Source organism: Pseudomonas sp. R5(2019) (assembly GCF_009905435.1).
Taxonomy (GTDB): domain Bacteria; phylum Pseudomonadota; class Gammaproteobacteria; order Pseudomonadales; family Pseudomonadaceae; genus Aquipseudomonas.
In genome coordinates this window covers 1-53,838 of record NZ_JAAAMT010000034.1, presented here as the reverse complement: position 1 = coordinate 53,838, position 53,838 = coordinate 1, and the positions used below count along the sequence as shown (strand labels likewise).

The 53,838-nt window shown below is 59.5% G+C and carries 60 protein-coding genes and 1 pseudogene (1 of these 61 only partly in view); 32 read left to right on the top strand and 29 right to left on the bottom strand.

Annotation, left to right across the window (positions count from 1 at the left end; all coding sequences use genetic code 11):
• Positions 1-1,204, top strand: partial view of an NADP-dependent succinate-semialdehyde dehydrogenase gene (gene gabD, locus GUY40_RS20010; RefSeq protein ID WP_166570637.1) — the 3' portion only. Its footprint begins 248 nt before the window's first position; the window shows 1,204 of its 1,452 coding nt (coding positions 249-1,452); its start codon lies beyond the left edge, outside the window; its stop codon occupies positions 1,202-1,204.
• Between the two features lie 246 nt (positions 1,205-1,450).
• Here the strand turns inward: gabD and GUY40_RS20005 are convergent, their stop codons facing one another.
• Entirely contained in the window at positions 1,451-2,176 is a 726-nt protein-coding gene (locus GUY40_RS20005; RefSeq protein WP_166570636.1) for a FadR/GntR family transcriptional regulator, read from the bottom strand.
• Positions 2,177-2,613: 437 nt separating this feature from the next.
• On the opposite strand from GUY40_RS20005, the gene GUY40_RS20000 reads away from it, so the two are divergent.
• The 5 genes from GUY40_RS20000 (at position 2,614) to GUY40_RS19980 (ending at position 7,589) form a co-directional block, all read left to right on the top strand.
• On the top strand, positions 2,614-3,762 hold the full coding sequence (locus tag GUY40_RS20000; RefSeq protein WP_166570635.1) for a branched-chain amino acid ABC transporter substrate-binding protein: 1,149 nt from the start codon (positions 2,614-2,616) through the stop codon (positions 3,760-3,762).
• Positions 3,763-3,909: 147 nt separating this feature from the next.
• Entirely contained in the window at positions 3,910-4,848 is a 939-nt protein-coding gene (locus tag GUY40_RS19995; RefSeq protein ID WP_166570634.1) for a branched-chain amino acid ABC transporter permease, read from the top strand.
• A gap of 10 nt (positions 4,849-4,858) precedes the next feature.
• Positions 4,859-6,100, top strand: coding sequence for an ABC transporter ATP-binding protein (locus GUY40_RS19990; RefSeq protein ID WP_166570633.1), 1,242 nt, complete (start codon positions 4,859-4,861; stop codon positions 6,098-6,100).
• On the top strand, positions 6,097-6,870 hold the full coding sequence (locus GUY40_RS19985) for an ABC transporter ATP-binding protein (protein WP_166570632.1): 774 nt from the start codon (positions 6,097-6,099) through the stop codon (positions 6,868-6,870). Before GUY40_RS19990 ends, GUY40_RS19985 begins: the two co-directional genes overlap by 4 nt.
• A 2-nt stretch (positions 6,871-6,872) precedes the next feature.
• Entirely contained in the window at positions 6,873-7,589 is a 717-nt protein-coding gene (locus GUY40_RS19980) for an ABC transporter ATP-binding protein (RefSeq protein ID WP_166570631.1), read from the top strand.
• Positions 7,590-7,593: 4 nt separating this feature from the next.
• Here GUY40_RS19980 and GUY40_RS19975 read toward each other — a convergent pair whose 3' ends face one another.
• Positions 7,594-7,863, bottom strand: coding sequence for a hypothetical protein (locus tag GUY40_RS19975; RefSeq protein ID WP_166570630.1), 270 nt, complete (start codon positions 7,861-7,863; stop codon positions 7,594-7,596).
• A gap of 479 nt (positions 7,864-8,342) precedes the next feature.
• Here GUY40_RS19975 and GUY40_RS19970 point away from each other — a divergent pair, with 479 nt between their 5' ends.
• Positions 8,343-8,513 (top strand): metallothionein, encoded by a 171-nt coding sequence (locus GUY40_RS19970; RefSeq protein WP_166570629.1) that lies wholly within the window; start codon positions 8,343-8,345, stop codon positions 8,511-8,513.
• Positions 8,514-8,527: 14 nt separating this feature from the next.
• On the top strand, positions 8,528-8,905 hold the full coding sequence (locus GUY40_RS19965; protein WP_166570628.1) for a termination factor Rho: 378 nt from the start codon (positions 8,528-8,530) through the stop codon (positions 8,903-8,905).
• 122 nt (positions 8,906-9,027) lie between these two features.
• Here GUY40_RS19965 and GUY40_RS19960 read toward each other — a convergent pair whose 3' ends face one another.
• From GUY40_RS19960 to GUY40_RS19945, 4 genes are all read right to left on the bottom strand, one after another.
• On the bottom strand, positions 9,028-10,314 hold the full coding sequence (locus GUY40_RS19960) for an arsenic transporter (protein ID WP_166570627.1): 1,287 nt from the start codon (positions 10,312-10,314) through the stop codon (positions 9,028-9,030).
• Positions 10,315-10,342: 28 nt separating this feature from the next.
• Complete coding sequence (locus tag GUY40_RS19955) at positions 10,343-10,693, bottom strand: metalloregulator ArsR/SmtB family transcription factor (protein WP_166570626.1); 351 nt, start codon at positions 10,691-10,693, stop codon at positions 10,343-10,345.
• A 141-nt stretch (positions 10,694-10,834) separates the two neighbouring features.
• Positions 10,835-11,263, bottom strand: coding sequence for a PaaI family thioesterase (locus GUY40_RS19950; protein ID WP_166570625.1), 429 nt, complete (start codon positions 11,261-11,263; stop codon positions 10,835-10,837).
• Between the two features lie 30 nt (positions 11,264-11,293).
• Positions 11,294-11,731: a hypothetical protein gene (locus GUY40_RS19945; protein ID WP_166570624.1), complete on the bottom strand. Its 438-nt coding sequence runs from the start codon at positions 11,729-11,731 to the stop codon at positions 11,294-11,296.
• Positions 11,732-12,033: 302 nt separating this feature from the next.
• On the opposite strand from GUY40_RS19945, the gene GUY40_RS19940 reads away from it, so the two are divergent.
• A complete protein-coding gene (locus GUY40_RS19940; protein WP_166570623.1) occupies positions 12,034-12,237 on the top strand; it encodes a hypothetical protein in 204 nt (67 codons plus the stop codon).
• Between the two features lie 138 nt (positions 12,238-12,375).
• Here GUY40_RS19940 and GUY40_RS19935 read toward each other — a convergent pair whose 3' ends face one another.
• Positions 12,376-12,864 carry a CBS domain-containing protein gene (locus tag GUY40_RS19935; RefSeq protein WP_166570622.1) on the bottom strand — a complete coding sequence of 163 codons (489 nt, stop codon included), beginning with the start codon at positions 12,862-12,864 and terminating at the stop codon, positions 12,376-12,378.
• A 383-nt stretch (positions 12,865-13,247) separates the two neighbouring features.
• Between GUY40_RS19935 and GUY40_RS19930 the strand changes: the two genes are divergently transcribed.
• On the top strand, positions 13,248-13,550 hold the full coding sequence (locus tag GUY40_RS19930; RefSeq protein WP_166570621.1) for a DUF1883 domain-containing protein: 303 nt from the start codon (positions 13,248-13,250) through the stop codon (positions 13,548-13,550).
• On the opposite strand, the gene GUY40_RS19925 is transcribed toward GUY40_RS19930, so the two are convergent.
• A complete protein-coding gene (locus GUY40_RS19925; protein ID WP_166570620.1) occupies positions 13,513-13,797 on the bottom strand; it encodes an AbrB/MazE/SpoVT family DNA-binding domain-containing protein in 285 nt (94 codons plus the stop codon). The genes GUY40_RS19930 and GUY40_RS19925 overlap by 38 nt on opposite strands.
• A gap of 193 nt (positions 13,798-13,990) precedes the next feature.
• Between GUY40_RS19925 and GUY40_RS19920 the strand changes: the two genes are divergently transcribed.
• On the top strand, positions 13,991-14,287 hold the full coding sequence (locus tag GUY40_RS19920; protein ID WP_166570619.1) for a hypothetical protein: 297 nt from the start codon (positions 13,991-13,993) through the stop codon (positions 14,285-14,287).
• A gap of 26 nt (positions 14,288-14,313) precedes the next feature.
• Here GUY40_RS19920 and GUY40_RS19915 read toward each other — a convergent pair whose 3' ends face one another.
• The 3 genes from GUY40_RS19915 to GUY40_RS19905 form a co-directional block, all read right to left on the bottom strand.
• Positions 14,314-14,859, bottom strand: coding sequence for a hypothetical protein (locus tag GUY40_RS19915; RefSeq protein ID WP_166570618.1), 546 nt, complete (start codon positions 14,857-14,859; stop codon positions 14,314-14,316).
• Between the two features lie 173 nt (positions 14,860-15,032).
• The gene (locus tag GUY40_RS19910) at positions 15,033-16,253 is read right to left on the bottom strand and encodes a type II toxin-antitoxin system HipA family toxin (protein ID WP_166570617.1); all 1,221 of its coding nucleotides are present in this window, start codon (positions 16,251-16,253) and stop codon (positions 15,033-15,035) included.
• Positions 16,253-16,576, bottom strand: coding sequence for a helix-turn-helix domain-containing protein (locus tag GUY40_RS19905; protein ID WP_178117890.1), 324 nt, complete (start codon positions 16,574-16,576; stop codon positions 16,253-16,255). Before GUY40_RS19905 ends, GUY40_RS19910 begins: the two co-directional genes overlap by 1 nt.
• A 195-nt stretch (positions 16,577-16,771) precedes the next feature.
• Between GUY40_RS19905 and GUY40_RS19900 the strand changes: the two genes are divergently transcribed.
• Entirely contained in the window at positions 16,772-16,954 is a 183-nt protein-coding gene (locus GUY40_RS19900) for a hypothetical protein (protein WP_166570616.1), read from the top strand.
• A gap of 5 nt (positions 16,955-16,959) precedes the next feature.
• Here the strand turns inward: GUY40_RS19900 and GUY40_RS19895 are convergent, their stop codons facing one another.
• Complete coding sequence (locus GUY40_RS19895) at positions 16,960-17,883, bottom strand: LysR family transcriptional regulator (protein WP_166570615.1); 924 nt, start codon at positions 17,881-17,883, stop codon at positions 16,960-16,962.
• Positions 17,884-18,009: 126 nt separating this feature from the next.
• Here GUY40_RS19895 and GUY40_RS19890 point away from each other — a divergent pair, with 126 nt between their 5' ends.
• The 5 genes from GUY40_RS19890 (at position 18,010) to GUY40_RS19870 (ending at position 23,447) form a co-directional block, all read left to right on the top strand.
• Positions 18,010-19,065 (top strand): tartrate dehydrogenase, encoded by a 1,056-nt coding sequence (locus tag GUY40_RS19890; protein WP_166570614.1) that lies wholly within the window; start codon positions 18,010-18,012, stop codon positions 19,063-19,065.
• A 105-nt stretch (positions 19,066-19,170) separates the two neighbouring features.
• Entirely contained in the window at positions 19,171-20,502 is a 1,332-nt protein-coding gene (locus GUY40_RS19885) for a dicarboxylate/amino acid:cation symporter (protein ID WP_166570613.1), read from the top strand.
• A 378-nt stretch (positions 20,503-20,880) separates the two neighbouring features.
• Positions 20,881-21,882 carry an ATP-binding cassette domain-containing protein gene (locus GUY40_RS19880; RefSeq protein ID WP_166570612.1) on the top strand — a complete coding sequence of 334 codons (1,002 nt, stop codon included), beginning with the start codon at positions 20,881-20,883 and terminating at the stop codon, positions 21,880-21,882.
• 132 nt (positions 21,883-22,014) lie between these two features.
• Complete coding sequence (locus GUY40_RS19875; protein WP_371924888.1) at positions 22,015-22,680, top strand: ABC-2 family transporter protein; 666 nt, start codon at positions 22,015-22,017, stop codon at positions 22,678-22,680.
• A complete protein-coding gene (locus GUY40_RS19870) occupies positions 22,677-23,447 on the top strand; it encodes an ABC-2 family transporter protein (RefSeq protein WP_166570610.1) in 771 nt (256 codons plus the stop codon). Before GUY40_RS19875 ends, GUY40_RS19870 begins: the two co-directional genes overlap by 4 nt.
• Positions 23,448-23,522: 75 nt before the next feature.
• Here GUY40_RS19870 and pcsA read toward each other — a convergent pair whose 3' ends face one another.
• On the bottom strand, positions 23,523-24,242 hold the full coding sequence (gene pcsA, locus GUY40_RS19865; protein ID WP_166570609.1) for a phosphatidylcholine synthase: 720 nt from the start codon (positions 24,240-24,242) through the stop codon (positions 23,523-23,525).
• A 148-nt stretch (positions 24,243-24,390) separates the two neighbouring features.
• Positions 24,391-25,401: an MsnO8 family LLM class oxidoreductase gene (locus tag GUY40_RS19860; RefSeq protein ID WP_166570608.1), complete on the bottom strand. Its 1,011-nt coding sequence runs from the start codon at positions 25,399-25,401 to the stop codon at positions 24,391-24,393.
• Positions 25,402-26,040: 639 nt separating this feature from the next.
• Between GUY40_RS19860 and GUY40_RS19855 the strand changes: the two genes are divergently transcribed.
• Positions 26,041-26,316, top strand: a complete 276-nt coding sequence (locus GUY40_RS19855; protein WP_166570607.1) for a hypothetical protein — start codon at positions 26,041-26,043, stop codon at positions 26,314-26,316.
• A gap of 128 nt (positions 26,317-26,444) precedes the next feature.
• Here GUY40_RS19855 and GUY40_RS19850 read toward each other — a convergent pair whose 3' ends face one another.
• From GUY40_RS19850 to GUY40_RS19830, 6 genes and pseudogenes are all read right to left on the bottom strand, one after another.
• Positions 26,445-26,825, bottom strand: a complete 381-nt coding sequence (locus GUY40_RS19850) for a hypothetical protein (protein ID WP_166570606.1) — start codon at positions 26,823-26,825, stop codon at positions 26,445-26,447.
• Between the two features lie 139 nt (positions 26,826-26,964).
• On the bottom strand, positions 26,965-27,231 hold the full coding sequence (locus GUY40_RS19845; protein WP_256675800.1) for a hypothetical protein: 267 nt from the start codon (positions 27,229-27,231) through the stop codon (positions 26,965-26,967).
• Between the two features lie 217 nt (positions 27,232-27,448).
• Complete coding sequence (locus tag GUY40_RS19840) at positions 27,449-27,832, bottom strand: hypothetical protein (RefSeq protein ID WP_166570604.1); 384 nt, start codon at positions 27,830-27,832, stop codon at positions 27,449-27,451.
• Positions 27,829-28,629 carry a hypothetical protein gene (locus tag GUY40_RS19835; RefSeq protein ID WP_256675799.1) on the bottom strand — a complete coding sequence of 267 codons (801 nt, stop codon included), beginning with the start codon at positions 28,627-28,629 and terminating at the stop codon, positions 27,829-27,831. The genes GUY40_RS19840 and GUY40_RS19835 overlap by 4 nt, the downstream gene beginning before the upstream one ends.
• Positions 28,630-28,731: 102 nt before the next feature.
• Positions 28,732-28,944, bottom strand: a complete 213-nt coding sequence (locus GUY40_RS28410; RefSeq protein ID WP_256675797.1) for a hypothetical protein — start codon at positions 28,942-28,944, stop codon at positions 28,732-28,734.
• A gap of 589 nt (positions 28,945-29,533) precedes the next feature.
• Positions 29,534-29,713, bottom strand: a pseudogene (locus GUY40_RS19830) (hypothetical protein); the annotation flags it as partial.
• A 136-nt stretch (positions 29,714-29,849) separates the two neighbouring features.
• Between GUY40_RS19830 and GUY40_RS19825 the strand changes: the two are divergent.
• Positions 29,850-31,016: an AAA family ATPase gene (locus tag GUY40_RS19825; RefSeq protein WP_166570603.1), complete on the top strand. Its 1,167-nt coding sequence runs from the start codon at positions 29,850-29,852 to the stop codon at positions 31,014-31,016.
• A 20-nt stretch (positions 31,017-31,036) separates the two neighbouring features.
• On the opposite strand, the gene GUY40_RS19820 is transcribed toward GUY40_RS19825, so the two are convergent.
• The 6 genes from GUY40_RS19820 to GUY40_RS19795 form a co-directional block, all read right to left on the bottom strand.
• Entirely contained in the window at positions 31,037-31,828 is a 792-nt protein-coding gene (locus tag GUY40_RS19820; protein ID WP_256675796.1) for an amino acid ABC transporter ATP-binding protein, read from the bottom strand.
• Positions 31,829-31,847: 19 nt separating this feature from the next.
• Positions 31,848-33,089 carry an FAD-binding oxidoreductase gene (locus GUY40_RS19815; protein ID WP_166570602.1) on the bottom strand — a complete coding sequence of 414 codons (1,242 nt, stop codon included), beginning with the start codon at positions 33,087-33,089 and terminating at the stop codon, positions 31,848-31,850.
• A 26-nt stretch (positions 33,090-33,115) separates the two neighbouring features.
• Entirely contained in the window at positions 33,116-33,826 is a 711-nt protein-coding gene (locus tag GUY40_RS19810; protein ID WP_166570601.1) for an ABC transporter permease, read from the bottom strand.
• A complete protein-coding gene (locus tag GUY40_RS19805) occupies positions 33,823-34,542 on the bottom strand; it encodes an ABC transporter permease (protein WP_166570600.1) in 720 nt (239 codons plus the stop codon). The genes GUY40_RS19810 and GUY40_RS19805 overlap by 4 nt, the downstream gene beginning before the upstream one ends.
• 89 nt (positions 34,543-34,631) lie before the next feature.
• The gene (locus GUY40_RS19800; RefSeq protein WP_166570599.1) at positions 34,632-35,387 is read right to left on the bottom strand and encodes a transporter substrate-binding domain-containing protein; all 756 of its coding nucleotides are present in this window, start codon (positions 35,385-35,387) and stop codon (positions 34,632-34,634) included.
• 28 nt (positions 35,388-35,415) lie between these two features.
• Positions 35,416-36,291 (bottom strand): MurR/RpiR family transcriptional regulator, encoded by an 876-nt coding sequence (locus GUY40_RS19795; RefSeq protein ID WP_166570598.1) that lies wholly within the window; start codon positions 36,289-36,291, stop codon positions 35,416-35,418.
• A gap of 150 nt (positions 36,292-36,441) precedes the next feature.
• On the opposite strand from GUY40_RS19795, the gene GUY40_RS19790 reads away from it, so the two are divergent.
• Together GUY40_RS19790 and GUY40_RS19785 are read left to right on the top strand one after the other, a co-directional pair.
• Positions 36,442-37,467: an Ldh family oxidoreductase gene (locus GUY40_RS19790; protein ID WP_166570597.1), complete on the top strand. Its 1,026-nt coding sequence runs from the start codon at positions 36,442-36,444 to the stop codon at positions 37,465-37,467.
• A 287-nt stretch (positions 37,468-37,754) separates the two neighbouring features.
• The gene (locus tag GUY40_RS19785; RefSeq protein ID WP_166570596.1) at positions 37,755-38,108 is read left to right on the top strand and encodes a DUF1428 domain-containing protein; all 354 of its coding nucleotides are present in this window, start codon (positions 37,755-37,757) and stop codon (positions 38,106-38,108) included.
• A 21-nt stretch (positions 38,109-38,129) separates the two neighbouring features.
• Here GUY40_RS19785 and GUY40_RS19780 read toward each other — a convergent pair whose 3' ends face one another.
• Positions 38,130-38,999, bottom strand: a complete 870-nt coding sequence (locus tag GUY40_RS19780; RefSeq protein ID WP_166570595.1) for an oxaloacetate decarboxylase — start codon at positions 38,997-38,999, stop codon at positions 38,130-38,132.
• Between the two features lie 146 nt (positions 39,000-39,145).
• On the opposite strand from GUY40_RS19780, the gene GUY40_RS19775 reads away from it, so the two are divergent.
• The 5 genes from GUY40_RS19775 (at position 39,146) to GUY40_RS19755 (ending at position 44,368) form a co-directional block, all read left to right on the top strand.
• Positions 39,146-40,930 (top strand): aconitase X, encoded by a 1,785-nt coding sequence (locus GUY40_RS19775; protein WP_178117889.1) that lies wholly within the window; start codon positions 39,146-39,148, stop codon positions 40,928-40,930.
• On the top strand, positions 40,927-41,841 hold the full coding sequence (locus GUY40_RS19770) for a LysR family transcriptional regulator (RefSeq protein ID WP_166570594.1): 915 nt from the start codon (positions 40,927-40,929) through the stop codon (positions 41,839-41,841). Before GUY40_RS19775 ends, GUY40_RS19770 begins: the two co-directional genes overlap by 4 nt.
• A 199-nt stretch (positions 41,842-42,040) precedes the next feature.
• Complete coding sequence (locus GUY40_RS19765; protein WP_166570593.1) at positions 42,041-42,706, top strand: RraA family protein; 666 nt, start codon at positions 42,041-42,043, stop codon at positions 42,704-42,706.
• Positions 42,707-43,358: 652 nt separating this feature from the next.
• Complete coding sequence (locus GUY40_RS19760; protein WP_166570592.1) at positions 43,359-44,057, top strand: AzlC family ABC transporter permease; 699 nt, start codon at positions 43,359-43,361, stop codon at positions 44,055-44,057.
• Entirely contained in the window at positions 44,054-44,368 is a 315-nt protein-coding gene (locus tag GUY40_RS19755) for an AzlD domain-containing protein (protein WP_166570591.1), read from the top strand. Before GUY40_RS19760 ends, GUY40_RS19755 begins: the two co-directional genes overlap by 4 nt.
• A gap of 6 nt (positions 44,369-44,374) precedes the next feature.
• Here the strand turns inward: GUY40_RS19755 and GUY40_RS19750 are convergent, their stop codons facing one another.
• The gene (locus GUY40_RS19750; protein ID WP_166570590.1) at positions 44,375-46,108 is read right to left on the bottom strand and encodes an amidohydrolase; all 1,734 of its coding nucleotides are present in this window, start codon (positions 46,106-46,108) and stop codon (positions 44,375-44,377) included.
• 234 nt (positions 46,109-46,342) lie between these two features.
• Here GUY40_RS19750 and pssA point away from each other — a divergent pair, with 234 nt between their 5' ends.
• Positions 46,343-47,680, top strand: a complete 1,338-nt coding sequence (gene pssA / locus GUY40_RS19745; protein WP_166570589.1) for a CDP-diacylglycerol--serine O-phosphatidyltransferase — start codon at positions 46,343-46,345, stop codon at positions 47,678-47,680.
• Positions 47,681-47,692: 12 nt separating this feature from the next.
• Here pssA and GUY40_RS19740 read toward each other — a convergent pair whose 3' ends face one another.
• Positions 47,693-48,136 (bottom strand): heme-binding protein, encoded by a 444-nt coding sequence (locus GUY40_RS19740; RefSeq protein ID WP_166570588.1) that lies wholly within the window; start codon positions 48,134-48,136, stop codon positions 47,693-47,695.
• A gap of 380 nt (positions 48,137-48,516) precedes the next feature.
• Between GUY40_RS19740 and GUY40_RS19735 the strand changes: the two genes are divergently transcribed.
• The 5 genes from GUY40_RS19735 to GUY40_RS19715 all read left to right on the top strand — a co-directional run bounded on the left by GUY40_RS19735 (position 48,517) and on the right by GUY40_RS19715 (position 53,626).
• On the top strand, positions 48,517-50,016 hold the full coding sequence (locus GUY40_RS19735) for an APC family permease (protein ID WP_166570587.1): 1,500 nt from the start codon (positions 48,517-48,519) through the stop codon (positions 50,014-50,016).
• Positions 49,997-50,581, top strand: a complete 585-nt coding sequence (locus GUY40_RS19730; RefSeq protein ID WP_166570644.1) for a DUF3156 family protein — start codon at positions 49,997-49,999, stop codon at positions 50,579-50,581. Before GUY40_RS19735 ends, GUY40_RS19730 begins: the two co-directional genes overlap by 20 nt.
• A gap of 117 nt (positions 50,582-50,698) precedes the next feature.
• Complete coding sequence (feaR, locus tag GUY40_RS19725) at positions 50,699-51,664, top strand: transcriptional regulator FeaR (protein ID WP_166570586.1); 966 nt, start codon at positions 50,699-50,701, stop codon at positions 51,662-51,664.
• Positions 51,665-51,787: 123 nt separating this feature from the next.
• Positions 51,788-53,011, top strand: coding sequence for a multidrug effflux MFS transporter (locus GUY40_RS19720; RefSeq protein ID WP_166570585.1), 1,224 nt, complete (start codon positions 51,788-51,790; stop codon positions 53,009-53,011).
• A gap of 24 nt (positions 53,012-53,035) precedes the next feature.
• A complete protein-coding gene (locus GUY40_RS19715; protein ID WP_166570584.1) occupies positions 53,036-53,626 on the top strand; it encodes a TetR/AcrR family transcriptional regulator in 591 nt (196 codons plus the stop codon).
• Positions 53,627-53,838: the final 212 nt, after the last annotated feature.

The following is a 53,838-nucleotide window of genomic DNA, read 5'->3' as shown; positions in this document are numbered from 1 at the left end:
CATGCTGCACCAGGAAGACCTGGCCCGAATCATGACCGCTGAACAGGGTAAGCCATTGGCTGAATCGCGCGGCGAAATCGCCTTCGCCGCCGCCTACGTGGAGTGGTACGCGGAGGAGGGCAAGCGCATCTACGGTGATGTGATTCCCTCGCCCCAGGCCGGCCGTCGACTGATCGTGACCAAGGAACCGATTGGCGTCTGTGCCGCGATCACCCCGTGGAATTTCCCGGCCGCGATGATTACCCGCAAGGCCGCACCGGCCCTGGCAGCCGGTTGCACCCTGGTGCTCAAGCCGGCCTCGCAGACGCCGTTCAGCGCCCTGGCGTTGTGCGTGTTGGCCGAACGCGCGGGCATCCCGCGGGGCGTGTTGAGCGTGGTCACTGGCAACTCGGCGGCGATTGGCGGGGAGCTGACCGCCAGCCCAATCGTGCGCAAGCTGTCGTTCACAGGCTCCACGCCCATCGGCATCCAACTGCTGGAGCAGTGCGCGGCGACGGTCAAGAAAGTCACCCTGGAACTGGGCGGGAATGCGCCGTTTATCGTGTTTGACGATGCGGACATCGAGGCCGCCGTTGAAGGTGCCTTGGTTGCCAAATACCGCAATTCGGGCCAGACCTGTGTCTGCGCCAATCGCTTCTATATTCAGGACGGGGTTTACGACCGTTTCGTTGAGCGCTTTGCGCAGCGCGTATCGGAACTGGTGGTGGGCAATGGTGCCGAGCCAGGCACCAGCGTCGGCCCGATGATCGACGAGAAGGCGGTGGCCGGGGTCGAGGCGCTGGTGGCCCAGGCTTGCGAGGCGGGTGCGCGGGTGGTGGCGGGAGGCAAGCGTCATGCGCTGGGCGGGGCGTTCTATGAGCCGACACTGCTGGCCGATGTGACCCCAGAGATGCGCGTGGCCCAGGAAGAAATCTTTGGCCCGGTCGCGCCGCTGTTCCGCTTCAGCAGCGAGCAGGAGGTGATCAGCGCGTCCAACGCCACCGAGTTCGGGCTGGCGTGTTACGTGTATGCGCGGGATCTGGGGCGCGTGTGGCGGGTCAGTGAGGCGCTGGAGTACGGCATGGTCGGCGTCAACGTCGGCGTGCTGGCCACCGAAGTCGCGCCGTTTGGTGGCGTGAAGTCCTCGGGCCTGGGCCGTGAAGGCTCGCGTTATGGCATCGAGGATTACCTGGAAATCAAATACGTCTGCCTGGGGCTCGGCTGAGCCCCGCTCAATATCGGTGTGAATAGAGATGGGTGTGGGAGCAAGCTTGCTCGCGATAAGGGCGCCGCGGTGTTTCTGGCCTATCGCGGTGAGGCCATCGCAGGCAAGCCTTGCTCCCACAAAACCCCGCTCAATATCGGTGTGCATAGAGATGGGTGTGGGAGCAAAGCTTGCTCGCGATAAGGGCGCCGCGGTGTCTCTGGTCTATCGCGGTGGGGTCATCGCAGGCAAGCCTTGCCCCACGTATCACTCGCCACTGTCCACCAGCCGCTGGTAGCGCGACAGGCTTTCTTCCAGGTGCTTGCGCAGGGCTGAGCGAGCACCGCTGACGTCGCCCATGGAGATGGCCGAGAGAATCGCGCCGTGTTCACGGCCGATTTTCTTGATGTGGGCCAGGCGGCTCTTGCCGGTCGACTGGCCGTGCTTGAGGTGCAGGTCAAAGATGATGTCCGGCCCCAGCGCCTCGAGCAGTTGCGAGAAGTGCGGGTTGTTGGTGGCCCGGGCAATCGCCAGGTGAAATTCGAAGTCGGCCCGGGCTTCTGCTTCCAGGTTCGAGCCGTCCAGTGAATTGAAGCGGTCAAAGGCTTCGGTGATCTGCGCCATGCTGGTCGGGCTGCGGCGCTCGGCGGCACGTGCCACGGATTCGGTTTCGATGCCCAGGCGCAGCTCCAGCACATGGGCGGCGGCGCGTACGTCATCAACGGCGGTACTCAGCGCAAAGCCCAGGCGCTTGACGTCCTGCTCGACCACAAACACCCCGACGCCCTGGCGTGCGATCAAGCGCCCACCCAGGCGCAAGGATGCCACGGCTTCACGGATCACCGGGCGGCTGACGTTGAATTCCTTGCACAACTCCTGCTCCGAAGGCAGTTTTTGACCGGGGCCGTATGTCCCCACGTCGATGCGGTTGGACAGTTCCTTGATGACGGTCTCCGCCAGATTGGCCCTGCGCGTACCCAGCGTCGCATTCATATGTGTTGCTCCTGAAGCAATTTGCTCATCACGGTGATGACTGTTTGGTCAGCTTACTGGCTTGCCAAGGCAAATCCGAAGCCCTGATGCCGGTTGATTCGATGATGGCCCGGATCAGCAGAGAATCAAGGGCCGTATGTTATCAAACAACTGATCTGTGAGGGTGCAGGCGCACGGTATCCCGTCTCTGCGCGCCTCGTATCTGTGCAATTTGCCAGCCGTTCTCGACAACTTTGCCCTTTTCACATTCGCCAAGCATATACCAATTGACAGTTGCCTGCTGACTGTTATCTTACAAGTGCGCTCTTGAGCGGATCGCACTTGCAACGAGAAGGTCCCGAAAAGGTCTGGTGCCGTGACAGGGCGCCGGGCATGGAAAAGAAGACTTGCACCTCAAGGTGCTCAATTCGTTTGTCCGATGTTCTTTGGGAGGGTGTATGCGTAAACAAAACTTGGGCTTGACCGCACTGACAGTGGCCGTGACCGCAATCCTGGGTGTGGGCACTGCCGCGGCGAGTGAAACCGAGCAGGTCAAGATCGGCTTTGCCGGCCCGCTGACCGGTCCTTCGGGCCACCAGGGCCTGGATGTGGAGCACGGCGTGAGCATCGCCATCGAAGAGGCGAACCAGCAAAAGCTGAAATTCGGCGACAAGGTCGTCGAGTTCAAGCTGGTCTCCGAAGATGACGTCGCCGACCCCCGCACCGGTACGGCAGTGGCACAGCGGTTGGTCGACTCGAAAGTGGCCGTGGTGATCGGTCACTACAACTCGGGCACCAGTATTCCCGCCTCGAAAATCTATGCCGATGCCGGCATCCCGCAAATCTCTCCCTCGGCCACCAACCCGGCCTTGACCCGCCAGGGCATCAAGTCGGTGTTTCGCGTGGTCAACGACGACGCCACCCTGGGGCGTTACGCCGGCAACTACTTGGTCAACCAGCTGGCGGCCAAACGCATTGCCATCCTCGATGACCGTACCGCGTATGGCCAGGGCCTGGCCGATGAAGTGACCAAGGCGGTCAAGGCTGCTGGCGGCAATGTGGTGGTGCGTGAGTACACCAACGACAAGGCCACCGACTTCAACGCCATCCTGACCACCGCCAAGGCGCAGAAGGCCGATGCGGTGTTCTTCGCGGCACTGGATTACCAGGCCGCACCGATGGCCAAGCAGATGAAAAACCTGGGCCTGAATGCCAAGTTCATGAACATCGGCAACCTGCCCAACGATGAGTTCAAGAAAATGGCCGGCAGCGCGGCCCAGGGCACCTATGCCTGGAACTACGGTACGCCGCTGCAGGACATGCCCAAGGGCGCGGCCTTCGAGCAGAAGCTCAAGGACAAGTTCGGCATGGGCGTGGTGCAGTCTTCGCCAGCCGCCTATGACGCCACCTGGGCGGCGATCAACGCCATGGTCAAGGCTCAGTCGGCGGACCCGGCGGTGTACCTGCCGGTGTTGAAAACGTCCAGCTACGACGGCGTCACCGGCACCATTGCCTTCGACGACTACGGCAACCTGAAAAACGCTGCCGCCACCGTCTTCCAGTTCGAAAATGGCAGCTGGAAAACCCTGTCGGTCGAGCGCAACTGAGCCCACCACGACAACGAAGAACAATAAGCGAGCCGCCACGGCTCGCGACAATAAGAACCCGCTTTTTTCTGACCTGCCATAAATGTCACCGCGTTGCTGTCGCCAGCCGGCGCGGGTCGACACAACGCAGCTTTGAGGATTCAGCACGTGGAAGCCAATTTCGATATTTTATTGCAACAGGTCCTCAACGGCCTGGTGCTCGGCAGCATCTATGCCCTGGTGGCGCTGGGCTACACCATGGTTTACGGCATCATTGGCCTGATCAACTTTGCCCACGGCGAGATTGTCATGGTCGGCGCGATGGTCACGATCTCGGTCCTGACCATGCTTGCAGGCTTCGGTTTCGCTCCAGGCGTGCTCACGTTGCTGTTGGCCATCATGATTGCCGCGATGGTCTGCATGCTGATGGCCCAGGGCATGGAAAAGTTCGCCTACCGCCCGCTGCGCAAGGCGCCGCGCCTGACTCCATTGATCCTGGCCATCGGCATTTCGATCTTCCTGCAGAACCTGGCCATGATGATCTGGGGGCGTGGCTACAAAACCTTCCCCGAGGTGGTGGAAACCCATCCGATCGCGGTGTTCGGCGCCACCATCACCAACGTACAGATGAGCATCATGATCATCTCGGTGGTGATCATGCTGGCGCTCTGGCTGCTGGTCGACAAGACCCGGCTGGGCAAGGCCATGCGGGCCACCGCGCAAAATCAGGAAGTGGCCGGCTTGATGGGCATCAACATCAACCGGGTGATTTCCGCCACCTTCGTCATCGGCGCCTCGCTGGGCGCCATTGCCGGGGTCATGCGCGCGGTCAACTACGGCCAGGCCGACGCCTACATGGGCTTGCTGCTGGGGCTCAAGGCGTTTTCCGCGGCGGTGCTGGGCGGTATCGGCAACCTCTTCGGGGCTATGGCCGGGGGCATCTTGCTCGGGCTGATCGAATCATTGGCGGCGGGTTATACCGGCCAGCTGACCGGGGGCTTTCTGGGCGCCAACTACCAGGACATTTTCGCCTTCATGGTGTTGATCCTGGTGCTGCTGTTGCGGCCTAACGGCTTGATGGGCGAGCGTCAGGCAGACCGGGCCTAGGAGACTGCGCATGAACAATCAATACGCACAATACGCCTTGCTGATCCTGGCGTTTATCGCGCTGCCCTTTGTGGTCGACGCCATACCGTTCCTGGGCCCGACCTGGGTCCGTATTCTGGGCTTTGCCATGCTCTACGTGCTGTTGGCGTTGGGCCTGAATATCGTGATCGGCTACGCCGGTCTGCTGGACATGGGCTATATCGGCTTCTACGCGATCGGCGCTTATCTGTACGCCTTGCTGGCCTCGCCGCACCTGAACATGGTCGGGCTGGCCGAAGGGGTCATGAACTGGCCGCTGTGGATCATCATCCCGCTGGCGGCGGTGGCGGCCGCCATCTGCGGCGTGCTGATCGGCGCGCCGGTGCTCAAGCTGCGCGGCGACTACCTGGCGATCGTCACCCTGGGCTTCGGTGAAATCATCCGCATCTTCATGAACAACCTGGACCAGCCGGTGAACATCACCAATGGCCCCCAGGGCATCAGCGGCATCGCGCCGCTGCATATCGATGGCGCGGCCTGGTCCCATGCCGCCGATGTGGCACCGCAGGCACTGCTGTCGCTGCAAACCAAATGGAGCCTGTTCGGTCTGCAGGTGTCGCCGGTGATCAGCTACTACCTGTTTTTCCTGGCAGTGGTGATCTTTTCCATCATTTTGTCCAAGCGCCTGGAGGTGTCGCGCATCGGTCGGGCCTGGATGGCCCTGCGCGAAGACGAAGTGGCCGCTGAAGCCATGGGCCTGAACAAGCGCAACCTCAAACTGTTGGCGTTTGCGATGGGCGCCACCTTTGGCGGCGTCTCCGGTGTGCTGTTCTCCAGCTACCAGGGCTTCGTCAGCCCGGAATCCTTCACCCTGATGGAATCGATCATGGTGCTGGCCATGGTGGTGCTGGGCGGCATGGGGTCGATTCGCGGGGTGGTGCTGGGCGCCTTGATCCTGTCGATCATGCCCGAGGTATTCCGCGACCTGGTGAACTGGGTTCAGCCGTTCGTGCTGGACAACGTGACCTTTATCAGCCGCGATGTGCTGCGCAACATTCTCGATGCCTCGACCCTGCGGATGCTGGTGTTCGGCCTGGCGTTGATCCTGGTCATGCGCTTTCGTCCCGAAGGCCTCTGGCCGTCCAGCAGGCGGCGTGCCGAATTGCATGAAAACGACCCCGAAGCCGATGACGCGGCGCCAGGCCAGGCAAAAGCACCGTTGGCCATGACTGGGCTGACGCACACGGCCACTGAAGAGGCGAACAAAGTATGAGCCAGGCACTACTGGAGTTGCGCTCGGTCAGTAAATTCTTTGGCGGGCTGCAGGCCTTGCACAGCATCGATTTGAGCATCAAACGCGGTGAAATCCGTGGCTTGCTCGGCCCCAATGGCGCCGGCAAGACCACGTTGTTCAACGTGCTCACCGGGCTTTACCAGGCCGAAGAAGGCAAGGTCGAATTCGACGGCAAGCCGCTGCGGATCAGCAAACCGCACAAGGTCGTGGAGGCAGGCATTTCCCGCACCTTTCAGAACATCCGCCTGTTCCACAATATGACTGCGCTGGAGAACGTCATGATCGGCCGCCACGTACGTACCCGCAGCGGTGTGTTCGGGGCCATTTTGCGCACGCGTCGCTGCATGCAGGAAGAGCGTGAGATTCACGAGGCGGCGCGCTACTGGCTGAACTATGTCGGCATCGGGCGTTTCGCCAATGAGTTGGCGAAAAACCTGTCTTACGGCGACCAACGCCGCCTTGAAATCGCCCGCGCCCTGGCCACCGAGCCCTTGCTGGTGGCGCTGGACGAGCCGGCCGCCGGCATGAACGCCTCGGAAACCGAGGGCTTGCGCAAGCTGATGTGCAAGATGCAGGCCGATGGCAAGACCGTGCTGTTGATCGAGCATGACGTCAAGCTGGTGATGGGCTTGTGTAACCAGGTCACGGTGCTGGAGTTCGGCAAGAAGATCGCCGATGGCCTGCCTTGTGACGTGCAGAAAGACCCTCGTGTGATCGAGGCCTATTTGGGTACGGAAACGGTGTGTTGAGCATGAAAAATATCCTCGAAGTCAGCGACCTGAAGGTTTCCTACGGCGCTATCCAGGCGATCAAGGGCCTGAATTTTCATGTGGCCGAAGGCGAGATGGTCGCCCTGATTGGCGCCAACGGCGCCGGCAAGACCACCACCCTGAAAACCCTCGGCGGGCTGCTGAGCCCGGCCAGCGGGCAGATCACCTTCGACGGCAAGGCCCATGCCGCGATCAAAAGCCATGATCTGATCCGCGAAGGGCTGGCACTGGTGCCGGAAGGGCGGGGCATCTTTCCCAAACTGACGGTGGTAGAAAACCTGGAAATGGGCGCGTTTTCGCGCACCGATGGCAAGGCGGCCATCGAGGCCGACATTGAGCGCATGTTCGGCATCTTCCCGCGCCTGAAGGAGCGCGCCTTCCAGTTGGCCGGCACCATGTCCGGTGGTGAGCAGCAGATGCTGGCCATCTCCCGAGCCTTGATGGGCAAACCCAAATTGCTGCTGCTGGACGAGCCGTCCATGGGCCTGGCGCCGATCATTGTGCAGAAGATATTCGAGACCATCCGCGAAGTGGTGAAGGGCGGGGTGACGCTGTTGCTGGTCGAGCAAAACGCCAAACTGGCCCTGCAAACCTGCCAGCGCGCCTATGTGATCGATGGCGGCAAAATCGCCCTGGAGGGACAAGCCCAGGACCTGCTGCATAACGAGCAGGTCCAGAAGGCCTATCTGGGGGAATAGCCGTTCAAGCCAGCCATTGCCCACGAACGTACCTGTGAGGCGTCGCACAGGTCATTCCATCGGCAGCGCTGAGCAAGGCTTGCTCCAACGCCCGGGCTGCATAGGCCGATTGTAGATGGCGCTCCACATGTGTGAGCGCATCTTCGGCAATGATGCCGGGACGAGTGTCAAAGAGGGGGTCATGGGAATGGCCGCAGGAGCTGAACGCTGTATGGCCGGTTTGACGCAAGGCGCCGGGGCGAAATGCGGGTGGATCGGGGACCGCTTTGGTCATGGTGAGGCTCCTTTGTTTTCTGGAACCGCCACCGTCGCTCTCACACTAGGGTGGCAGCTGTGCACGGGGTGAGAGAACCGGGAGCAGGAGCCAACCCGGCCAGACCGAAGTCTGCCCGAACACAGCCGCCATAAACAATTCGGGTGGTGGCCAATGCCAGTCAGTTAAGCCGCGGAACCTGTAGGAGCCGGGCTCGCCCCAATGCCGGTCAGTTAAGGCGAGATCCATGTGGGAGCGGATTTACCGGATCGCCGGACCGCCGCGAATGAAGGCACCGCGCAATGCCAGAAAAACCGCGGTGAATGGATTCGCGGATAAATCCGCTCCCACAGAGTCTGTGCCTTAACTGACGCGCCTGTGATCTGAAAACGAAAAGCGCAGGCCGTCGGCGGTCCCTTTGAACCATCGGGCCCACTACTCGGTCATCCTTCTTATAAGCGGCATTCCAACCGCTTGTTGACAATCAAGGAGCCATGACCATGAACGAGCAAACCTGCGCCTGCCCCGACTGCAACTGCAAAGTCGGCAACACCCCCGTCGTGCGCGACGGCAAAGCCTACTGCTGCGAAGCCTGCGCCACCCACCACGCGGGCGGAAAACCCTGTGTCCACGCCGGTTGTGGCTGTACCAAGGCTGCTCAGCAGCATTGATAGAGGTGATAGCCATGCCACAAGGCAGCAAAGACAAATACACCGCCGAGCAGAAGCGCAAGGCCCAACACATCGAAGAAAGCTACGAGAAAAAAGGCACGCCAAAAGAGGAAGCAGAAGCCCGTGCCTGGGCAGCCGTCAACAAACAATCAGGCGGTGGTGAAAAAGCCGGTGGCTCTGGTCGACGCACTTCCAGGGCAGCGAAGCAAACCGCCAGGTCGGATTCCGCCAAACGTGCTGCCAAGACCCGCAGCGGTCACGCCCGCAGTTCCACGGCATCGCTGGAAACCCAGACCAGGGAAAGCCTGATGAAAGAGGCCCGCAGTAAAGACATCCGGGGCCGCTCGACCATGAACAAGTCTCAGCTGATCGAAGCGCTGAAACAATCGTAATAAAACCACGGCGGTTCAATGCGCGTGCCGCCGTGGGTTTAACGCCCTGCGAAATCAGAATGAACCCCGGTCTCCTCTGCGTACCTAACAACAGAACCCATCTGGATCACCCTGGCAGTCTCCTAGGCAGCAAGGCTCAGGCGCAGCGCCAGGGCGGCCAGCGTGACGAGCAGGATCGGGAAGGTGATGAGGCTGCCTACCTTGAAGTAGTAGCCCCAGGTGATACGGATGTTTTTGCTGGCCAGCACATGCAGCCAGAGCAGGGTGGCAAGGCTGCCGATCGGGGTGATTTTCGGGCCCAGGTCACAGCCGATCACGTTGGCGTAGACCATGGCTTGATGGATCACCCCGGTGGCTTCAGTGCCCTGGATCGACAGGGCGCCGATCAGCACGCTGGGCATGTTGTTCATGACCGAGGACAACAGCGCCGCGACGAAGCCGGTGCCGATCGCCGTCACCCATAGGCCGTGTTCGGCAAAGCGCTGCAGCAGCTCGGTGAGTTGCTGGGTCATGCCTGCATTGCGCAGCCCGTAGACCACCAGGTACATCCCCAGGGAGAATACGACGATCTGCCAAGGCGCATGCTTGATGACCTTGCGGGTCGAGATGATGTGGCCGCGGCCCGCCACCACCAGCAGTATCACGGCGCACAAGGCGGAAACGGCACTGACCGGAATACCCAGCGGCTCCAGCGCGAACAGGCCCAGCAACAGCAGCCCCAGGACCCACCAGCCGGCCACGAAGGTGTTGATATCGCGGATGGCGTCGCGCGGCGCTTGCAGCGTCGGTTGGAAGCGAAGCGGGATGTCCTTGCGAAAGAACCACCAGAGCATGCCCAGGGTGGCCGCGATGCTCGCCAGGTTCACTGGCCACATGATCGAGGCATACTCGCCAAAGCCGATGTCGAAGAAGTCCGCCGAAACGATATTGACCAGGTTCGACACTACCAGCGGCAAACTGGCCATGTCGGCAATAAAGCCTGCGGCCATCACGAAGGCGAGGGTGGCCGCCGGGGAGAAGCGCAGTGCGGCGAGCATGGCGATCACGATGGGCGTGACAATCAAGGCCGCGCCGTCATTGGCGAACAGGGCCGAGACCGCGGCGCCCAGCAGCACCATCAGCACGAACAGCTTGCCGCCATGGCCATTGCTCCAGCGCGCCATGTGCAGCGCCGACCACTCGAAGAAGCCTGCTTCATCGAGCAGCAGGCTGATGATGATCAAGGCAATGAACGTGGCCGTTGCGTTCCAGACAATCGCCCAGACCACCGGTATGTCACTGAGTTGAACAACACCCGACAACAACGCCACCAGCGCGCCAGCGGCGGCACTCCAGCCAATGCCCAGCCCTTTGGGTTGCCAGATCACCAGCACCAGGGTCAGCACAAAAATCGATGCCGCAATCAACATGGAAAATACTCGGGTCAGATCAAAGGGGTCAGCAGCAGGCGTTCTGGCGCACAGGCCGATCGTCCATGGCTGCCAGGCGTTGGGCGTCCTGGTTCATCCAGGCCTGATGGGCGTTGAGTGTCACCTGGAGCACGTCATTGACCCACTGGGGCAGCTCGGGGTGCAGGCGGTAGTAAATCCATTGCCCTTGGCGGCGGTCGGCGAGCAGGCCGCAGGCGCGCAGTTGAGCGAGGTGGCGGGAGATTTTCGGTTGGCTGTCAGCCAGTGCCCAGATCAGTTCGCAAACGCAGAGTTCGCCTTCTGCGCAGAGCATCAGCATGATCCTCAGGCGCGTTTCATCGCCCAGGCATTTGAAGACGATAGAGGGGGAGAGGGTCATGGTGTTATCGCAATATATGGAAATACATATATTCGAATATACGGAAGTCGGGGTGAAAAAGTAAAGCGGCTCCTTCGCGCACGATGAAAACGCCAGGCGAACCCTATGGGGGAGAGCGCTGACCGTGGTCCCCAACGCTGCTCATGACCGGAAATTGACGATACGGTAGATGGCGGTTGCCGTTGTCAGCACCTTCCCGTCTTTATCCATAAGTACGCCTGAGGTGATGCAGTTGTCACCCTGCCTGTGATCGACCCGACCCGTTGCGATAATCCTGCCGGGCAACGCGGGGTGGATGTAATGGGTGTTCAACTCAGTCGTCATGGCGAGCTGATTAGCAGGCAAATTGGCGTAAACAGCGGGCCCCATAGCGTCATCCAGCATGGCCGTCAGCATGCCGCCTTGAATATTACCCAGCGGATTGGTCAGCTGATCGGTTGCATCGAACTCGATATGGGCTTCGCAATGGTCTTTATCAAATTTGATAAATGTCCAGCCCAGTAAACGAGCAGCATTGGGTAGAGGATGTCGCTTATCGACAATATTCCAGAACAAGGTGTCAGGATGCATGGTGAGTGGCCTTCAGGTGCGCAGGGAATGTCAGGTGTAATGACCGGATAACAAGGCAAACGTAAACCCCAACAAGGTAAGCACTACGCCTGAAACGCCGATGGCTACCGGAGTTGGCGCCTCTGTTTTCAGGCGTACATACAGGGCGACCGCTGTTGGCGGCGTCACTGCAATCAAGCAGAACACTTGAAATACAATGAGCTGTGCAAGTACTCCGTTACGCGAGGACAGCAAGTACAACAGCAAGAAGCCAGCCAGGGCGATCGCCAGCCACGCCCATCCCGCTAACTTGATCAAGGCCAGGAGCAGTACCCGCATGCGTGGTTCAACCTCGCGCCAAGGGCGCGCAACCGCCACGCTGTGGTAGGGCATGAAGTCAGAACGCTTCAAGTACGCTATCGAGAAGCCGACGACGAGCATAAAAGCCAGCGTATAACTGGCGAGTGCAAGCCAAGAGAAGATCTCCATGTCCACGTCTCCGAGGTCTATGTCAGAACGCTTTGAAAGTACCTGGCTGATCGGCGCTGATCGTGTGCATTTGGCCGCTGCCGCAATCCCCGATGTTTGCGATTGTCTGAGCACAGTCTTCAACGGCAATGCTTTGCCGTCTACTGTCAGAAATACGAGGCCTGTGATTGATTCGTGACTTGGCGGGGATGGAAGTTACAACGGTGGGGTGAGAGGCGCTGTGCAGTTGAGTTGTGTTCTATCCTGACAAGAGAGAGCCAAGGAACTCGTTCGGCGCCGGTCAATTGTTCCTGGAGGCAGGCATGTTCGACTTTATCGGCGAGCTGACCTTTCAAGCCATTTTCTACCCCATTGGCTGGCCGGTGGTGAAACTGCTCACCCTGGGCAAATACCCGTCCAGACGCAGCTGGTTCAGCGAAACGCCCGAATCGCAGTGGACGGCGGGTGCTGGGCTGGCGGTGGTAGTGATCGGGGTGATGCTGGCGCTGGGGCAGTTCGGACGCTGAACCGGGCTGATTCTACATACCCCTGTGGGAGCAGAGCTTGCTAGCGATGAGGCCAGCACAAGCGACAAAAACCTTGCCGGGGGGGGGCGGCAAGGTGGCGCCGTTCTCACTTCCAGTCCAGTCCAGTCCGGGCAGGGCTCAGGCGGTTGCACCTAGCCAGCAATTGTTATCGGTAGAAGTGTCGACCCACTCGCCGCGAATGTACTGCTCCAGTTGCCGGATCAGGTCGGCCTGTTCGGCTATGGCCTCCTTGACCAGGTCGCCGATCGACAACAAGCCCAGCAACACACCGTTTTCCACCACCGGCAAATGGCGCAAGTGGCTGTTGGTCATGATGCCCATGCAGGTGTCGATATTCTGCCGCGAATCCACGGTCACCACCGGCGTACTCATGATCGCGCTGACCGGCGTACCCACCGAAGAGCGCCCGTGCAGCACGACCTTGCGGGCGTAGTCCCGCTCACTGACCACGCCCACGACCTTGCCATCGGCCACCACCGGCAAGGCACCGACGTTTTTCTCGGTCATCACCTTCAGGGCCTCGAGCACCATCTGGTCGGGGCCGATGGTGTGAACGTGCTGGTTGTGCAGGGCTTTCAGTTTCAGTAGTTGGGCAACGGTTTTCATCAATGACTCTCCCGAAAAACAAAAAAGGCGCCTGGAGCTGTCGAGCAGCTCCAGGCACCTTTGCCTGGTGTTCTATGAATTGGGGGTGATTCGAGTCGGCCACGTTGCCGGTTCACCCGCCCGCGGTCAGCACTGACGCGCCGGGTTGTGAGAGATAAGCAGATTTCAGGCCAATGTGCTGGCGCAAGTTACTTCAGGCTTTTCGGCTGGAGAGACCATAAAGCATGGGCCAGAAGGGGGCGCTGTGACTTGTTTTGGGGCATTTGCAAGTCGATCCGCTCTGTGGAGGAGAGCGAGTGCCGCTGGGCTTGCGGGCATCGCCAGCGGCCGGCAAATGCTCTAACCTTGGCGCCATTGTTTGATAGACGGATTCTGGCCTTTACATGAAATACATTCACCAGCGTGAGCACCTCAGTGAAGACGACATCGTCATTATCGAGAGCTCGCAACGCTGCAACATTCGCTTGATGAACGACGCCAACTTTCGCAGTTTCAAGAATGGTGGTCGGCACACCTACCATGGCGGCGCGTTCGAGAAGTTTCCGGCCAGGATCACCGTGCCCAGCACCGGTTACTGGAATATCACCCTCGACACCGTCACCCAGCGCGCGATCAGCGTGACCCGCAAGCCGACGCTCAAGTACAGCATCAAGATTGTGCGCAAGACGGCTTCGCCGTTGCGTTGAGCTGGCTTAGGCGTTTGGCCCCTTGCGCTTCGATGGCCTGATTCATTTCTTCGATACTGACCGGATTAGCCGGTTTGCGGACAAGCCCTTTCAGGCTACGTGCAGGTTGAGTGGCAGCCATGATGGCGAACTTGCCATCACCCAGTGCGACGAACTCGACTCGGTCACCGGTATCCAGTCCCAGCGAAGCACGGACTTGAGCGGGGATGGTTATTTGACCTTTCGAGCTCAGGGTAGCGGTGGACATGAGCGTGATTCCTGCATGCAAATTTTCCTTGCTTTAGGGTAAGGCGCGAGAGTGATCAATCTCCTTGGGCTTGTGAAACGTGCTGGACAGAATCTTGGTGCAGTTGGCCTCACCTGCCCAACGGCCACCCCCCGGCGGCGATTGGGGCTACAGTGTGTGTAGCCGTTCCAGATCATCGGTCAGGGAGAACGCTATGCGTATTCGTCGCTGTGCCGCCGTTATCGGGTTGGCAGCCGTTTGCATTTCAGCCGTGATCGCCATTCCCTCCGACGATGACCAAATGGCCGATGCCTGCATCGATGCGGCTGCCAAGCAATACGATGTGGACACCAATGACCTGGCCCTGGACCCCACTGCAACCACGGCTGATGGATATACCATCGATGGCATCGTCGATCAGGGCACCGAAGGTAAAAAAAGCTTTTCCTGCATGTTCGACAAGCAGCAGCTGTTGAAGGAGGTTCGGGCGTTAAAGCCGGACGGTGAGTAGCCGTATCAAAGGCAAGCGGCTGATATTCAATGCAGATGAGTACGGACGATGTGCCCGTCAGCCGGATCCAGCAGGGCCACGATATGCAGAGTAACGGACGTGCGCTCGCCCTCGGCCTCCGTCACATAGCAGCGCCAGTCCGAGTCGGTCATGTGTTTTCGGTTGTACAGGCACAACGAGCTGTCGTTACGGCTGTGGTTCAGCAAGTTGACTTCCAGGGTGTTACCGACCATCTCCGAAGTGGGAAGAACAAGCGAGTTTGATGTCAGTGACTGTAACTTCCAGTGGTGCCCGGTTTGATAGCCGCCGATATAGCCATTGTCGCTGGCGGCCAGGGCGTAGTCGGGCAGCTTGATCAAATAGCAGCTTTTGCCGATATAAATGAAATCGACGGGCAGCCCATTGATTTCACTTGAGTAATAAGCCCCCGACCTTGCATATAGCCAGCCTTTGGAACTGCTCTTGGACTTTCCCTCTGCGCTGGAGGTATTCAAAGGCTCAAAGCTTAATTGCGCGCCCACACTGGCCAGGCTTACATAGGCTTTGAAAGAGGGGGTGTATAGAGCGTTCATTGGCGGTCACCGTCTTGAGCAAAGGAAGTGGTTTAGGTGTCCAGGACATAGGGAAAATCTAACGCGAGGCAGAGTGCTGTCAACTGTCAGAAATAACAGGGTTGATCACGGACAACGGAAAGTAGTATTGGTAGTGAAGTGCTGCTGATCATTCAAGTCTATTTATCTATGCGTCACAGGATCAAACGCTGACCGCCCATGGCACTCAGCGCCAGGGCCTGCTCACGATCGGCGAGATGTTCTGCGTAATGCTCGCGCAGGTCCGGCTCCCAGCTGGCCACCTCCTCAAGTATCGAGCAAGCCTCGTTCTGGTTAAGCAAGTAGTGCTCGGCCTGGCTCAACAGATTGCGCCGGGAAAGCTCATGCCCGTATTTGCCGACCGCCATGGCCAAACGAGGCGGTGGGGCGCCGTCAAGGCAAGGCACGACATCGTAGAGCGGTGACAAGCGCCAGCGCCCGGCTTTGAAAATAACGCCATGGTTCTTGGGGTGGTCATCGTCATTGCCGACCAGAATGTTGAAGCAGATTCGTCGATAAAGCTCGTGCAGATCTTCGGCGGGTACCTCGCGTCGCCGTAACTCATCGACCAAAAGACCGTAGCGCCACTCTCGCTCATGCAGCGCGGGGTTTTTCCAATCGCTGTCCAGCAGGGTGAGCGCGCTGAGCATCGGTATTCGCAAGAACTTGCCAGCTTCAGAAAGACGCCGGTCAAAGCGGTCCACCAACAGGGTACTCGAACGTGCGCGGTGCAATTGAACGTGGGCCACGTTCAATCCCTTGGCTGCGGCGAACGACATGCAAGCAAATTCCAGTGCTGGAATATCAAAGTCATCGTGCCTGTCGCGTGGCTTGGCCAGAATCAAACGATCAGCGACGCGCAGCGTACATTTCGGACGTGCCCCCCCCAGAGACGAGCGTTGACGCAGCGCTTGACGCGCCATCTCGTCGCTCAGTTTGAAGCCATTCTGGATGTTGTCGACAAATGCGATGAAATCATCAAGGGCAGTGATTCTGGCGACGCCTGCTTGTCCGACATTGATCGGCGCCATTCTGGTTGCGCCCATCATCAGACTGCCCGCGCGGTCCTGGTTTGGCGATTTCAGCAGGAAGTCCATGGCATCAAGAGCACCGTCGGCCGTTTTCTGCAGAACACGCTCGCCCCATCCATCGGGCGCAGCATCGCGGATAAATCCGGGAATTCCGTTGTTTGTAGTGATCGCGGCAAACGCTTCGGGCCGCAGGGGATAGCGAATGGGGTCCGGCACCCATCCGCCTTGGTCCACGTACTCGGGGTTGTAAACGAATTCGCCCACACCAGCGCGGCTATCCAGACGGCCCAAAGTGACGACCTCCAGAGACTCGGGCATCTGCATGTAAACGTAAACCCGACTCATCAGAAGTCTCCTTTCGACGCTTTTTTGAGCCGTACCCGATGTTCATTCGCGTAGCTGGCGCGCGAAGGAGGGGCTACCAGCGGAAAAACATCGCCCAGCAAACCCAGATGCCACAGCACCACCATATAGGCGCGTATTTCCACCGTAGGCGTTCCGGCCTCAATCTTGCCGACCGTTTGTGCAGAAATGCCCACTGCGGTGGCGATGTCTTGCTGGCGGATTTTTCGCTCAAGACGTCGCGTTTTGACGAGAAGGCCGATATTTTCGAGCTGCTCAGCACAGGCGATAGGAAAAATATGCACGTTAAGATCGCTCAAATTCATCTTTAACTGATTTAGCGGTGACTATAGCACTGCTTATCTAAGCTGGCTGCGCATTGAAAAGAAGATATCGCGGGGGCGTTCCATGGCGCCGATAGTTGCCTTCGACCTTCCGTCGCAACACAGGCACAGACCGATCCCGCCAACCTCTAACTCATAAGGCCCGCACCCCGCGGGCAAACCGCGCAGAGGTGTGCCATGGCCAATGAATCCTTCCCGTTGGACGACCCGCTGTCACCGCAACCGCCTTTGAACCCCCATGACCCGGTCAACGACCCCAATCACCCAAATCGGTCACCACCAGGTCAAGAGGACCCGAACCGCGTCAAGAAGGTGCCCGAGGCCGATGAGCCTACTCCACTGTCCGATGAACGACGCTGAGCGGGTCAGTCCACCGTCAGCGCCGGCTCGTCGAGGTTGTCGATGTGCTTGAAGCGCTCGACCAGAAAATCGATCAGGCTGCGGACCCGTGCCGACAAGTGCAGCTGTTGCGGATACACCGCATACACGTCGGCGCGGGTTGGCGTCTGGTCTTGCAGTACCAGCCTGAGCCGGCCGCTGCGCACGTAGCGAGCGATGTCCCATTCGGCCCTGAGCACAATGCCATAGCCTTCCAGCGCCCAGTTCAGGGCCACCTCGCCGTCGTTGCAGCCCAGTGCGCCGTGAACCTTGATGTTTTGCGTGCGCCCGCCATGGGTGAAACTCCAGACGCCATGCGGCGTTTCGTTCTGGCGCAAAAAGATGCAGTTGTGTTTCGTCAGGTCGCTCAGGCGTTCGGGCACGCCGTGCTTTTGCAGGTACAGCGGCGAGGCGCACAACAACCTGCGGTTGGAGGCGATCTTGCGTGCATGGAAAGTGGCATCCGGCAGGCTGCCGAAGCGTATGCCCAGGTCAAAGCCATGGGTGGCGAGGTCCAGTGGGTGGTCGGTGATTTCCAGCTGGATTTCCACCTCCGGGTAACGGGCGAAGAAGGCCGCCAATGCCGGGCCGATGTAGCGCCGGCCAAAGCCCAGCGAGGCGTTGACGCGAATCAAGCCCTTGGGCGTGGCACGGCTGCTGCTGACCAGCTGCTCGACCTCATCGATTTGCGTGAGGATGCGCGCCGCATGGGCGAAATACAGCTCACCTTCGGTTGTCAGGCTCATGGAGCGAGTGGTGCGGTTCACCAGCCGAATGCCCAGCCGGGCCTCCAGCGCGGTCAGCCGCTTGCTGACCGCAGGCGGTGTGACCCCCAGCTCCCGAGCGGTGGCGGCAAGGCTGCCCTGGTTGGCCAGCAGGTAGAAAAACGACAGATCCAGTGACTTGCTCATTCGTAACTCAAAGTTATTTATGTAGTGATTTTGAGTAACTCACGCCTTTGCACTCACTACATATACTCCGCTCACACCCTGGTTGAACAGCCCGGTTCAACAGGAAAAACAAGAGTGGAGTTGAAGATGAGCGCATACAAGATTGCTGCGGTTCCTGGTGATGGCATTGGTGTTGAAGTCATCGCTGCTGGCGTAGAAGTGCTGCAGGCCCTGTCGATAAAATCCGGCTTCGAGCTGTCGTTCAAGCACTTTGACTGGAACTCGGACAACTACCTGAAAAATGGCTACTACATTCCCGAAGGCGGCCTGCAGGAGCTGAAAACCTTCGACGCCATCTTCTTCGGTGCGGTTGGCGCCTTGAATGTGCCGGATCACATTTCGCTCTGGGGCCTGCGCCTGCCGATCTGCCAAGGCTTCGACCAATACGCCAACGTGCGCCCGGCGCGTGTATTGCCAGGGGTGAAAAGCCCGCTGCACAACGGCGACCAGATCGACTGGGTCGTGGTCCGGGAAAACTCCGAAGGTGAATACTCGGGCAACGGCGGCCGCGTCCACCGTGGCCTGCCTGAAGAGGTGGCGACCGAGGTGTCGGTGTTCACCCGTGCCGGGGTCGAGCGTATCCACCGCTTTGCCTTCGAACTGGCCCGCAGTCGCCCGCGCAAGCACCTGACCATGGTCACCAAATCCAATGCCCAGCGCCACGGTATGGTGCTGTGGGATGAGATCTTCTACGAAGTCGCCAAGGACTTCCCGGACGTGAAAATCGACAAGGAACTGGTCGATGCCGTCACCACGCGCATGGTGCTCAAACCCTCGACGCTGGACGTGATCGTCGCCACTAACCTGCACGCCGACATTCTGTCTGACCTTGCCGCCGCACTGTCCGGCAGCCTGGGCATCGCCCCGACCGCCAACCTGAACCCGTCGCGCAACTTCCCGTCGATGTTCGAACCCATCCATGGCTCGGCCTTCGACATTACCGGCAAAGGCGTCGCCAACCCCATCGCCACCTTCTGGACAGCAGCGATGATGCTCGAGCACCTGGGCGAAGCGGCAGCGGCCAAGCAACTGATGTCGGCCATCGAGGCGGTGACCGAAAGCGGCTTGCACACCCCTGATCTGGGTGGTAGCGCGACCACCCGGCAAATCACCGATGCCGTGATCGCCTTGATCAATCGCTGATCGGCCAGCAGATTCAACGCAGTATCGCGGCACAGCGCCAGGGGACAGACCACCGCTCTGATCCCCTGGCATTTCCTGACAACAATAAAAAATCAGGGCCCCGTCATGAAAAGAATTCTCGGCAAACTCTACGTACAGGTACTGATCGCCGTCGTCCTCGGCGCCCTCATCGGCGTGCTCGTACCCGAAACCGGCACCGCGCTCAAACCGTTGGGCGACGCCTTTATCAAACTGATCAAAATGCTGCTGGCACCGGTGATCTTCCTGACCGTGGTCACTGGCATCGCGCGTATGGAAAACATGAAGGAGCTGGGCCGGGTCGGCTTTCGCGCGCTGATCTATTTCGAAGTGGTATCGACCCTGGCGCTGGTCGTCGGCCTGGTCGTGGTTGACGTGTTCAAACCCGGTGCCGGCATGAATATCGACCCCGCCACCCTGGACAGCTCAAGCCTGGCCACTTACACCTCGGCCGCCAAGCACAGCAGTTTCATGGACTTTGTGATGAACATCATCCCCGACACCATCGTGGATGCGTTCGCCAAAGGCAATGTGCTGCAGATCCTGCTGTTCTCGATTCTGCTGGGCGTCGCCCTGGCCCATGCCGGGCCGCGGGCAAAACTGTTCGTGGACACCCTCGACAGCCTGATGCAGGGCATGTTCCGCATCGTCAACATGGTGATGCGCCTGGCCCCGATCGGCGCCTTCGGTGCGATCGCCTTCACCATCGGCAAATACGGCTTTGGTTCGCTGTTCTCGCTCGGCAAGCTGATGGCCTGTGTCTACCTGACCTGCGCGGTGTTCGTGATCTTCGTGCTCGGGCCGATCTGCCGCTACAGCGGCTTCAGCCTGTGGAAATTCCTGCGCTTCATCAAGGAAGAACTGTTCACCGTGCTGGGCACCAGCTCGTCCGAATCGGTGCTGCCACAGATGATCTCGAAGATGGAAAAGGCCGGCGTTTCCAAACCGGTGGCCGGGATGATCATCCCCTCGGGGCTGACCTTCAACCCGGACGGCCAGGCGATCTACTACACCATCGCCGCGATCTTCATCGCCCAGGCGACCAACACGCCACTGACCCTGACCGACCAATTGATCGTGCTGGGGGTGCTGATGTTCACCTCCAAGGGCTCGGCGGGAGTGACCGGCTCGGGCTTTATCATCCTGGCCGCGACCCTGGCGTCCCTGGGCACCATTCCGGTGGCGGGCATGGTCTTGCTGTTGGGTGTCGACCGCTTCATGTCCGAAGCCCGGGCGATCACCAACACCATTGGTAACGGTGTGGGCACCATGGCGATTGCCAAGTGGGTGGGGGCGCTGGATACGGTGAAGATGAACAAGGCGCTTAATGGTGAAGTCGAACCCGACAACACCACCGAAAAACCCGTAGCAGCGGCTTCAGCCGCGAAGGCCTGCAACGCAGACCCATTGCTGGGTTGACTTGAAATGTGGAACCGGGGGCCGCGATGCGGCCCTTTTCGGCTGAAGCCGCCAAGCTTGTTTTGAAACAAAATATTTAGCAGCAGTGTCAAGCTATCCGTCTAAGAGTGATGAGTAGTATTTGTTTTTTGCAGGGAAAATAATCTAAAAACAGAGTGTTGCGTATTTGTCGAATGGGCTGTCAGATGGGTCGTACAAGTGCTTGGGAATTTTCCATCGGAATGTTAATTGTATTCTTTCAAAGCCAAATGCGTTTGCTTGAGGGGGGTGATGTTGCGATTGACTTGAAGGGGAGTATTAATTTACTTTTTTACTCGTGCGCTGAGAGATTTCATGTCTCACTGTAATGTGGGTGGAAAACCAAGTTTCGAGGTTTGTGTGAGCGATGTCATAAAGGTTTCCAGTGTTGGGAAGATGTATAAAAGTAGCCAGGAATACAGCAATTTCTCTACTTGGCTTAGAGGGGTGGTAAAGCCAAAGTATAATTATCATGCGGCCCTCGATTCCGTAGACTTTGTCGTTAAGGAAGGTTCGTCGGTTGGGCTCGTTGGAGCAAATGGAGCCGGAAAATCAAGTTTGATAAAAATACTTTGTGGTATTCAAAGGCCGAGCTCTGGAGGTGTGGAAGTATTGGGGTATGAGCCGGGTGCGCGTAAATTGGAATATTTGCGAAATATAGGTGCTGTATTTGGTCACAAAACTTCGCTGTGGTGGGATTTACCTGTCAGAACCAGCTTCCTGACGTATAAGAAGATTTATGGGGTGGATGACGAGGTGTTCTTTGAGAATCTGTCGGAGTTGAGTGCAGCCTTAAGTCTTGATCACGTCTTGTCGAGGTCTGTGCGGAATCTAAGTTTGGGTGAGCGGGTAAAATGCGAACTTGCACTGAATTTTCTTCACAATCCACGGTTGATTTTTTTGGATGAGCCTACTTTAGGGTTGGATGTCACTTCCAGGTATGAAATTCGGGAGTATATAAATCGTAAAAGAAAGGCCGGGAAGCTAACTGTTTTCATGACGAGTCATGATTTCGGAGATATTGAGTCCTGTTGCGATACACTGATTGTTCTGAATAAGGGTCGGATTGAATTTAAGGGGCGGCTGAGTGAGTTCCTGAGTACGTTTAGTGACTATGTAGGGTTGGAAGTAAGATGTCAGCGCGGGCTGTTCTCTGCGAGCGATGAGGCACTGCTTGAAAGAGCCGTTTTGAAGCATCAACTATTTTGCTGTGAGAATCTTGATTGGCGGAAAACTTTGGTTGTGTCCCGTGCAGTTGTGACTTCCTTGATGGATGGCTTGAAGGCTAATGACGATATGATTTTGGAGGTGTCCTCGCTTAGCTTTGAAAATAGTATGAGGTTCCTGTTCGAGCGTTTCTAAAGCGGAAATTATTTTTATGGCTTTGCATTGGGGGGTTGTTCTGACAGGGCTTGTCTCTGTTTATAGGGAGCGCTCTATGCTGTTTGCTGACTTCGTTGTGGCTACCAGCGTTCCGTTTGTGATTCATTTTTTATATGGCGCTACGTGTATGGTGTCATGGATTCTGAGGTGGATCTTGAATACAGCTTAAACGAGACCTATGTTTATTTTGTTGCGGTGCTGTCTCTGAATAGACTCAATAACGTCTATGATCTTATTGTCAGAGTGTCGGATCATGTTCGAGAAGGCCGACTTGAAAGCTTTTTCGTGAAGCCTATCAGCTATTTTGGATATAACCTTTCTCTTTTTCTAGGCGAAAGCCTGCTCTACTACGTGCCGGTTTTCACGGTGGCGCTGGTTTTTTCCTGCCTGACCGGAAATATCGAAGCAGGCGTTGGGTTTGTTGTCCTGGCCATCGTCAGCCAGTTTTTTTGTTTTTTGGTGGGGATGATTATGGCGGTGGTTGCATTTTGGGTGGTACGTCCTGATATGGTCCTCAGTTTTCAGGTTGTTCTTTTTGGTGTGTTCGGAGGGACGCTGATGCCGCTGTCTTTTTGGCCGTCATCTATACTCCCCATCATGGAATACAATCCTTTTCGTTTGATGATTGGAGGGCCTGCGGAGTTTCTTTTACGGCCCAGCCTAGAGCTACTGATCACTTTAGGTTGGATGTTCGTCTGTTGGGGTGTTGCTTTTTCGGTACTGTTTTCCATTGCATTTCATCAAGGGTCTAAACGCTACGCTGGCGCGGGTGGATGATGAAAAATATGTTTGTTTTGGCGATAGGGGCAGCGCGGGAAACGATGGTGTTCAAGGTGAATGTAGTCGGTGGTGTATTGGCTCTAATAATGTTCTACGGTCTTCAGTTCATGTTTTTCGACGTGATCAATACGTTTGTCGCCGTCGAGGGTGACGAGTGGCTTTTGCTTTTTTTTATGACTTTCAGTGTCGGCAGCCTCATGGTTGATTTTTTTGGAGCTTCTATCACGGCATTTTTTGGGCACGTGGTGCAAGGACGTGCGGATGCACTCTTGGTCAGACCTGTTTCTTTGTTTTCAATGGTGTTGCTGAGGGAGTCAAAATTTACCTACGCTGTTGTAGCTTTGCTCATTGTTGTCGCCTTCCTGGTGTCCAGGGTGGGAGCAGAAGCTCTGCTTTTTGAAAGCTGGACCCACGTAGTGTTGTACTTTTTTTGCTTAATGGCTGGGGTCGTTGCGAGTATTTGCTTTCTACTGGGAGTGAACTCAATTGCTTTTATCACCCAGCGAGAGCTTCCTGTTGACTTTATACATTCGGAGTTGTCCTCCTTTGGTGTGGTGCCTTCAGGTTTCTATCCGACTTCCGTTTTTTCTATGCTTATGGTTTTTCTTCCAATGATTGTCTTTGCGTCCGTGGCGATGGAGGCGCTTTATGAAGGGATGACCTGGCTTGTCTGTGCTTATTTTTTTACAGTACTTGTTTTAATGATGGCTACGCGCAGGGTGGTGGCTACTTTGTTTGATAGCTTCGACAGTGTTGGTGGATAAGCAGAAAACTTGCGCTTGGCAGGTTTTGCCGATGCTCTTCAGAACGCATCGGCGCTGCCAAGTCATGCTTGGGTACTACTCAACCTTCCTCCCAAACCACTCCAACCCCGTACGCCACAAACACACCCCCAGAAAATACGCCGACATCACCAACCACGTCGCCATCACCGCCGGGTTATGGTCCGGGTGGCTGAGCACCAGCAACAAACTGCACAGCAGCCAGACAAAGGTAACGGTGATATTGATCGGCATAAAACGCCGAACTCGAAACGGGTGCAGGAATTTCACCCTGGTAACGGTCAGCAGGGCCAGGCCGATGATGGTCAGCAAGGTCAGCCAAGGGGAGGGCGACAAGGTGTAAAAACACAGGGCCACCACGTTCCAGGCTGCCGGGAAGCCTTGGAAGTAGTTGTCCTTGCTCTTCATGTTGACGTTGCAGAAGCAGAACAGCGACGACACCAGAATGATCGTTGTTGCCAGCAAGCCGGTGTAGGCCGGCAGGGGGATGTAGCGGTAGATGAACAGCGCGGGGATGAACACGTAGGTGAGGAAGTCGATCACCAGGTCCAGCACCGAGCCGTCGAAGTGGGGCAGTACTGATTTCACATTGACTCGCCGGGCCAGCGAGCCGTCGACGCCATCGACGATCAGCGCCACCCCGAGCCATAACAGGCAGGCCTTGGGCTGGTTTTCAAACAGGGCCAAGGTGGCCAGGAACGCTGTGATCACGCCGGTAGCGGTAAAACCGTGGGCGCCCCAGGCTTTGAGCCTGGCTGTGGCTTGAGTCGAAAACAATGGCGTTCTCCAGCAAAGAAAGGTGCCACGGGCGGGCCTTGGCAAAAGGACTGCCTCTATCAACCCGAGGGGCTTGGATAAGTGCAGTCGCTCGACGTTCTTTGGTGCTCGAAGTGATTGTTCTCAGGATAGGCACAATTGAGCAGTTTTAAAGCAGCGCCTGTGCCAACAAACGGTAGCTTTGCACCCGTGCCGACAGCGAATGAGTCACCGTGACGATGCCGATCTCTTCGGTCGAAAACGCGGATGCCAGCGCAACAATCTGCTGGTGGCAGGTGGACGGTGAGCCCACCACCATGTTCTCCAGGGTCTCGTCGAACTCGGCGCGGTCGGCGGCGCTCATGCGCTGACGGCGCAGCGCCACTTCGGTCGGGCTCAGCAACGGCTCACGCGGGCCGCGGCCGGCCATCATCTTGCGGTACACGGCGGTGCCTGCAATCAGGCGTGCCTGTTCATCGGTCTCGGCGCAGATCACCGCCAGGGCCAGCATTCGTTTCTGCACTGAGGTGTGGCCGGCGTGCTGCAGGGCCTGGGCATGGTGGTCGAAAATCAGCGGCGAGCACACCTGCGGGGCGATAAAGCGCGCCAGCGCCAGGCCCATCCCCAGTTGCCCGGCCAACCCGGCGCTGCCGCCGCCAGAGCCGAGCATCCACAGCTCGGGCTGGGCGCTGTCATCGGGCAGGCAATGCAGCTGGGCATAGGGATGGCGCTCGGGAAAACTGCCGCGCAGGAACGCGCAGAGCTCACTGGCTTGCTGCGGGAAGTGGTCCTGATGGCTCAATTGCGCGGGGGCAGCAAGCGCGGCGGAGCTGAGCTGACTGCCACCGGGCGCACGACCAATCCCCAGGTCGATCCGCCCGGGGAACAGTGTCGCCAGCAGGCGGAAAACTTCAGCGACCTTGTAAGGGCTGTAATGGCTGAGCATCACGCCACCGCTGCCGATGCGCATGTGCTGGGTCACGGTGGCAATACGCGTCAGCAGAATCTCCGGCGCGGGGCCGGCAAATTGGATGCTGTTGTGGTGTTCGGCGAGCCAGTAGCGGTGATAGCCCAGAGTGTCGCAGGCGGTTGCCAGCTCCACCGAGGCCAGCGGCGCGGCGCTGGCGGGCCGGTCACCGTGTACCGGGGTTTGATCAATGACGGTCAGGCGCAGGGGCAAGGTGTGGGGTTCCATTCGGAGTTGGGGTGGCTGGGCGCTGGTCGGTCGCTTGCTGACGTTGCTCAGGCAGTGTTTGGACTGGATTAGCGCGCGCGTGGCAGTGGTTGTCAGGCCTCATGGCAATAACGTTAAGATGTTAATGTAATCTTTGCAACCACGGTTGCCGGCGTGGAAGATTTCTGCTGCTATACGGCGGTTTCAAATATGCGAAAAAATGTGCATATTTTTGTTTTAACAATGAGCATGTTTTTAAGTTTTGTCCTTTGTTTGCAGGCACTGTAGGATTGCCAAGATGTGAAATTAAATATGCAGCTTAATGCACGAAATTCCTGGCGAGAAGCGACAGAGCGGCGCCCTCTAGGTGATTTTCAATGCCATTAGTCGACCATAAATCCTGGCTTGATCCGGTCCTCCCTGATGACCTGCCCGAGTCCATATTGATCAAGGCAGACCAGTGCCGTTGAAGGTCGGTAAGCTTCAGGGACGGCTTGCGCCTGAAACCTCCAAAAGGATCGCCAAGCTTTTGAGGATTACCAACACCTATTATTCGAACCTTATTGAGGGGCAGTACACCGAGCCTGCGGATATGCAACGTGTTCAGCAGGCGCCTAAAAGGGATCGTCGGGGATAACGCCACAGATGGACCTGATTGATAAAAAGCTGTCGGACCACCACTGCGGCGCCGAGCACTTTCTGACAATTTTCAAGGCGCGGGCTGAATTGCTTGAGGCTGATCCCAAGGTGGCAATCGATTTACGCAAGGAAATGAGTCGTTTCTTGTCTGCCGACTTGGTCACACAGACGGTCAATCAACCCGCATTCTGGGCGTTTCTGGTCGGGCATATTCGTGATCTTTATGCATTGACCGAGCAGACGCTGCGGGGCAATAGCGCGAATCCTGTCTTCAAGATGTGAGTGCAAGGGTCAGCGCTGTATGTCCGGCTCAAGCCACGGCTTGGTGTGGGATCTTTTCGAGGTGGTGCCTGAGCCGAACCCATCACGGAAGTCTGGAAAGGGGCGCCGCTCATGCTGATTCAGGCAGTCTATTCGAGCTTCGATATCCCGTAGGCAGCAATGCCCCAGATAACTGCGGTCAACATGATCGATAATTTAATTTCCAGTAATCGTTTGTAGTGAGGAGGGAAGTTGTTGAGGTCTTCAGGGTCCATTTCACCCATCATGAGTCCCGGTTTTGGTATTAGAACCTTGCTTGAAATTATCGTGACCAGAAAGAGTCGATCAAACCAACCCTTTTGATGCAGAGTCAAACTCGCTCCAATGAAATACCGACAGTTTTTCAATGCTTCTAGCATGGCATGCAGATGACGCCGGCTGAGGTAGAGACTGTATAAAATGTTCACAAAAGCCAGCAGGAATGGCGCCCCAACAAACAAGAGGGCAGCCCATGGATTCCAGGTGCTCATCGAGATTGCGTAGCCTCGTATAACATATCGTCTATGCGCTCCCCTCCGAGACCTATGGATTGGCGAATCGACTCGGGCCAGCGCGACTTTCCAACGCAGTGATCTGGAAAGGCGCGCCATACGGTTTTAGCCCGAGCGACTATTCGATCTCCAAAAAAACATAGATAGCCGCCATCCAAAACACGCCAACGATCAGAATCGCAGACTTTACTTTCAGCAAGCGTTTTAGGTGAGGAGGAAAATTTTTGATGTCGTCAGGATCTATTTCACCCCGGCGGATCCCCGGTCCGGGAACCATAACCAATCCTGCCAATTTGGTAACCAGCAGGAGTCGCCTGGATAACCCGTGATGCTGCATGATCAAACCAGCTCTAGCGATATAACGACTGTTTTTCAGAGCTTTCATGATGTCATCCAGATAATGACGACTCAGGTAGCAGTCGAATAAAAAATTAACAACAGCTAACAGCAGGGGCGCACCTAAAAAAAGATGACGCCCCAAGCTTTAATGCTGCTCATCATGGGTGTGTAGCCGCATACAACATGTCACCTGCACGCTCACTCTGCATTGGCGGTATTTGTCCCGGTCCTGCGGCCTTGTCCTGGTCATTTGGATTCCGACGTTATTCGATTTTTAATAATATATAGATGAGTATTAGCCAGGCCATCGCGGTAGTTAGTATCACTAACTTGATTTTTAGAAGTCGTTTGAAGTGAGGCGGAAAATTCTTGATGTCATCAGAGTCGATTTCGCCGGCGCGTATGAACATTCCCGGCCACATGACCACGCCCGAAATCTTGGCGAGCAGCATAAGTCGCCCCTTCAAGCCTTGGCACTGTAGAATCGAACCCCACAGTATGATGTGTCGACTGTTCCTCAACGCATCCACCATGGCATCCAGATATCGACGGTTAAGGTAGAGGCTGAATATGAGGTTTCCAATCGCCAGAAAAAACGGCGCGCCCGCAAACATGATGGCAACCCAGGGATTCCAGCTGCGTATCATGGTTGTTTGGCCTCATATAGCATTTCGCCAATGAACTCGCCCCCTAGACTACCCAAGGTTGATCCCGCCAATGATCCAGTACCTACAATACCAGCGACGCACACCACGCCTGCCACGCCGGTGGTGAGTCCAAGTACCCCGCACATTAAAATACTTGCTGGAAAGGCCAACTCTCCACCTATATACCCGCCTATGGCTGATCCCGCGAATTTACTACCCTCGGCAAATTTAACCTTCTTGCACACAGCCCCAGATTCAGTGTTGCAAACTTCCTGAATAGCCAACAGCGATGAAACACCACCGATCCCAATGGCAATATAACCTCCGGTCTGCATGTACTTCATCGCTCGACTGATCGATTTCACATGCGCCGCATACCCTGGGATTTGCCCCGGCGCTCCAGCCCTGTTCCAGTGGTGCACAAGGCTGCGGCTGGAAATGCCGAGCGCGGATTTCAGCTTGTCATGGCCACCAAAGCTCGTGTGGCTTTTAAGGCGCTTGGAGTTCAGTAGCTGGGCATCCAGCTGGGCCATCAGCTTTTTGCGTTCGGCGAAAAACTCCGTGGATCTCAAGTGGCCGTGCCGCCTATAACTCTGTTGATGCAGCTGCTCAATACTTTGCAGCGTATCGCGCAGTTGGCTGACGTGTTTTTCCAATACCACCGCCGAGATGCCCAGCCAGGTCGAAGTCTGGCCGGTAAAGGCGGCGATTTCATTACCGTGCCGATACAGGAATTCGGCTTCTTCCTGTGTCAGTGGATCAAGGGCTTCCTTGACTTGCTGGCCGGCCTGCATCAAGTGCGCTTCCTCTACCGTGCAGGACGTGTTGTTCGGATCGGTGAGCACAAACAGGCTGCCAGCTTTTATCTCGCCGCGCAGGTGCGGATTGAGTGCCTGGGTTCATTGAAAGACGCTGACCGGCATCCCGTCAAGAAAACTGAGGTAGAGGTCTTCTTCCGAGATGGACTGCGGGACGATGTAGAACCCTGGTTCGGCAGGGGGAACGCGTTCGGTGAAATAGCTCGCGCGGGAGGAGCGGGCGTAGTAATCGAAGGGGCGCGCGGGCGGTGCAGGTGGTGCTTGGTTGTTGCTGTTTTTAGGCTGGTCAGTCATGGGAGCCGGTTCCTTCTGGCGGAACGGCAGAGGCTAGCAAGGCCGCTGCAAGCAAACATCGATACCAGCGAAAAAGAGAAATGTCCTACAGCGAAGCTCGGTGTCGATCAGATACCTTCCGCTGCGCTTGTTGTTCGTGCAATGGCGGCTGTGCGTGGGGCACCTCGTGTGCGCCGGGACCTGGAGCCCGGTCTGTCAACCCGCGTACAGCTGCCACCCAACTTGTTTGACAGCAGGACGTGGCAGCCCGGTACGATCCGCAAAACATCCGAACGGCCGTTTGGCTATTTCGGCGCCGCCGTCTTCCCGATGTTCAATGTGCGAGACCGGCGACAAAATTCTGGCCAGGGTAGACGCGGCTATTTGCGGCATAGCCTGAGCTCAGGTTGGTGCTATCGCGAGCAAGCTCTGCTCCCACAAAATCAAAAGCATTCCGCGCAGATCAGGTGAGGTATGGCGCTGTAGGAGCTGGGCTTGCCCGCGATGAACGATGACGCGCAATAGCTGTAAAACCGCGGTGTCCTTATCGCGGGCAAGCCCGGCTCCTACCAGAGCTCTGTCACTCAATCCTTAAATGACTGGCATTATCGCCAACCGACCTGCTGTCGCGCAGGGCCAGGCCGCGTTCTTCGAGTTTGTTCACCATCGGCACCACTTGTGGCGGCTCGATCGCGCGGCGCAGGGCGTAGCCGATCAGGTCGTCGAGGACGATATCTGCATCGGCCTCCAGGGCAGGGGATTCGAGCGTGGCGGGGTTTCGTTTTGCCATGGGGCCAACACAACCTGAGTGAATTTAGTTAGGCATGATAAGTATTTTGGCGGTCACGAGAAGGTTGTTGATGCCTGGCCGCTCATGCCTGATGCTTGCCACCACTTTCTGATGTCAGACAGGGACGCCTCGCACAATGCTTACCACTTTGGCCGTGGCCAATTACCGATCGATCAATCACCTGGTTGTAGCGCTGGGCCCGCTCAACCTGATTACCGGCGCCAATGGCAGCGGCAAATCCAATCTGTACAAGGCCCTGCGGCTATTGGCCCAAACCGCACAGGGCGGGGTGGTCGAGGCCTTGGCTCAGGAGGGCGGGCTGGATTCCACCTGGTGGGCCGGGCCTGAGGTCGTCAGCCGGCGCATGCGCAACGGCGAGGTGGCGGTGCAGGGCCTTCACGCCAGGAACGCCAAGCGCCTGCGGCTGGGCTTTGGCCGTGACGATTTCGGTTTTGCCATTTCGTTGGGGATGCCTGAGCCACTGCCGTATCCGACCGCGTTCAAGCTGGACCCGGAGATCAAGCGCGAATGCATCTGGGCCGGGCCGTCCTACCGCCCGGCCAGCTTGCTGGTCGACCGCCATGGCCCGGCGATTCGCACCCGCGAGGGGCGCAGCTGGGACGTTGTGCAAATGCATGCGCAGGCCTTCGACAGTTTGTTCGATCAGGTCGGCAACCTGCGCGCTTCACCGGAAGTGCTGGTGCTGCGCGAGAGCATTCGCGGCTGGCGATTCTACGACCATTTTCGTACCGACCGCGAGGCACCCGCCCGGCAACCGCAATTGGGTACTCGCACCCCGGTGCTCCATCACGACGGCCGCAATCTGGCGGCGGCGCTGCAAACCATCATTGAAGTCGGCGATGCCGAGGCCTTGCAGGCGGCCGTAGCCGATGCCTTCCCCGGTGCGCGGCTGGAAATCGATGCGCCAGCAGGCGGGCTGTTCAGCCTGCGTTTCCACCAGCACGGGCTGCTGCGCCCGCTCAGCGCCGCAGAGCTGTCCGATGGAACCCTGCGCTACCTGTTGCTGATGGCCGCGCTGCTGACCCCCAGACCGCCTTCGATGATGGTGCTGAACGAACCGGAAACCAGTCTGCACCCGGATCTGCTGCCCGCGCTGGCGCGATTGATTGTCAGTGCCTGCGAGCGTTGCCAGGTCTGGGTGGTGTCCCATGCCAGCCGCTTGATCGCCGCACTGGAGGAACATGAGCACTGCAACAGCATCGTCCTGGAAAAGAACCTGGGGCAATCGGAAGTGGCCGGACAGGGGCAGTTCGATGCCCCTGCTTGGCGATGGCCGGATTGAGTGCAGGGCTACAGCTCTGCTCAATGCAGAATCTGCGCAAGAAACCCCTTGGCCCGCTCGGTTTGCGGGGCGTTGAAAAACGCCTCGGGCGGGCTGTCTTCGATGATCTGCCCACCATCGAGAAACAGCACCCGCTCGGCGACCTGCCGGGCGAAGCCCATTTCATGGGTGACGCAGAGCATGGTCATGCCGGTGTCGGCCAGCTTTACCAGCACATCCAGCACCTCGGCGACCATCTCAGGGTCCAGGGCCGAGGTGGGCTCATCGAACAGCATGATCCTGGGTTTCATGCACAGCGCCCGGGCGATCGCCACACGTTGCTGTTGACCACCGGAGAGCTGGCTGGGGTACTTGCCAGCCTGGCTTTCGATACCGACCTTGTTCAGGTAAAAGCGTGCCCGCTCCTCGGCTTCCTTGCGCGCCAGGCCGCGCACGCTCATGGGTGCCAGGGTGCAGTTGTCGAGCACGCTCATATGCGGGAACAGGTTGAAATGCTGGAACACCATGCCGATTTCGCTGCGCACCCGGGCCGTCTGGGCGGTGGTCTGGGCAAGGTCAGTGTCGTTGACGCGAATGGTGCCGTGTTCGGCGATTTCCAGTCGGTTGATGCAACGGATCAAGGTTGATTTGCCCGAGCCGGAAGGCCCGCACAACACGATGCGCTCACCTTCACGCACCGAAAGGTTGATACCGCGCAACACCGGGAAGGCGCCATAGGATTTGTTCAACCCGTCGATGCTGACCACGATCTTGCGCGGATCGGGTTGCACTTGCGGGCGGGAAGCGGCAAGGCTTGTGACTTGACCAGGCATAGTTGTTGTTCTCCCTTGATCACTTGAAACGCGCTGCGCTGTAGGGCGCAGGGTCGGTAAAGGTTGGCGCGCCGGTCATCATTTCCGCCAGCAGGCGGCCACAGACCGGGCCCAGGGTCAGGCCGTGGTGGGCATGGCCGAAGTTGAACCACAGGCCTTTATGCCTGGAGGCCGGGCCGATGACCGGGCGCATGTCCGGCAGGCACGGGCGACGGCCCAGCCACGGCTCGGCCTCGACCGGCTCACCAAGCGGGAACAGCGTGCGGGCCAGCGCCTCGCAACGCGTCAGCTGGATGTCGTTGGCCGGGTCGCCACTGGCCGCAAACTCGATGCCGGTGGTCAGGCGAATGCCCTGGGCCATGGGCGCGAGCACATAGCCGCCCTGGACATCACAGATCGAATGTTCCAGCACGGCGCCGTCGCGGGGACGGTAGTGGCGGTGATAGCCGCGCTTGATCTCCAGCGGAATGCGATAGCCGAGCGGGCGGAACAGATCGCCGGCCTGAGGCCCGAGGGCGATCACCACCTCAGGCGCAGTGATCGGGCCCTGGCGCGAGTCCACCTGCCAGTCGCTGTCGACCTGGCGCAGGCTGCGCGCATCGCCATGGATAAAGTGGCCGCCGCGTTTGACGAACAAGGCGTTGTAGCCCCGCACCAGAGCGCCGGGATTGCTCACGGTTTTGGGGTCCAGCCAGTGAATGCCACCGATGGCATTGGCGCTCAGGTCGCCTTCGCGCTCATGCAGTTGCTGGCGGTCGAGCACCTCAAAGCGCAAGCCGTAGCTGAGCAGGGCGTGGGCCTCGGCCTTGGCTTTTTCAAACGCGTCCTGATTGTGGTACACCTCGATCCAGCCATTGGCCTTGATCAGTGAGCCCAATTCGGCGGCCTCGATCAGCGTGTCATGTTCTTCAACGCATCGCTGTACCAGGGGCAGCATGGCTTGGGTGGCGACCGCCAATTGCGCTGGGGCGGAATTCTGCCAGTACTTGAATAGCCACGGGCCGGCCTTGGGCAAGTAGCGCCAGCTGTAGCGCACGTCGGACTGGCGGTTCAAGCCATAGCGCAGCAGGCTCGACAGTTCTCGCGGGAAGGCATACGGGATGACGCTTGAACGTTCGATCAGGCCAGCGTTGCCGTGGCTGGTGCCGCTGCCGGGCTGGTCGCGGTCGATCAGCACCACCTTGCGCCCGCGCGCCTGCAGGTGAAGGGCGGTACAGACGCCGACGATACCGGCACCCAGAACGATGGTTTGGCAATGCATGGAGCGATCCTCTTCAGCTAAACGGTTCAACGCAGGTGACGGCCCAAGCGGCCTTCCAAGTGTTTGAGGCTGCGGCGCACCAGCTCGACGATCAGCAGGTACAGTACGGCGGCCCACAGGTAGATTTGAAAATCGAAACTGCGCGAGAACGCCAGTTTGGTCACGCCCATCAAATCGTAGATGGTCACCAGCGAAGCGATGGCGCTGGCCTTGATCATCAGGATCAGCTCGTTGCCCAGTGGCCCGATGGCGACAATCATCGACTGCGGCAGGATGACCTTGAAGAAGGTGGTCGAGCGCTTCAGGTTCAGCGCATGCGCCGCTTCGTACTGCCCCGGCGCCACCGCCTGCAGGCTGCCGCGAAAGATTTCTGCCTGGTAGGCGGCGGTGTTCAAGGTGAACGCCAGCACCGTGCAGTACCAGGCGTCACGGAAGAACCACCACAGCCCCACGTCTTGCCAGAAGTCCTTGAAGGCACTCAAGCCGTAATAAAGCATGAACAGTTGCGCCAGCAGCGGCGAGCCGCGGAAGAAGTAGATGTAGCCGGCGCTCAGGCGTTGCAGCACAAGGTTGTTGGACAGTCGCGCCAAGGCCAGCAGCAGGCCGAACACCGCGCCCATGGTGAACGACAGCGCCACCAGCTTGCCGGTGACCAGGAGCCCGTCGAGAAAGCGCGGGCCATAGCGTTCGAGCAGGTCCGGGTCGAGGAACAGCCGCACAAAGTCGTCGAAAGTCATGGGCGTGCGCTCCGCAGGTGACGGCTGAAGTGCCGTTCGATCAGGCTGAAAATGCGCCCCGAGAGGGCGGAAAACAGCAGGTAGCCAAAGCAGGCTACGGCATAGAAAAACATCGGCTCCTTGGTCACGCTGACGGCCAGGTTAGTCTGGCGCATCAGGTCCACCAGCGAGATGGTCGACACCAGCGAGGTGTCCTTGAGCAGCGACAGCCAGTTGTTCGACAGGCCCGGCAGGGCAGTGCGCAGCAACTGCGGGAGGACCACCTTGAAGAACGTCGTGCGCTTGCCCAGGCCCAGCGCCGACGCGGCTTCGTACTGACCCTTGGCCAGGGTCTTGAAGGCGCCCAGCCAGATCTCGCTGGAGAACGCGGCAAACACAAAGCTGAACGCGACCATGGCGGCGATGAAGGTGTTGATCAGCACTTCGCCCTCATAGCCCATGGCGGCGAGGATTTTCTGCGCGGCAATCTGGCAGCCGTAGTAAATGATCAGCAGCGTGAGCAGCTCCGGCAGGCCACGGAACACCGTGGAAAACACGGTGGCCATTGCGCGCGGCAAGCGTTTGGGCGAGCGCGTCGCCAGGGCCAGGGCGAGGCCCAGCGGCAGGCCGATGGGCAAACAGGCCAGCGCCAGGGAAATGGTCACCAGGGCACCGGCCAGCAGGGCCTGGCCCCAGCCGCCGCTGGCGAAAGACAATAAGGACAGTTGTTCGATCATGCTCGAACCTCTCGGGCACGCACGTTAATCCGCAGCCCCACGCGCTGTGGGGCCGGGCTCAAACGGCAAAGGTGAGTAGTACGTGCGGTTTAGTAGATGTTGAAGGCGAAGTAGCGGCTGGCGATCTTCTGGTAAGTGCCGTCTGCGACGATCTCGTCCAGGGCCTTGTTCAGGCGCTCGCGCAGCGCGTCATCGTCCTTGCGCACGGCTATCGAGGCGTCGGCGGTGGTGCCGTTGATGTCGCCCAGGTACGAGCAGCAGTCCTTGCCGGACTTGCCGAGCCATTCGAGCAGCGGGAACTTGTCGGCGATCACTGCGTCCAGGCGCCCGGCCGCCAGGTCCGCGTTGGCTTCGTCCATGGTCGGGTAGAGTTTCACTTCGGCCCCGGCCTTGCCATACACGTCTTCGGCGTAGATCGCCTGGGTGGAAGAGGACTGGGCGCCGATCACCCGGCCTTTGAAATCAGTCTGGGCGTCGGTGATGTCACTGCCTTTGGGCACGGCCAGCGACAGGGGCGTCTTGTAGTAGTGGTTGGTGAAGGCGATTTTCTTGCGGCGCTCTTCGGTGTTGATCATCGAGGCCACCACGGCGTCGTACTTCTTGGCGATCAGCGCCGGGATCATGCCTTCCCAGTCCTGGGCGACGAGGGTGCATTGCACCTGCATGCGCTCGCACAGGGCGTTGCTGATGTCGACGTCAAAGCCATGCAGCTTATTGTCCGAGTCCACGTAGTTGAACGGCGGGTAGGCGCCTTCGGTGGCGATTTTCAACACTTCGGCGTGGGCTGTGCCCATACCGGCCAACAGCAGCGCACAGGCACCCGCCAAGCGGACGACTCGTTTCATGTTGCACCTCGATCTGTTCACACTTTTGCTATTGTTGTTTGCTCGTTGACGACGTATAGCCAACGAATTCGTTGTGTAGTGCGGCAGTTGCTTCCAAGCGTTTTTCAACGTCCGGCCCGAGTTTTTTGCAGACCTCGTTGACCATCAGGTGTACCCACGACAGCATCGTCGCGGAGGACTCCCAAAACAGATTGAATTCGGTGGGGATGCGAAACACTTCATCGGCATGGGCATCGGCCCAGTCGCAGAAGGTGTCGGTCACCAGTGTGACCGGGATGCCCGCTTCGCGTGCCTTGCGACACAGCGTCAGGGCGTGGCGCGAATAACGGCGCGCTTCGAACACCACCAGCGCGCAGTCTTGCGGGCGGCTGAGCAACACCTCGCCAAAGTGCCCGGCAGCGCCATCGACCACCTGCACGCCGTCGCGCAGGTACTGCAGCAGATGGACCATCGACAGGGCCACGCCGCGTTCGGTCTGAAAGCCTGCGACACAGACTTTCGGTGCACTGGCCAGACGCTGGGCCACGGTTTGCCAGGCCTCGGTGCGGCTGTATTCATAGACCCGCACCAACGCTGCAACTTCCAGCTCCAGGCTGCGGGAGGCGTCTTGCGAGTCGTTGCCTGGCTGTTGGCGAAATTCTTGTAAACGATCACCGACCAGCCACGGGCCGTCGCCCAGGTCGTCCTTCAGATCGTTTTTCAGCTCCTTGAAATGGCTATAGCCCAACGAACGGCAAAAGCGCCCGACGCTGGACTCGCTGACCCCGAGTTTTTGCGCAATGCTGGCGGAGGTCTGGAACGGCAGCTCCGGCAAATTGGCGAGCATATAGGTGGCGATTTTCCGACCTGAAGCGGCTGCCGTTGGCAGGCTGTTTTCCAGACGTTGTTTGATCGGTTGGCTCACAGCTCGTTCTCAAGGTTGTTGCGCTTGGACAAGAAAATGAATGTTTTCTGTCACTAAGTCAACAATTGACAGATAACTGTCATTGGGCGAGAGTTTCGACCTGTCCGAGCACCGCTGCAGCCCCTCCAACCATCAATAATGGAGCTCCAGATGTCCGTAACTCCCGATCACGCCGTTGAACATATTGCCTTTGCTGACTTGCAGGCCTTGCTGGAGACGATTTTCGTTCGCCACGGCACCTCCGCCGAGGTGGCCCGCGTACTGGCCTTCAACTGCGCCAGCGCCCAGCGCGATGGCGCTCACAGCCACGGTGTGTTCCGCATTCCAGGGTACGTGTCGACGCTGGCCAGCGGCTGGGTGAACGGCAAGGCAACGCCTGTGGTCGAGGATGTGGCCTCGGGATTTGTGCGCGTCGATGCCGGTGGCGGCTTTGCCCAGCCGGCGTTGGCGGCGGCACGCGAGTTGCTGGTGCAGAAGGTGCGTGAGGCGGGCATCGCGGTGCTGGCGATTCATAACTCGCACCACTTCGCGGCCTTGTGGCCGGATGTCGAGCCGTTTGCCGACGAAGGGCTGGTGGCCTTGAGCGTGGTCAACAGCATGACGTGCGTGGTGCCACACGGGGCGAAGAGGCCGCTGTTCGGCACCAACCCCATCGCCTTCGCCGCGCCGTGCGCGGGCAGCGACCCGATCGTCTTCGACATGGCCACCAGCGCCATGGCGCACGGCGACGTGCAGATCGCCGCGCGCAAGGGTGAGCAGCTGCCGCCCGGCATTGGCGTCGACCGTGACGGCAACCCGACCTGTGACCCGGCGACCATTCTGGACGGCGGGGCACTGCTGCCGTTTGGCGGGCACAAGGGCTCGGCGTTGTCGATGATGGTCGAATTGCTGGCCGCGGCGCTGACCGGCGGCCATTTCTCCTTCGAGTTTGACTGGTCAAAGCATCCAGGCGCGAAGACGCCCTGGACCGGTCAGTTGATCATCGTCATCGACCCGCAGAAATCCGGCGGCAGCTTTGCCCAGCGCAGCCATGAGTTGGTCCGGCAGATGCAAGAGGCCGGCCTCAAGCGGCTGCCGGGCGAGCGGCGCTACCGCGAGCGCGAGCTGTCGGCGCGCGACGGCGTGATGGTTGAGCGCGAAGAAATGCAGCGCCTGCGCGCGTTGGCGGGAATCTAATTTGGCTCAGCCGTTCACCCGTATGTAGGAGCAGAGCTTGCTCGCGATGCAGGCGCCGCTGTTTATCTGGTAGACCGCGGTGAAGCTATCGCGACGGTTCGGCGCCCCGACAAGCTCTGCTCCTACAATCTGCGGGAGAGCGTCCCAAACCATAAAATTCCCTACAGAGTCCATAAGCCATTGGTCGGCAACCTTGATGTCTATCCACCCAATCTGTCGATCCGGCCCATGCTGGATCGACTGGTAAGCAGGTCGAGCCGATCCCCGGTTCAAACAGGAGAAACGTCATGTCCTATGTCGATGGTTTTGTTGCCGCGGTACCCACTGCCAAACGCGAGGAATTCAAGCGCCATGCCAATTCCGCCGCAGCCGTATTCAAGGAATATGGCGCATTGAGCGTGGCCGAATGCTGGGGCGATGACGTGCCCGAAGGCAAGGTGACGTCGTTCCCGATGGCGGTCAAATGCAAGGAGGACGAAACAGTGGTGTTCTCCTGGATCATCTGGCCGTCGCGCCAGGTACGCGACGAGGGCATGGCCAAGGTGATGGCCGACCCGCGCTTGCAGCCGGAGGTCAATCCGATGCCGTTTGACGGGCAGCGGTTGATCTTCGGTGGCTTCGAGATGATCGTGCAGGCTTGAAGCCTCAGGCGCTGGTGGATTTTACTCCTTGACGTTCATGAACTCCTCGGCCCAGACGATGTAATCCTCGGGCCGGGTGTAGGTGTGAGTCAGTTCGGTGGCATTCAGGTCCGAGGTGTTGCTGACAATCTGACGCTGTTCGCGCAGGCAATCATAGGTGGCCTTGATCGCGGCGAAGTAGGCGCCATGGCCGTCCACGACAATGCGTACACCCAGCTCGGCCATTCGCTCGTCGTCGCGCAACAGCGGGTTGGCATAGGTGACCAGCATCAAGGGTACGCTCAGGCCTTCGGCAATCTGTTCCAGCTGTTCGAAGTCACGTACGCCGACGATGCAAATGCCGTCCGCGCCAGCCTGCTGGTACTGCTGGGTGCGGTTGATGACTTCCCGCACCGGCACCAGGGCGGCGTTGGTGCGGGCGATGATGGCCAGTTCCGGGTCGACGCGGGCTTCCAGCGCTGCGCGGATCTTGCCGACGCCTTCGGCAACGCTGATCAGGTCGGTGGACTTGCGACCGAATTGGGCCGGCAGCAGGGTATCTTCGATGGTCAGCGCCGCGACGCCTGCACGCTCCAGTTCAATCACCGTGCGCATCACATTGAGTGCGTTGCCGTAGCCGTGGTCGGCATCGGCGATGAACGGCAGTTGTGCCACCCGACCGATGCGGGTGGCCTGCTCGGCGAATTCACTCAGGGTGATCAGGGCGAAGTCTGGTGCGGCCAAGACCTGCAGCGAGGCGACCGAGCCGCCCAGGATGCCGACTTCAAAGCCAAGGTCAGCGGCGATGCGGGCCGACATCGGGTCGAAGACGGAGGCGGTGTGATAGCAGGTGTTCGAGGCAAGCAACGAGCGGAAATTGCGGCGCAAATCTGTGTGAGAGGCCCTGGGCATAGTGACTCCGGTAGCAGTGTTGATTCGACATGCTCGGTCGAATCGACGAATCTAATAGTTCATTTGGGTGCTGAAACGATACGGCAAAAAGGCTATCACCGCCAAATGAATGGTCGATGAAGCCGATGGGTCCAAGAGAGCAGAACATGACAGAAGAGACAGGTTCAACCGCGCAGACCTACGTCCTCAGCGGGCGCAGCCTGGTGCAAGGCCGTGCGCAGGGAGAGCTGGTGTACGCCGAAGTCGGCCTGAGTTTCTGGGGTGGGGTGGAGCCGTCGACGGGTGAGGTGATCGACCGGCATCACCCGCTCAGTGGCGTTTGCCTGGCCGGCAAGGTCCTCGCCATCCCGAGTGGGCGCGGCTCGTGCACGGGCAGCAGCGTGATGCTGGAACTGATCCTTAACGGGCATGCGCCGGCCGGGTTGCTGCTGGCTGAGCCCGACGAGATCCTGACCTTGGGCGTGGTGGTGGCCGAGGTGATGTTCGGCCATTCGTTGCCGGTGGTGTGCCTGGGGGCCGACGGGTTCGCGCGCTTGCAGGACGGCGCAGCGGCGCGGTTGGAGAGCGGGCAGGTGACCGTGTTCGAACAGCTGCCTGCCGTGACATGGGCGCCGTCTGATGGGGTGGACAGCGCCGCGCCGAAGACATCGCTTCATCTCAATGCACTCGACCGCGAAATGCTCGACGGCCGGCACGGCAAGGCCACTCAGGTCGCCATGCAACTGCTGATGCGAATCGCCGCATTGCAGGGCGCGCGCGAGCTGGTGGACGTCACCCAGGCGCATATCGACGGCTGCATTTACACCGGCCACGCCAGCTTGCGGTTTGCCCGCAAATTGGTGGAGTGGGGGGCACAGGTGCGGGTGCCGACCACCTTGAATGCCATTTCGGTCGATAAGCGCAGATGGCGCGAACTCGGGGTCGATGCCGCCCTGGGGGAACCTGCCAGTGCCCTGGGCGACGCTTATCTGGACATGGGTGCACGGGTCAGCTTCACCTGCGCGCCGTATCTGCTGGAGACGGCACCGGGCCTTGGCGAACAGATCGTCTGGGCCGAGTCCAACGCGGTGGTCTATGCCAACAGCGTGCTGGGAGCGCGCACGCTCAAATACCCGGATTACCTCGATATCTGCATCGCCCTCACAGGTCGCGCGCCGCTGGTCGGCAGCCACCGGGACGACGGCCGCAAGGCCACGGTGCGCATCGATGTGTGCAAGCCGGCCGGGGCCGATGACGCCTTCTACCCCTTGCTCGGCTATCACGTGGGGCTGCTGGCGTCGACCGAAATTCCGGTGCTCTGCGGCCTGGAACAGGCGCAGCCGAGCCTGGACGACTTGAAGGCGTTTGGCGCCGCGTTTGCAACCACCTCGGCGGCACCCATGTTTCATATTGTCGGCGTGACGCCTGAGGCGAGCAGCGTCGAACAGGCACTCGGCGGTCTTGCGCCGCGTCGCCTCATTGAGGTCAGCCGTGACGCGCTGGCCCGGTCATGGGCAGAACTGGACAGCTCCACGGAAGTGGCGGTGCAGCTGGTGTCGCTCGGTAACCCGCATTTCTCGCTGACGGAATGCGCGCGGCTGGCGCAGCTGTGCGCGGGGCGCCGCAAACATCCGGGCACCGCGCTGGTGATCACCCTGGGGCGCGATGTTCACGAGCGCGCCCGTGCGGCCGGGTACGTCGCGGTATTGGAGGCCTTCGGCGCGCAGCTGGTGACGGATACCTGTTGGTGCATGCTCGGCGAGCCGATTGTCCCCCCTGGCACCTCCACGCTGATGACCAACTCCGGCAAGTATGCCCATTACGCCCCGGGGCTGGTGGGGCGCAAGGTGCATTTCGGCAGTCTGCAGAACTGCGTGCAAGCGGCTTGCAGCGGGCAGTGGGCGGGCGGCTTGCCGGCGTGGCTGATGACTGCGCCAGAGGCGGTGTCATGATTACCTTCAAACAGTTGGAAGCCATTTACTGGATCGTGGAATTGGGCAGCTTCGAGTCGGCATCGCTGAAGTTGAACATGTCCCAGTCGGCGATTTCCAAACGCGTTCAGGAGCTTGAGGACGCGTTCGATGTACCGATTTTCGATCGTTCAAAGCGCAGCGCCCGGCTGACGGAAAAAGGCACCGAGTTGTTTGAATACGCCTCGGAAATGCTGCGCCAGCGCGATTACCTGCTCGAGCGCATCAGCTCCAAGGAGGTGCTGGTGCGGCGCTTTCGCCTGGGCGTGACGGAACTGACCGCCCTGACCTGGCTGCCCGCACTGGTTGAAAGCATCCGCCAGGCTTACCCCAGAGTGGTGCTGGAGCCTTCGGTGGAGCTCAGTTCGGAGCTGTTCAAAAAGCTTGAGAACGATCAGCTCGACCTGATTATCGTGCCCGATGTATTCGACGACGCACGCTTTGTCGCCACCCCGCTCAAATCCGTGGAAAACGCCTGGATGTGCGCGCCCGGCCTGTACCAGGACACCGGGCCCATGGACGTGCAGGCGCTGGCGTCCTACACCGTGCTGACCCAGGGCTCAAGCTCGGGCACCGGACTGATCTACGACCGCTGGTTCGCCCAACATGACGTGCGCTTCAACCGCACGCTGATCAGCCACTATCTGGTCGCCCAGGTCGGCCTGACACTCTCGGGGGTGGGCATCAGCTACCTGCCGCGCCAATGCCTGGCGCCGCTGGTTGACCAGGGTCGCTTGCGGGTCATCGAAACCCGCCCGCGCTTGCCGCAGATCCGCTATGCCGCCGTGCACCGCGCCGATCGCTTGCAAGGCCTGAGCGTGGAAGTGGCAAGGCTGGCGCACCAGTGCTGTGATTTCAGCCGGCTGCTCTTGCAGGACACCAGCAACCCGTAGGAGCCGAGCTTGCTCGCGATGAACGATGACGCGCAATACCTGTAAAACCGCGACGCCCTTATCGCAGGCAAGCCTGGCTCCTACAAATGTTTACTAAAAGTGATGTTTTGAGATTAAAAAATATCGCTAAAAGTATTGGCTGGCCTTTCATAAGATCGATCCATGCCCACACGGGTTTCAATCGTTCATGGAGGTCATCATGTCTTTCCCTGGTTCGCGCATTCTCACTTCCCCACCGCTGGCATCGGCAGCGCTCATCGATGCCTTTCGCAGCGTCGTTACCCCGCACATCAGCGATAACCTGGGACGCCATATCGGTGCCCGTGGCCTGACGCGCTATAACCGCACCGGCAAGCTGGTCGGCACGGCCCTGACGGTCAAGACCCGTCCAGGCGATAACCTTTACATCTACAAGGCGCTGACCTTGCTCGAGCCCGGCCATGTGCTGGTGATCGATGCCCAGGGCGACAACACCAACGCGGTCATCGGCGAGCTGATCAAGCTGTACGCCGAGCAGCGCGGTTGCGCAGGCTTTATCGTCGACGGCGCCATCCGTGATGTGGCCAGCTTTGAACACACCCCGTGCTACGCCCGCAGCGTGGTGCATTGCGGCCCGTACAAAAGCGGCCCGGGTGAAATCAACGTGCCGGTGTCCATCGGCGGCATGATCGTGAGCCCCGGCGACATCATCGTCGGCGACGAAGACGGCTTTGTCGCTTTCTCCCAGGCTGACGCCGCGCAGGTGCTGGCCAAGGCCCGCGAACACGAGGCCCATGAGGAACAGGTAAAAGCCGAGATCGCCACCGGGGCCGTGGATCAGTCATGGCTGGACAGGGTGCTGGACAAAGCCGGCCTTGCCAACTGAGGAGCTCGACGCCGCGCACCAGGCGATGTTTTCAGGCCAGACCCATTACACCAGCACGCCCGGTACCGGAAAATCCCGTGCCAGAGTGGGTGCCATCGCGAGCAAGCTTTGCTCCACACCGATCTACATAATTGTCGAAACTGCGGTGCTTTTGATTTTGTGGGAGCAAGGCTTGCCCGCGATGGAGCCGGGCTTGCCCCAATGCCAGTCAGTTAAGGCATAGATTCTGTGGGAGCGGATTTATCCGCGAATGAACGATGACGCGCAATGCCTGAAAAACCGCGGTGTATTCATTCGCGGATAAATCCGCTCCCACAGGGGTTGTGTCGCTCAATGCCTTAACTGACCGGCATTGGGGCTTGTCGGATCGCCGCACCGCCGCGATGAACGATGACGCGCAATACCTGTAAAATCGCGGCGTCCTTATCGCGAGCAAGCTCGGCTCCTACATCAAAAAAATTGCAGTCAACCATAGAATCTCCCACAGATGATCGCCTCAGCTTTTGTGGCAGTCGGCCTCGCCACTGATATTGAGCGGACGCTGTGGGAGCAAGGCTTGCCCGCGAGAGGCCCGAAAGTGCGCAAGATCGTTCAAGCCATCCCCCGCAACGGATGGCAAAGTAAGGCTCTTTATCTGCCGTAGTTGAGTGTTATGTCTGACCATCACTTGCCGCGCAGCGCTTTTCTGCGCGGTGCTGTTGCGATTGTGCCGTTGTCGCTGGCAACGGCGCCCTGGGGCCTGCTGGCCGGCTCCATGGCCATTGAAGCCAACCTGACGCCCCTGCAGGGCCAGGGCCTGTCCACTATCGTCTTTGCCGGCGCCGCGCAATTGGTCGCCATCGGCATGCTCAAGGGCGGTGCCGGGATCTTTTCGATCCTGCTGACCACCTTGCTGCTGACTTCCCAACACCTGCTGTACGGCATGAGCATGCGCCCCGCGATTTCGACCCTGCCGGGTCGCTGGCGCCTGGGTCTGGGCTTTCTGCTCACCGATGAATTGTTCGCCCTGACCAGCCAGCACGACACGCAGCAGTTCAACCGCTGGTACGCGCTGGGCGTGGGCTTGACCTTTTACGTGGCCTGGAACCTGTTCACCCTGGTGGGCATTGTGCTCGGCAGCAGCATTCCCGGGCTCGACAGGTTGGGGCTGGATTTCTCCATCGCCGCCACCTTTATCGCCCTGATCACGCCTCTGGTGAATAACGTGCCGACGGTGGTCTGCGTCGCCACCTCGCTGTTCTTTTCGGTGTTGTTCAGTTACTGGCAATGGGGGCCGGCACTGGTGTTGTCCGGGCTGGCGGGGATGAGCGCGGGGTTTGTCTGCAACAAGCTGTACAGGGGACGGGCATGATGGTCTGGGCGGTGATTTTCGGCATGGGCCTTTTGGTCTTTCTCAACCGTTACGTGTTTCTCGAACCGCGCCTGCCGGTGCGCCTGAGCAGCAATGTCCGGCAGTTTCTCGGTTTTGCCGTTCCGGGCATGCTGACCGCGATTTGCGGACCGATCGTGTTCATGCCCGACCAGCAGCTGAACCTGAATGTCGACAACCCGTACCTGCTCAGCTCGCTGGTCGCCATCGGCCTGGTGCTGTGGACGCGCAACACCTTGCTCAGCATGGTGCTGAGCATGGCGTTCTTCTTTGTATTGCGGGCCTGGCTGTAAGCCGGATCAGTTCGGGGCTGCGGTGTAGACCGGGGTCCCTTCCTTGATGGTCTGCAGCACACGCAGGTCCTTGATGGTGTGCGGCTCGACCTTCACCGGGTTGCGGTCAAGAATGACCAGGTCCGCCAGCTTGCCCTTGCTCAAGGTGCCCTTGTTGTCTTCCTCGAAGTACTGGCGCGCCGACCAGTCGGTGATTGCCTTCAAAGCGATATAAGGGCTGACACGCTGATCCGGGCCGATCACTTCGCCGCTGCGGCTGGTGCGGTTTACCGTGGTGTGCAGCACCATCAGGCTGCTTGGCAGCGCCACCGGGGCATCGTGGTGTTCGGTGAACCACATCTCCCGTTTCAGCGCCGAAGCGGTTGGCGAGATGTGCCAGGCGCGTTTCTTGCCCAGCGTTTCGTCCCGGTGCCAGTCGCCCCAGTAGAAGGTGTGCATCGAGAAAAACGACGGCACGATCCCCAGGGTTTTCATCCGGTCGAGCTGATCGTCACGCACGGTCTGGGCATGGATCATCACGGTGCGCCGGTCGTCATTGCCGTAAGTCTGCGCCGCCTTGTCGACGTCATCGATCAGTTGCTGCGCCGCGGCGTCACCATTGGTGTGCGCCAGCAGTTGCCAGTTGTGTTCGAAGGCAAGGTTGACCAACGCTTGCAAGTTCTTGTTTTCGGCAAAGGCCGGGTAACCGCGATAGTCGGTCGGCTGCCCATGGGGCGGGTGGAAGTAGGGCTGGCTGAGCCAGGCGGTTTTGCCTTGGGGCGAGCCATCCAGGCTGAGCTTCACGCCGGCGACACGAAAGTGATTGCTGTAGGTGGGCTGGGTGCCGTTGGCGAGCATGAACGCCCGCTCGGACTGCAAGTCCGGGTAGGCGGCGACATCGATCTTCAGCCGACCCTGTTGGGCCAGGCGCTGGAAGGTTTCGACCACGCCCTTGCTGGAGCGGCCCTCCTGGGCGGTGGTGTAGCCGAACTCGCTGTAATACTCGGCGCCGGCCAGCGCGATGTCTTCGTTGGTCTTGGCGTCGAGATTTCCCATGGACTGGCCCAGGGCGGTGAAAAATGCCATCTCTTCCAGCACGCCGCTGGGGGTGCGGCCATCGGCTTCACGGCGGATCGCGCCGCCTTTGGGGTCTGGCGTCTGAGCGGTCATGCCGGCCAATTCCAGGCCCTTGTGGTTCATCACGCCCAAGTGGCCGGACTGGTGCATGATGATCACCGGCACCTCAGTCGACACCTGGTCTAGGTCGGCAGCGGTGGGGTGACGTTTTTCGGCAAGCTGCGAGTCGTCATAGCCGAAGCCGATGATCCAGCCGGTCTTGGCAATGAAGTCACCGCTGTTGGCTTGCCATTGCTTGAGCTGCGCGACCAGCGCCGGAATGTCCTTGCCGGGGCCATCGGGCGGTGGCAGCAGGTTGGCCGTCAGCTTCTGGAAACCGGTCATCCAGGCATGCCCATGGGCATCGACAAAACCTGGCAATAGCGTGTGGCCCTTGAGGTCGATGGGGGTTGTGGTGTCGCCCTTGAGTGCGTCGGCGCCTTTGCGATCGCCGACGTAAATGATCCTGCCATCCTTGACCGCCAGCGCTTCGGCGTAACGCGCAACCATGCCCTCCATGGTGAGAATGTCGCCACCGTAGTAGAGGGTATCGGCAATGGTAGCGCCAGGCTCGGCGTCTTCGGCGTGCAGCGACCCTGCCGCCAAAAGCGCGGCCATCAGGCAGAGCGATATCATTGGACGCATACAGACATTCCCTTGATAGAAATCGGTGGCTTGATCCTGGGTGTCGAGCCGTTGGTGTTGCGCGAGTGTTCAGCCAGGCCGCGGGTGCGTCAACCTCCATTCAGACGAAGACATTTCTGCCACCTGCGCCAGCAGAAATGGCAGCAACAACGGACACGTCCAATCGGGCAGTCATCGCCCCACAGAATGTGGTAATGATGGCAGCGTCCAGAGAGATAACCTGCTGAGAGGCTTATGAGGTTCACGTCAAGCGCCACGCTGCAAACACTTCGCGGTTTCGAGCTGTCACCTCGGGCGATCACCATCGTGCCCAAGGCTGCGCACTATCGTCAGCGCCTGCTGGACATGATCGCAGCCGCGGAACGACGGATTGTGATCGTCGCCTTGTATTTGCAGCAGGACGAAGCCGGCCAGGAGATCCTCGACGCGTTGTATCGCGCCAAGGCCGCGCGCCCGGTGCTGGACATCGTCATTGTGGTTGACTGGTTCCGCGCCCAGCGCGGCTTGATCGGCGCCGGCAAGCAACCGGGCAACTCGGCCTGGTATTGTGCCGAGCGCCAGCGCCAGGGGTTGGACGTCCCAATCTATGGCGTACCGGTGCAGACCCGTGAGCTGTTCGGTGTACTTCACCTCAAGGGCAGCGTGATCGACGATTGCGTCATCTACAGCGGCGCGAGCCTGAACAATGTCTACCTGCACAAGTTCGACAAGTACCGCCTGGACCGTTACCACCTGATCCACAGCAAACCATTGGCCGATGCGTTTCAGGGCCTGGTGCAGCACGTGCTGGATTCAAAGGCCGCCAACCGCCTGGACCTGCCGTCGCCGCCCACTTCACGCAGCCTGCGCGCTGATATCCGCCAGCTGCGCACCAGCCTCAAGCGCATGGCCTACGAGACCTTCCAGGCCAGCGACAGCGCCGAGGGTTTGCGGGTGATTCCGTTGCTCGGGGTCGGCAAGCAGAACCCGCTCAACCGCACCATCTGCCAACTGGTCGCTGCCAGTCACCAGCGCTTGACCCTGTGCACGCCGTATTTCAATCCGCCACGGGTGCTGATCGATGAAATCAACCGTGCGCTGGTACGCGGGGTGGTGATCGATATCATCGTCGGCGACAAGATCGCCAACGACTTTTATGTGCCGCCCGAGCAGCCGTTCAGTGTGAGTTCGGTGCTGCCGTATCTCTACGAAAAAAACCTGCGCAATTTCGCGCAAAAGCACCAGCAGGCCATTGCCGAGCGGCGACTGAACCTGTTCGTCTGGAATGATCCGGGGCATTCGTATCATTCCAAGGGCATCTGGGTCGATGAGCGCTACACCCTGTTGACCGGCAACAACCTCAACCCGCGAGGTTTTCGCCTGGACCTTGAAAACGCCTTGCTGATCGACGACCCCAAGGCGCAGTGGGCCGCTGAACGCGACCAGGAGCTTGAGCAGATCAAGCAGCATGTCAGCCGGGTCGAGCATTTCGACCAGCTGCAAGCCTTCGATGAATACCCCAAACGGGTGCGGCGATTCTTGCAGCGGGTACGCTTCACGCGGATCGAGCGCTTGCTCTATCGCATGCTCTGACACCTGCGCAGGTCAACTGGCCGCCAGCAGCTCGGCGACGCGATCGCGGGCTGCGGCGGCGCAATCGCTGTCGACCTTTTCCGAGGCGCCGGAAATGCCGATGGCGCCAATCAACGTTCCCTCCCAGAAAAACGGTTCACCCCCACCGAACAACGCCAGGTTGGCCTGCAGTGGCAAACCTTGCTGCACGCCCGGCGAACACTTGCTCAGGCGCTCGTCCCAGGCGCCGGTGGAAACCTTGAAGCCGGCGGCGGTGCGCGCCTTGCTCAAGGCAATGTCGCGGCTCTGGTTGGGGGCGTTGTCCATATGGCTCAGGTGAATCAGCTGCCCGGCAGCGTCGACCACGCTGATACTGACGCTGACATTCAGGCTCTGCGCCAATTGTTGTGCGGCCTGGCTGGCGAGGGTGGCGAGCACCAGGGTGATTTGCGGTTGTTGGCGCAGTAGACCGTTCATGGGCGAGAAGTCCTGAGGGGAGTAGGGCGCAGGATGATGAACATCCCAAGCATTGGCGGCAAGCCCTTGGGGCTGCTGCGCAGCCCATCGCGGCCGGGTCCGCTCCTACAGAATTGTGTTGGCCCTGTAGGAGCGGACCTGGCCGCGATGGGCCGTGAAACGGCCCCTGCATTTAACAGCGTCGCTCAAGCCGCTGGCATGTCCACCCAAGTTTAGATCTGGCTGCAGCCAAGCGGCCCTGGCAGCCAGTGACAAAACCCACGGCAGCCTCGGGCAAGACGCAATACCTGTACAGGTGCAAAGTGGTGATGCAGCGCCCCACGGTCAAGGACAGGCCGCGGGGCTCATAACCATAACATCTGCTTTCGAGGTCCAACACGATGTCGATCAACGCCAAGCTCACCGCGCATCTGCACCGGGGGACGGTCGGCTTCCCGACAGCGCTGGCTAGTACCATCGGCCTGATCATGGCCAGCCCTGTGATTCTGACGGCAACCATGGGCTTCGGTATCGGTGGCGGTGCGTTTGCCATTGCGATGATGATCGCGGTGGTGATGATGCTGGCCCAGGCCAGCACGTTCGCCGAGGCGGCCTCGATACTGCCGACCACCGGTTCCGTGTACGACTATATCAACTGCGGCATGGGGCGTTTTTTTGCGATTACCGGCACGCTGTCGGCCTACCTGATCGTGCATGTGTTCGCCGGCACTGCCGAGACCATCCTGTCCGGGGTGATGGCGCTGGTGAACTTCGAACACCTCAACACCCTGGCTGAATCGGCAGGTGGTTCGTGGTTGCTCGGGGTCGGCTTCGTCATCGTGTTCGGCGTTCTCAATGCCTTCGGTGTCAGCGCCTTCGGCAAGGCTGAAATCATCCTCACCTTCGGCATGTGGACCACCTTGATGGTGTTTGGCGTCCTTGGCCTTATCGCTGCCCCCGCGGTGCAGTTGGACGGCTTGTTCGGCGAGTCGCTGGTCGGCACCGACCTGGTGACCATCCTGTCGCTGGTGGGCATGGCCATGTTCATGTTTGTCGGCTGTGAGTTCGTGACCCCACTGGCGCCAGACCTGCGCCAGTCGGCCAAGGTCATGCCACGGGCGATGGCGCTGGGGCTGCTGGGGGTCGCGTCGTGCATGTTCATCTATGGCGCGGCGATGAAGCGCCAGGTCGAGAACGTGGTGCTGGACGCTGCCAGCGGTGTGCACCTGCTCGATACTCCGATGGCGATTCCGAAATTCGCCGAACAGGTGATGGGCGACATTGGCCCGCTGTGGCTGGGCATCGGTTTCCTGTTTGCCGGTGCCGCGACCATCAACACGCTGATGGCTGGCGTGCCACGAATCCTCTATGGCATGGCGGTCGATGGTGCGTTGCCGAAGGTGTTTACCTACCTGCACCCGCGCTTCAAGACGCCACTGTTGTGCATTCTGGTGGCGATGATCATTCCGTGTGCCCATGCACTGTGGCTGGGTGGCAACACCGACAACATCATGCACCTGGTGCTGGCGGCCGTGTGTGCCTGGAGCACTGGGTACCTGCTGGTGACTGTGTCGGTGGTGATCCTGCGCATTCGCCGCCCGGACCTGCCGCGTGCCTATCGCTCGCCGTTCTTCCCGCTGCCGCAGATCCTTTCCAGCGTCGGCATCCTGCTGGGCATGTGGTTTATCACACCGCCGGGCATGAACCCCGCCGACATCTACGTACCCTTCGGCCTGATGCTCGGCGGCACGGCGATGTACGCGCTGTTCTGGACGCTGGTGGTGCAGAAGGTCAATCCATTCAAGCCCGCTTCGGTTGAAGAAGTGCTGCTCAAGGAGTTTGCCAATGAACCGGGCAGCCATCACGGCGAGTACCTGCAACATGCTGCGAAAACTCTCTGAGTTCATGTGTGCCCAGCGCGCCCCGGCCGGTTACCGCCCCGGGGCGACCCTGGAACACCTGCGACGCAACCTGGGCCTGGCCGGTTTCCAGATGATGGAGCCGGGCCGGGCTCGCCTGCTGTATGAGGACGGCGAGCTGGCGTTCGAGATCCATGAACGCACCGAATCACAGTGGCTGATGCACTTGGTGATGACTGAGTTCGTGCTCCGCATACCCGCCTCGCAACAGGGCAGTGCGCGCCTTGAGGTGCACCACGGTGGCGCCATTCGGCGCAGCGGGCTGGTGTGCCGCCGGCGTGCCGGCGACAAGGCGATCGTGACAGCGCTGGACGAGCATTTACAGGCCGACAGCGCCTTGCTGGCCACGCTGTTGCCACTGGACTTCAAACGGCTGCACATCGAGCTGGCGGATGGCTGCTGGACCCTGCGGCTGGAGCACATGGGCGGTAGTGAAGTGGTTAACAAAATGCCTGCCTTTCGTCGCTATATTCGCCTTAACCCTGACCAGCGAAAGTGCTTGCTCGACAGCCTGGAGGGCGTGAAACGCCTGCTTTTGAGACTTTGAACGGACGAGTTGGCAGCCATTCTGCTTTGCCGTTGGAATATCTCAAGTTGTTGCGCGCAAATAGATAACATGTTAACTGTTGCTCAACAAAAACAAGATGCCATCGTGGAGGTAGCTATGAGCATCCATTCGGCCAGTTTGTGTCAGCTCGATCGCTGGAACGCCACCATGCAGGCCACCTGCGGGCGTTTCGACACCGAGCTTGCCTACAATCGGTCTCTGTTTATCGGTGAAATTTCCAACTGGTCCCGAGGCGGTTTGTCGTGGGCCAACTTGCGAACCAATGCCGGCGTGATTCGTCGCAACAGCCTGAATGCAGACCGTGACGACGATCAGGATTGCTTCCTGATCAGCCAGCGCAGCGGTTATGCCCAGGTCTCTAAAAACGGCGTCAGCATTCAGTTGGCCCCCGGTGACATGGTGTTGATGGACTCGGTGGGCAGCTGTGAAATAACCCCCTTCGGGCTGATCGAGCACGTCTCGCTGGGGCTCTCGCGCAATGAAGTGCGCAAGCATCTGGGGCAGGGTGTGGCAGCCTTCGGCAAGATTTCCCAGAACAAGGCATGCGGGCGCATGCTCCACCTGCTCATGGACCAGCTGTGCAAGGAAACCGGCGACCACCATGCTGCCGGCAGCGAGGGCGAAGCTCTGCAAACGGCCTTTGTGTCGCTGTTGGGTTCGGCGCTGGAACGCGATGATGACGAGCGCGAACTGCCGCTCAACCTCAACGGTGCCAATCTGCGCAGTTATGTGCAGAAAGTCATCGATGAATCCCTGGCTCAACCTGGCCTCACCCCGGTCAATCTCGCCAATCGCCTGAACATTTCGGTGCGTCATCTGTATCGCCTGTTTGAAGAGCAGGGCGACAGCGTTTGCCGTTACATCCAGCGCGCCCGTCTCAAACGCAGCGCTGACGACTTGTCCAACCCGATCCTCAAGACCGAATCGATTACCTCCATCGCCTACAAATGGGGCTTTACCGATTCCGCGCATTTCAGCCGTTCGTTCAAAAAGCACTTCGACCTGTCGCCCAAGGACTTCCGGGCGAGTTCGATGCAGCACGCCATGGCTCCGGCCGCCTAACAGGTTTATCGCACAAGGAAATCATGAAGAGGTTAATGGGTTGACCTTCAATGGCACCCCCTATAGGCTTGCCCGGATTCACTACCTACCGTTCGGTAGGTCAATAAATCCGGGATGCCACCCATGTCTTCACCTGCACCTTCGCTGCCCTCCAACCTCAAATTCGCTGCGGCACTGGCCCTGATCGGCGTGCTCGGTCCATCGGCCGTGGACATGTATCTGGCCAGCATGCCGAAGATTGCCGAGGAATTTGGCGGCAGTTATGCCCAGGTGCAGCTGACGTTGACGGTATTTCTGTTGGCCATGGGCGCCGGCCAGTTGGTGTTTGGCCCACTGGTTGACACCCTCGGCCGACGCGGGCCGCTGATGGCGGGCTTGCTGGTGTTTATCGCAAGCTCCGTGGCGGCCGCCGAAGCGGGGAGCCTTGAGGTGCTGTTGTGGGCGCGGTTTGTCCAGGGGCTGGGCAGCGCGCTGACCCTGGTGGTGATCATGAGCATGGTCCGAGATGTGGCTGAGGGTGCACGGGCAGCGCAGATTTTCGCCTTGCTGATGACCATCGAAGGCCTGGCGCCGGTGCTGGCGCCTGCGGTCGGCGGTTTCCTCGATAGCCACTTCGGCTGGCGCGCGATCATGTGGGTGCTGGCGGCGCTTGGCGCTCTGGTATGGCTCAACTCCTGGGTGGTGCTCGAGGAAACCCTGCCGCGTGAAAAGCGCCAGCCGTGGCAGCCACGCAGCATCCTGCGCACCTACCTGCGAATCGCCAGGGACGGCCAGTTCCTGCGCCCGACGCTGGCGCTGTCGGCAGTGTTTTTCTTTCTGTTTGCCTATATCGGTGGCGCGGCGTTCGTCTACCAGACCCATTTCGGCCTCAGCAGCGAAACCTTCGGGGTGCTGTTTGGCGTTACAGGCGTGGCGGTCCTGCTCGGCGCGATGCTGGCCGGTCGGCTGGTCAGCCGATTCGGACTTGCACGCCTGGCATTGGCCGGTGCTGGCTGTATGTTGGCTGGTGCGTTGCTGACGCTGCTCAGCGCGCTGGCCGGTGTCGGTCTGGCAGGCGTGGTCGGCGGGTTGGCGCTGGCCATGCTCGGCCTGGGCATCTGTGAAGCCACGCTAATGGCGCTGGTGATGGCCTCGCAAACCCGCTCGCTGGGTTCGACGGCGGCATTGTTGGGAGCCTTTCAGTTGATGATTTCCTCGTCCGCGACGCCACTGTCCGGCATCATGGCGCCCTTGGGCACTGCGCACTGGGCGGGGCTGCTGGCCGCGTCGGCGCTGGTGGTGCTGCTGTTGACCCGTGCCTGCGCACGCCAGGCCGTGAATGCGCCGGCCAGCCTCGCCAGCCACTGACTTTTGACGGACCGGGAGCCTGTTTTGAGAACCCTGACACCATCGGCCGAGCGTATTTGCCTGATTGCCGTGGAGCACTTTGCCGAACACGGTTACGACGCATCGTCATTGAATGAAATTGCCGGCGCTGCCGGGATGCGCAAGGCGTCGCTGTACGCCCATTTCACCAGCAAGGACGACCTGTTCGCGGCGGTATTCGAGCGTGCGCTGGCGGCCGAGTATCAATACGTGGAGCAGTGCTTCGCGCAAGCCGGGCGCGCGTGCGGCGTGCCGGGCCAGTTGCACAGCGAGCGCTTGAGCGAGCGTTACGAGTGTTCATCGAACCTGCGCTTTTTGCTGCGCACAGCGTTCTTTCCGCCGGCTGAACTGCGCCCGGCGATCAGCCGTGGCTTCGAGGCGTATCTGGAGCGGATGGGCGAGTTGTTCCGTGCGGCCTTGCGCGCTCAATCAGTGGATATGGATGAGTCGCGGCTGACGCTGTTCAGCGATGCATACCTGGGCATCATCGACAGCCTGCACGTGGAGTTGTTTTATGCCGGGCCCGAGAGTTATGCGCGGCGCCTGCGGGCGTTGTGGTACATCTTTGCCCAGTCGCTGGAGAACCCGACCTTATAAATGTGGTGCGGCCTCTTCGCGGGCAAGCCCGGCTCCTACGGTAGGAGCCGGGCTTGCCCCAATGCCGGTCAGTTAAGGGATGAACCGCCGAAATCCGTGTAGGAGCGGACCTGGCCGCGATGGGCTGCGAAGCGGCCCCGGCGATTCTGAAATCACCTGCACTCGCTGGCTCAATCACAGATGCCAATGGCCTCCGGGGCCGCTGCGCGGCC

Excerpts from the sequence above, each read along its gene's own strand:
- feaR (WP_166570586.1), top strand. The coding sequence starts at position 50,699 with ATGAGCATCCATTCGGCCAGTTTGTGTCAGCTCGATCGCTGGAACGCC.
- GUY40_RS19855 (WP_166570607.1), top strand. The coding sequence starts at position 26,041 with ATGGACCTGATTGATAAAAAGCTGTCGGACCACCACTGCGGCGCCGAG.
- GUY40_RS19890 (WP_166570614.1), top strand. The coding sequence starts at position 18,010 with ATGAGCGCATACAAGATTGCTGCGGTTCCTGGTGATGGCATTGGTGTT.
- GUY40_RS19765 (WP_166570593.1), top strand. The coding sequence starts at position 42,041 with ATGTCTTTCCCTGGTTCGCGCATTCTCACTTCCCCACCGCTGGCATCG.
- GUY40_RS19975 (WP_166570630.1), bottom strand. The coding sequence starts at position 7,863 with ATGACCAAAGCGGTCCCCGATCCACCCGCATTTCGCCCCGGCGCCTTG.
- GUY40_RS19750 (WP_166570590.1), bottom strand. The coding sequence starts at position 46,108 with ATGCGTCCAATGATATCGCTCTGCCTGATGGCCGCGCTTTTGGCGGCA.
- GUY40_RS19800 (WP_166570599.1), bottom strand. The coding sequence starts at position 35,387 with ATGAAACGAGTCGTCCGCTTGGCGGGTGCCTGTGCGCTGCTGTTGGCC.
- GUY40_RS19840 (WP_166570604.1), bottom strand. The coding sequence starts at position 27,832 with ATGATACGCAGCTGGAATCCCTGGGTTGCCATCATGTTTGCGGGCGCG.
- GUY40_RS19720 (WP_166570585.1), top strand. The coding sequence starts at position 51,788 with ATGTCTTCACCTGCACCTTCGCTGCCCTCCAACCTCAAATTCGCTGCG.
- GUY40_RS19925 (WP_166570620.1), bottom strand. The coding sequence starts at position 13,797 with ATGTCCACCGCTACCCTGAGCTCGAAAGGTCAAATAACCATCCCCGCT.
- GUY40_RS19845 (WP_256675800.1), bottom strand. The coding sequence starts at position 27,231 with ATGAAAGCTCTGAAAAACAGTCGTTATATCGCTAGAGCTGGTTTGATC.
- GUY40_RS19920 (WP_166570619.1), top strand. The coding sequence starts at position 13,991 with ATGCGTATTCGTCGCTGTGCCGCCGTTATCGGGTTGGCAGCCGTTTGC.
- GUY40_RS19815 (WP_166570602.1), bottom strand. The coding sequence starts at position 33,089 with ATGCATTGCCAAACCATCGTTCTGGGTGCCGGTATCGTCGGCGTCTGT.
- GUY40_RS19885 (WP_166570613.1), top strand. The coding sequence starts at position 19,171 with ATGAAAAGAATTCTCGGCAAACTCTACGTACAGGTACTGATCGCCGTC.
- GUY40_RS19755 (WP_166570591.1), top strand. The coding sequence starts at position 44,054 with ATGATGGTCTGGGCGGTGATTTTCGGCATGGGCCTTTTGGTCTTTCTC.
- GUY40_RS19850 (WP_166570606.1), bottom strand. The coding sequence starts at position 26,825 with ATGAGCACCTGGAATCCATGGGCTGCCCTCTTGTTTGTTGGGGCGCCA.
- GUY40_RS19735 (WP_166570587.1), top strand. The coding sequence starts at position 48,517 with ATGTCGATCAACGCCAAGCTCACCGCGCATCTGCACCGGGGGACGGTC.
- GUY40_RS28410 (WP_256675797.1), bottom strand. The coding sequence starts at position 28,944 with ATGACTGACCAGCCTAAAAACAGCAACAACCAAGCACCACCTGCACCG.
- GUY40_RS19950 (WP_166570625.1), bottom strand. The coding sequence starts at position 11,263 with ATGCATCCTGACACCTTGTTCTGGAATATTGTCGATAAGCGACATCCT.
- GUY40_RS19770 (WP_166570594.1), top strand. The coding sequence starts at position 40,927 with ATGATTACCTTCAAACAGTTGGAAGCCATTTACTGGATCGTGGAATTG.
- GUY40_RS19940 (WP_166570623.1), top strand. The coding sequence starts at position 12,034 with ATGTTCGACTTTATCGGCGAGCTGACCTTTCAAGCCATTTTCTACCCC.
- GUY40_RS19960 (WP_166570627.1), bottom strand. The coding sequence starts at position 10,314 with ATGTTGATTGCGGCATCGATTTTTGTGCTGACCCTGGTGCTGGTGATC.
- GUY40_RS19985 (WP_166570632.1), top strand. The coding sequence starts at position 6,097 with ATGAGCCAGGCACTACTGGAGTTGCGCTCGGTCAGTAAATTCTTTGGC.
- GUY40_RS19780 (WP_166570595.1), bottom strand. The coding sequence starts at position 38,999 with ATGCCCAGGGCCTCTCACACAGATTTGCGCCGCAATTTCCGCTCGTTG.
- GUY40_RS19825 (WP_166570603.1), top strand. The coding sequence starts at position 29,850 with ATGCTTACCACTTTGGCCGTGGCCAATTACCGATCGATCAATCACCTG.
- GUY40_RS19970 (WP_166570629.1), top strand. The coding sequence starts at position 8,343 with ATGAACGAGCAAACCTGCGCCTGCCCCGACTGCAACTGCAAAGTCGGC.
- GUY40_RS19760 (WP_166570592.1), top strand. The coding sequence starts at position 43,359 with ATGTCTGACCATCACTTGCCGCGCAGCGCTTTTCTGCGCGGTGCTGTT.
- GUY40_RS19915 (WP_166570618.1), bottom strand. The coding sequence starts at position 14,859 with ATGAACGCTCTATACACCCCCTCTTTCAAAGCCTATGTAAGCCTGGCC.
- pssA (WP_166570589.1), top strand. The coding sequence starts at position 46,343 with ATGAGGTTCACGTCAAGCGCCACGCTGCAAACACTTCGCGGTTTCGAG.
- GUY40_RS19910 (WP_166570617.1), bottom strand. The coding sequence starts at position 16,253 with ATGAGTCGGGTTTACGTTTACATGCAGATGCCCGAGTCTCTGGAGGTC.
- GUY40_RS20005 (WP_166570636.1), bottom strand. The coding sequence starts at position 2,176 with ATGAATGCGACGCTGGGTACGCGCAGGGCCAATCTGGCGGAGACCGTC.
- GUY40_RS19930 (WP_166570621.1), top strand. The coding sequence starts at position 13,248 with ATGAAATACATTCACCAGCGTGAGCACCTCAGTGAAGACGACATCGTC.
- GUY40_RS19935 (WP_166570622.1), bottom strand. The coding sequence starts at position 12,864 with ATGAAAACCGTTGCCCAACTACTGAAACTGAAAGCCCTGCACAACCAG.
- GUY40_RS19965 (WP_166570628.1), top strand. The coding sequence starts at position 8,528 with ATGCCACAAGGCAGCAAAGACAAATACACCGCCGAGCAGAAGCGCAAG.
- GUY40_RS19945 (WP_166570624.1), bottom strand. The coding sequence starts at position 11,731 with ATGGAGATCTTCTCTTGGCTTGCACTCGCCAGTTATACGCTGGCTTTT.
- GUY40_RS19810 (WP_166570601.1), bottom strand. The coding sequence starts at position 33,826 with ATGACTTTCGACGACTTTGTGCGGCTGTTCCTCGACCCGGACCTGCTC.
- GUY40_RS19785 (WP_166570596.1), top strand. The coding sequence starts at position 37,755 with ATGTCCTATGTCGATGGTTTTGTTGCCGCGGTACCCACTGCCAAACGC.
- GUY40_RS19980 (WP_166570631.1), top strand. The coding sequence starts at position 6,873 with ATGAAAAATATCCTCGAAGTCAGCGACCTGAAGGTTTCCTACGGCGCT.
- GUY40_RS19730 (WP_166570644.1), top strand. The coding sequence starts at position 49,997 with ATGCTGCGAAAACTCTCTGAGTTCATGTGTGCCCAGCGCGCCCCGGCC.
- GUY40_RS20000 (WP_166570635.1), top strand. The coding sequence starts at position 2,614 with ATGCGTAAACAAAACTTGGGCTTGACCGCACTGACAGTGGCCGTGACC.
- GUY40_RS19955 (WP_166570626.1), bottom strand. The coding sequence starts at position 10,693 with ATGACCCTCTCCCCCTCTATCGTCTTCAAATGCCTGGGCGATGAAACG.
- GUY40_RS19790 (WP_166570597.1), top strand. The coding sequence starts at position 36,442 with ATGTCCGTAACTCCCGATCACGCCGTTGAACATATTGCCTTTGCTGAC.
- GUY40_RS19895 (WP_166570615.1), bottom strand. The coding sequence starts at position 17,883 with ATGAGCAAGTCACTGGATCTGTCGTTTTTCTACCTGCTGGCCAACCAG.
- GUY40_RS19805 (WP_166570600.1), bottom strand. The coding sequence starts at position 34,542 with ATGATCGAACAACTGTCCTTATTGTCTTTCGCCAGCGGCGGCTGGGGC.
- GUY40_RS19820 (WP_256675796.1), bottom strand. The coding sequence starts at position 31,828 with ATGCCTGGTCAAGTCACAAGCCTTGCCGCTTCCCGCCCGCAAGTGCAA.
- GUY40_RS19740 (WP_166570588.1), bottom strand. The coding sequence starts at position 48,136 with ATGAACGGTCTACTGCGCCAACAACCGCAAATCACCCTGGTGCTCGCC.
- GUY40_RS19905 (WP_178117890.1), bottom strand. The coding sequence starts at position 16,576 with ATGAATTTGAGCGATCTTAACGTGCATATTTTTCCTATCGCCTGTGCT.
- GUY40_RS19900 (WP_166570616.1), top strand. The coding sequence starts at position 16,772 with ATGGCCAATGAATCCTTCCCGTTGGACGACCCGCTGTCACCGCAACCG.
- GUY40_RS19870 (WP_166570610.1), top strand. The coding sequence starts at position 22,677 with ATGATGAAAAATATGTTTGTTTTGGCGATAGGGGCAGCGCGGGAAACG.
- GUY40_RS19775 (WP_178117889.1), top strand. The coding sequence starts at position 39,146 with ATGACAGAAGAGACAGGTTCAACCGCGCAGACCTACGTCCTCAGCGGG.
- GUY40_RS19990 (WP_166570633.1), top strand. The coding sequence starts at position 4,859 with ATGAACAATCAATACGCACAATACGCCTTGCTGATCCTGGCGTTTATC.